Annotated in this window: 47 protein-coding genes and 1 pseudogene (2 of these 48 running past the window's edge); 26 read left to right on the top strand and 22 right to left on the bottom strand. The window is 56.4% G+C overall.

Going from position 1 to position 57,671, the window contains the following annotated elements:
* The 15 genes from U367_RS0114070 to ccoN (U367_RS0114000) form a co-directional block, all read right to left on the bottom strand.
* Positions 1-183 carry the start of a sulfite exporter TauE/SafE family protein gene (locus U367_RS0114070; RefSeq protein ID WP_028617474.1) on the bottom strand. 501 nt of this gene lie to the left of the window's left edge, so 183 of the gene's 684 nt are visible here — the first part of the coding sequence; it begins with the start codon at positions 181-183; its stop codon lies beyond the left edge, outside the window.
* Complete coding sequence (gene ccoS / locus U367_RS0114065) at positions 176-388, bottom strand: cbb3-type cytochrome oxidase assembly protein CcoS (RefSeq protein ID WP_028617473.1); 213 nt, start codon at positions 386-388, stop codon at positions 176-178. Before ccoS ends, U367_RS0114070 begins: the two co-directional genes overlap by 8 nt.
* 22 nt (positions 389-410) lie before the next feature.
* Positions 411-2,861 carry a heavy metal translocating P-type ATPase gene (locus tag U367_RS0114060; protein ID WP_028617472.1) on the bottom strand — a complete coding sequence of 817 codons (2,451 nt, stop codon included), beginning with the start codon at positions 2,859-2,861 and terminating at the stop codon, positions 411-413.
* Between the two features lie 114 nt (positions 2,862-2,975).
* On the bottom strand, positions 2,976-3,515 hold the full coding sequence (locus U367_RS0114055) for a FixH family protein (protein ID WP_015885303.1): 540 nt from the start codon (positions 3,513-3,515) through the stop codon (positions 2,976-2,978).
* 14 nt (positions 3,516-3,529) lie between these two features.
* Entirely contained in the window at positions 3,530-4,933 is a 1,404-nt protein-coding gene (ccoG, locus tag U367_RS0114050; RefSeq protein WP_028617471.1) for a cytochrome c oxidase accessory protein CcoG, read from the bottom strand.
* Positions 4,934-5,140: 207 nt separating this feature from the next.
* Positions 5,141-5,551: a type II toxin-antitoxin system VapC family toxin gene (locus U367_RS0114045; protein WP_028617470.1), complete on the bottom strand. Its 411-nt coding sequence runs from the start codon at positions 5,549-5,551 to the stop codon at positions 5,141-5,143.
* A complete protein-coding gene (locus tag U367_RS0114040; protein ID WP_010208555.1) occupies positions 5,551-5,805 on the bottom strand; it encodes a type II toxin-antitoxin system Phd/YefM family antitoxin in 255 nt (84 codons plus the stop codon). Before U367_RS0114040 ends, U367_RS0114045 begins: the two co-directional genes overlap by 1 nt.
* A gap of 172 nt (positions 5,806-5,977) precedes the next feature.
* Complete coding sequence (gene ccoP, locus U367_RS0114035; protein WP_028617469.1) at positions 5,978-6,955, bottom strand: cytochrome-c oxidase, cbb3-type subunit III; 978 nt, start codon at positions 6,953-6,955, stop codon at positions 5,978-5,980.
* The gene (locus U367_RS0114030; protein WP_003175465.1) at positions 6,952-7,137 is read right to left on the bottom strand and encodes a CcoQ/FixQ family Cbb3-type cytochrome c oxidase assembly chaperone; all 186 of its coding nucleotides are present in this window, start codon (positions 7,135-7,137) and stop codon (positions 6,952-6,954) included. The genes ccoP (U367_RS0114035) and U367_RS0114030 overlap by 4 nt, the downstream gene beginning before the upstream one ends.
* 6 nt (positions 7,138-7,143) lie before the next feature.
* Complete coding sequence (gene ccoO, locus U367_RS0114025; protein WP_003193167.1) at positions 7,144-7,752, bottom strand: cytochrome-c oxidase, cbb3-type subunit II; 609 nt, start codon at positions 7,750-7,752, stop codon at positions 7,144-7,146.
* The gene (ccoN, locus tag U367_RS0114020) at positions 7,752-9,194 is read right to left on the bottom strand and encodes a cytochrome-c oxidase, cbb3-type subunit I (RefSeq protein WP_028617468.1); all 1,443 of its coding nucleotides are present in this window, start codon (positions 9,192-9,194) and stop codon (positions 7,752-7,754) included. The genes ccoO (U367_RS0114025) and ccoN (U367_RS0114020) overlap by 1 nt, the downstream gene beginning before the upstream one ends.
* 351 nt (positions 9,195-9,545) lie before the next feature.
* Entirely contained in the window at positions 9,546-10,493 is a 948-nt protein-coding gene (gene ccoP, locus U367_RS0114015; RefSeq protein ID WP_028617467.1) for a cytochrome-c oxidase, cbb3-type subunit III, read from the bottom strand.
* Complete coding sequence (locus U367_RS0114010) at positions 10,490-10,690, bottom strand: cbb3-type cytochrome oxidase subunit 3 (RefSeq protein ID WP_010208563.1); 201 nt, start codon at positions 10,688-10,690, stop codon at positions 10,490-10,492. The genes ccoP (U367_RS0114015) and U367_RS0114010 overlap by 4 nt, the downstream gene beginning before the upstream one ends.
* A 3-nt stretch (positions 10,691-10,693) precedes the next feature.
* Positions 10,694-11,302 (bottom strand): cytochrome-c oxidase, cbb3-type subunit II, encoded by a 609-nt coding sequence (gene ccoO / locus U367_RS0114005; RefSeq protein WP_017735321.1) that lies wholly within the window; start codon positions 11,300-11,302, stop codon positions 10,694-10,696.
* 10 nt (positions 11,303-11,312) lie between these two features.
* Complete coding sequence (gene ccoN, locus U367_RS0114000; protein ID WP_028617466.1) at positions 11,313-12,737, bottom strand: cytochrome-c oxidase, cbb3-type subunit I; 1,425 nt, start codon at positions 12,735-12,737, stop codon at positions 11,313-11,315.
* Between the two features lie 79 nt (positions 12,738-12,816).
* On the opposite strand from ccoN (U367_RS0114000), the gene U367_RS0113995 reads away from it, so the two are divergent.
* Positions 12,817-13,509 (top strand): alpha/beta family hydrolase, encoded by a 693-nt coding sequence (locus U367_RS0113995; protein ID WP_028617465.1) that lies wholly within the window; start codon positions 12,817-12,819, stop codon positions 13,507-13,509.
* Positions 13,510-13,584: 75 nt separating this feature from the next.
* Here U367_RS0113995 and U367_RS0113990 read toward each other — a convergent pair whose 3' ends face one another.
* The gene (locus U367_RS0113990) at positions 13,585-15,150 is read right to left on the bottom strand and encodes a methyl-accepting chemotaxis protein (RefSeq protein ID WP_028617464.1); all 1,566 of its coding nucleotides are present in this window, start codon (positions 15,148-15,150) and stop codon (positions 13,585-13,587) included.
* Between the two features lie 463 nt (positions 15,151-15,613).
* Between U367_RS0113990 and U367_RS0113985 the strand changes: the two genes are divergently transcribed.
* From U367_RS0113985 to U367_RS0113885, 21 genes are all read left to right on the top strand, one after another.
* The gene (locus U367_RS0113985) at positions 15,614-17,056 is read left to right on the top strand and encodes a mannose-1-phosphate guanylyltransferase/mannose-6-phosphate isomerase (protein ID WP_028617463.1); all 1,443 of its coding nucleotides are present in this window, start codon (positions 15,614-15,616) and stop codon (positions 17,054-17,056) included.
* A gap of 116 nt (positions 17,057-17,172) precedes the next feature.
* Positions 17,173-17,967, top strand: coding sequence for an ABC transporter permease (locus U367_RS0113980; protein WP_028617462.1), 795 nt, complete (start codon positions 17,173-17,175; stop codon positions 17,965-17,967).
* Complete coding sequence (locus U367_RS0113975; protein WP_028617461.1) at positions 17,964-19,181, top strand: ABC transporter ATP-binding protein; 1,218 nt, start codon at positions 17,964-17,966, stop codon at positions 19,179-19,181. The genes U367_RS0113980 and U367_RS0113975 overlap by 4 nt, the downstream gene beginning before the upstream one ends.
* Positions 19,178-21,283, top strand: coding sequence for a class I SAM-dependent methyltransferase (locus tag U367_RS1000000132385; protein ID WP_028617460.1), 2,106 nt, complete (start codon positions 19,178-19,180; stop codon positions 21,281-21,283). Before U367_RS0113975 ends, U367_RS1000000132385 begins: the two co-directional genes overlap by 4 nt.
* Positions 21,283-24,990 (top strand): glycosyltransferase, encoded by a 3,708-nt coding sequence (locus U367_RS0113965; RefSeq protein ID WP_028617459.1) that lies wholly within the window; start codon positions 21,283-21,285, stop codon positions 24,988-24,990. Before U367_RS1000000132385 ends, U367_RS0113965 begins: the two co-directional genes overlap by 1 nt.
* A gap of 33 nt (positions 24,991-25,023) precedes the next feature.
* Positions 25,024-27,258, top strand: coding sequence for a sulfatase-like hydrolase/transferase (locus U367_RS0113960; RefSeq protein WP_028617458.1), 2,235 nt, complete (start codon positions 25,024-25,026; stop codon positions 27,256-27,258).
* Positions 27,258-30,326 (top strand): PEP-utilizing enzyme, encoded by a 3,069-nt coding sequence (locus U367_RS01000000130150; protein ID WP_028617457.1) that lies wholly within the window; start codon positions 27,258-27,260, stop codon positions 30,324-30,326. The genes U367_RS0113960 and U367_RS01000000130150 overlap by 1 nt, the downstream gene beginning before the upstream one ends.
* Positions 30,326-30,964, top strand: coding sequence for a gamma-glutamyl-gamma-aminobutyrate hydrolase family protein (locus tag U367_RS0113950; protein WP_028617456.1), 639 nt, complete (start codon positions 30,326-30,328; stop codon positions 30,962-30,964). The genes U367_RS01000000130150 and U367_RS0113950 overlap by 1 nt, the downstream gene beginning before the upstream one ends.
* Positions 30,964-31,743, top strand: coding sequence for a phosphocholine cytidylyltransferase family protein (locus tag U367_RS0113945; RefSeq protein ID WP_028617455.1), 780 nt, complete (start codon positions 30,964-30,966; stop codon positions 31,741-31,743). The genes U367_RS0113950 and U367_RS0113945 overlap by 1 nt, the downstream gene beginning before the upstream one ends.
* A 2-nt stretch (positions 31,744-31,745) precedes the next feature.
* The gene (locus U367_RS01000000130145; RefSeq protein ID WP_050587882.1) at positions 31,746-32,894 is read left to right on the top strand and encodes a CDP-glycerol glycerophosphotransferase family protein; all 1,149 of its coding nucleotides are present in this window, start codon (positions 31,746-31,748) and stop codon (positions 32,892-32,894) included.
* A gap of 12 nt (positions 32,895-32,906) precedes the next feature.
* Positions 32,907-33,143, top strand: a complete 237-nt coding sequence (locus tag U367_RS1000000131980; protein WP_032864231.1) for a hypothetical protein — start codon at positions 32,907-32,909, stop codon at positions 33,141-33,143.
* Between the two features lie 128 nt (positions 33,144-33,271).
* Positions 33,272-34,870, top strand: a complete 1,599-nt coding sequence (gene yidC / locus U367_RS1000000130510; RefSeq protein ID WP_028617454.1) for a membrane protein insertase YidC — start codon at positions 33,272-33,274, stop codon at positions 34,868-34,870.
* A gap of 11 nt (positions 34,871-34,881) precedes the next feature.
* Positions 34,882-36,243 (top strand): hypothetical protein, encoded by a 1,362-nt coding sequence (locus U367_RS0113925; protein WP_028617453.1) that lies wholly within the window; start codon positions 34,882-34,884, stop codon positions 36,241-36,243.
* Positions 36,244-36,268: 25 nt separating this feature from the next.
* Complete coding sequence (gene gmd, locus U367_RS0113920; protein WP_028617452.1) at positions 36,269-37,303, top strand: GDP-mannose 4,6-dehydratase; 1,035 nt, start codon at positions 36,269-36,271, stop codon at positions 37,301-37,303.
* 94 nt (positions 37,304-37,397) lie between these two features.
* Complete coding sequence (locus tag U367_RS0113915) at positions 37,398-38,354, top strand: GDP-mannose 4,6-dehydratase (RefSeq protein ID WP_028617451.1); 957 nt, start codon at positions 37,398-37,400, stop codon at positions 38,352-38,354.
* A complete protein-coding gene (locus U367_RS1000000130925; protein ID WP_028617450.1) occupies positions 38,351-39,526 on the top strand; it encodes a glycosyltransferase family 4 protein in 1,176 nt (391 codons plus the stop codon). Before U367_RS0113915 ends, U367_RS1000000130925 begins: the two co-directional genes overlap by 4 nt.
* Positions 39,527-39,608: 82 nt before the next feature.
* Positions 39,609-39,989, top strand: a complete 381-nt coding sequence (locus U367_RS0113905; protein WP_028617449.1) for a GtrA family protein — start codon at positions 39,609-39,611, stop codon at positions 39,987-39,989.
* Positions 39,979-40,914, top strand: coding sequence for a glycosyltransferase family 2 protein (locus U367_RS0113900; RefSeq protein ID WP_032864229.1), 936 nt, complete (start codon positions 39,979-39,981; stop codon positions 40,912-40,914). Before U367_RS0113905 ends, U367_RS0113900 begins: the two co-directional genes overlap by 11 nt.
* A gap of 33 nt (positions 40,915-40,947) precedes the next feature.
* Positions 40,948-43,242: a DUF7024 domain-containing protein gene (locus U367_RS0113895; protein ID WP_236639980.1), complete on the top strand. Its 2,295-nt coding sequence runs from the start codon at positions 40,948-40,950 to the stop codon at positions 43,240-43,242.
* A gap of 353 nt (positions 43,243-43,595) precedes the next feature.
* Positions 43,596-44,042, top strand: coding sequence for a hypothetical protein (locus U367_RS0113890; protein ID WP_028617446.1), 447 nt, complete (start codon positions 43,596-43,598; stop codon positions 44,040-44,042).
* Positions 44,043-44,123: 81 nt separating this feature from the next.
* Positions 44,124-45,230, top strand: coding sequence for a glycosyltransferase (locus U367_RS0113885; RefSeq protein ID WP_028617445.1), 1,107 nt, complete (start codon positions 44,124-44,126; stop codon positions 45,228-45,230).
* Between the two features lie 87 nt (positions 45,231-45,317).
* Here the strand turns inward: U367_RS0113885 and U367_RS0113880 are convergent, their stop codons facing one another.
* Positions 45,318-46,475: an acyltransferase family protein gene (locus tag U367_RS0113880; RefSeq protein WP_028617444.1), complete on the bottom strand. Its 1,158-nt coding sequence runs from the start codon at positions 46,473-46,475 to the stop codon at positions 45,318-45,320.
* A gap of 333 nt (positions 46,476-46,808) precedes the next feature.
* On the bottom strand, positions 46,809-47,597 hold the full coding sequence (locus tag U367_RS0113875; protein WP_028617443.1) for a CPBP family intramembrane glutamic endopeptidase: 789 nt from the start codon (positions 47,595-47,597) through the stop codon (positions 46,809-46,811).
* Between the two features lie 410 nt (positions 47,598-48,007).
* Here U367_RS0113875 and U367_RS0113870 point away from each other — a divergent pair, with 410 nt between their 5' ends.
* Complete coding sequence (locus U367_RS0113870; RefSeq protein WP_028617442.1) at positions 48,008-48,868, top strand: DMT family transporter; 861 nt, start codon at positions 48,008-48,010, stop codon at positions 48,866-48,868.
* Positions 48,869-48,943: 75 nt separating this feature from the next.
* Here the strand turns inward: U367_RS0113870 and U367_RS0113865 are convergent, their stop codons facing one another.
* On the bottom strand, positions 48,944-49,831 hold the full coding sequence (locus U367_RS0113865) for a DMT family transporter (protein ID WP_028617441.1): 888 nt from the start codon (positions 49,829-49,831) through the stop codon (positions 48,944-48,946).
* 52 nt (positions 49,832-49,883) lie between these two features.
* Positions 49,884-51,494 carry a methyl-accepting chemotaxis protein gene (locus U367_RS0113860; RefSeq protein WP_394365163.1) on the bottom strand — a complete coding sequence of 537 codons (1,611 nt, stop codon included), beginning with the start codon at positions 51,492-51,494 and terminating at the stop codon, positions 49,884-49,886.
* A gap of 404 nt (positions 51,495-51,898) precedes the next feature.
* On the opposite strand from U367_RS0113860, the gene aceK reads away from it, so the two are divergent.
* Positions 51,899-53,605 carry a bifunctional isocitrate dehydrogenase kinase/phosphatase gene (gene aceK, locus U367_RS0113855; RefSeq protein WP_028617439.1) on the top strand — a complete coding sequence of 569 codons (1,707 nt, stop codon included), beginning with the start codon at positions 51,899-51,901 and terminating at the stop codon, positions 53,603-53,605.
* 53 nt (positions 53,606-53,658) lie between these two features.
* On the opposite strand, the gene U367_RS0113850 is transcribed toward aceK, so the two are convergent.
* Positions 53,659-55,536, bottom strand: coding sequence for a hypothetical protein (locus U367_RS0113850; RefSeq protein WP_028617438.1), 1,878 nt, complete (start codon positions 55,534-55,536; stop codon positions 53,659-53,661).
* 238 nt (positions 55,537-55,774) lie between these two features.
* Here U367_RS0113850 and U367_RS1000000132715 point away from each other — a divergent pair.
* Positions 55,775-55,917: pseudogene (locus U367_RS1000000132715) on the top strand (hypothetical protein); the annotation flags it as partial.
* 25 nt (positions 55,918-55,942) lie between these two features.
* Here U367_RS1000000132715 and U367_RS0113845 read toward each other — a convergent pair.
* The gene (locus U367_RS0113845; protein WP_028617437.1) at positions 55,943-56,530 is read right to left on the bottom strand and encodes a hypothetical protein; all 588 of its coding nucleotides are present in this window, start codon (positions 56,528-56,530) and stop codon (positions 55,943-55,945) included.
* A 585-nt stretch (positions 56,531-57,115) separates the two neighbouring features.
* On the opposite strand from U367_RS0113845, the gene hrpA reads away from it, so the two are divergent.
* On the top strand, positions 57,116-57,671 hold the start of the coding sequence (gene hrpA, locus U367_RS0113840; RefSeq protein ID WP_028617436.1) for an ATP-dependent RNA helicase HrpA. It continues 3,356 nt past the right edge of the window; only the first 556 of its 3,912 coding nucleotides appear in the window; its start codon is at positions 57,116-57,118; its stop codon lies beyond the right edge, outside the window.

Genomic DNA, 57,671 nt, shown 5'->3' with positions numbered 1-57,671 from the left:
GGTATAGCTGAAGATGCGCCCCAGGTTGTAGGCCAGCAGCAGTTTAAACCGGCGACCACGCTGCTCCCTGGGGATGGCCAGGGTCAGCGCGCCCATCAGGCCACCGCACATGCCCAGGCAATGGCCGCCGCCGAGCAGGCCGAGGATCAGCGCGGAGACCAGCAGTGGCGCCAGTTCAAGCATGGGGCGGGTCTTTCGGCGGTTGTTCGGAGTGGTTGGCCTCTTCGATGCCGGCCAGGTGGTTCGGGTCCTGGTCGTCGAACAGCACGCTATGGGCCGGGCCGTCGAGGTCGTCGTACTGACCGCTGTCCACCGCCCAGAAAAAGATGTAGATGGCCACGCCCACTAACAGCAGCGCCGCCGGAATCATCACGTATAAAGCTGGCATCTGCACTCCATGGTCGTGCGGCTCACACCGGCAGCGGGCGGGTTACTGAGGGGGCTCGGACCGTTGGCGCGCTCGGCAGGCGAGTCAGGCGCAGGGCATTGAGCACCACGGTCAACGAACTGAGGGACATGCCCACTGCGGCCCAGATCGGGGTGATCCAACCCAGGGCGGCGAACGGCAGCATAAGGCCATTGTACAGCCCGGCCCACAGCAGGTTCTCAATGATCACTCGGCGGGTGCGCCGCGCCAGGGTAAAGGCTTGTACGAGGGCGTCCAGGCGATTGGACAGCAAGACCGCGTCGGCGCTGGTCTTGGCCAGGTCGGTGGCCGTGCCCATGGCCACGCTGATATCGGCGGCGGCGAGGACTGGCACATCGTTGACCCCGTCGCCGAGCATCAGCACCTTGCGGCCTTCCTTGTGCAGTTGTTGCAGTACGTGCAGCTTGTCATCGGGGCGCAAGCCGCCGTGGGCTTCGTCGATCCCCAGTTCGGCGGCGACGCTGGCGACCATCGGCGAACTGTCGCCGGACAGCAACAGCGTGCGCCAGCCACGTGCCTTGCACGCGGCGAGCAGGGCCGGCGCGTCACTGCGCAGACGGTCATCGAGGACGAACCAGGCCAGGGCGCCTTCACGGTCGCCGAGCAGCAGCCATTGGCCCGAAACCTCAGGCGCGGCTGGGATCGGGCAACCACTGAGTTCGCAGACAAAACCCGGTTGGCCAATGCGCAATACGCGCTCGCCGACACGCCCTTCAAGGCCCAGCCCTGGCGAACTGATGACTTCATCGGCGGCCAGTGGCGCACGGCCAAAGGCGCGGGCAATCGGGTGTTCGGAGCGGTTTTCCAGGGCAGCGGCGAGGCTCAGGCACAGGTCGGTGCTCAAGCTGCCCAGGGGGCGGATGGCTCTCAGCGCCAGGCGCCCTTCGGTGAGGGTGCCGGTCTTGTCGAAAATCACCGTGTCGATCTGATTCAAGCCTTCCAGCACATGCCCGCGGGTCAACAGCAGGCCGAGTTTGTGCAAGGTGCCGGTGGCGGCGGTGAGGGCGGTGGGGGTGGCGAGGGACAGCGCGCAGGGGCAGGTCGCCACCAGCATCGCCAGCACAATCCAGAACGCCCGCGACGAATCCAGTTCCCACCACAGCAGGCCGATCAACACTGCGGCGATCAACGAGCACAACAGGAACCACTGCGCGGCACGGTCGGCGATCTGCGCCAGGCGCGGTTTCTCGGCCTGGGCCCGCTCCAGCAGGCGAACGATGGCGGACAAGCGTGTGTCGTGGCCCAAGGCGCGTACTTCGACGGTCAGCGCGCTTTCGACATTGAGGGTGCCTGCGGTGACCGCGTCGCCGGTCTGGCGGGGCTGCGGCAGGTACTCGCCGGTGAGCAGGGATTCATCGACGCTCGATTGCCCATCAAGGATCACGCCATCGGCTGGCAGCACAGCGCCTGGATGCACCAGGACTCGATCGCCCAGTGCCAGTTCCGGGAGCAGGATGCGTTCACTCTGGCCATCGGCCTTGAGCCGCAGGCACGAGGCGGGCAACAGGTTCACCAGCTGTGCGGTGGCGGCGGCCGTGCGCTCGCGGGCGCGGCGCTCAAGGTAGCGACCGGCCAACAGGAACAGCGCAAACATGCCCACCGCATCGAAATACAGCTCGCCCACGCCGGTGATCGCGGTCCAGATCCCCGCCAGATAGGCGCCACCGATAGCCAATGACACCGAAACGTCCATGGTCAGGTGACGCGTGCGTACGTCGCGCATAGCGCCCTTGAAAAACGGTGCGCAGCTGTAGAACACGATGGGCGTTGTCAGAAACATTGCCACCCAGCGCAGGATCACGTGCAGCTCCGGGCTCAGATCGATATTGAATTCCGGCCAGGTGGCCATGGTTGCCATCATCGCTTGGAACCACAGCAGGCCGGCCACGCCCAGTTGGCGCAGGGCCAGACGGTTTTCGCTGGCCAGTTGCTCGGCGGCGCGGTCCGGCTGATAGGGGTGGGCGGCGTAGCCGATGTGGCGCAACTCGCTGAGCAGTTGGCTTAGCGGCAGTTGGCCGTCTGCCCAACGCACCTGCAGTCGATGGTTGGACAGGTTCAGCCGCGCCTCGGCCACGGCGGGCAGGCTGCGCAGGTGTTTTTCGATCAGCCAGCCGCAGGCCGCGCAGCTGATGCCTTCCATCAACAGGGTGGCTTCGGCGAGTTCGCCTTCGTGGCGCACAAAGGGTTTCTGCACATCGGCGCGGTCGTACAGCGCCAGCTCATCCACCAACTGCACCGGCAATGCCTCTGGGTTGGCCGAGGCTTCGCTACGGTGCTGGTAATAGCTTTCCAGGCCGCCGGCCACAATGGCTTCGGCCACCGCCTGGCAGCCTGGGCAACAAAGCTCGCGGCGTTCGCCGAGGATCACTGCGGTGAAGCGGCTGCCCGGCGGAACAGGCAGGGCGCAGTGGTAGCAGGGGATTGGGCTGGTCATGGGTATGAATCTTAGTCGGCTGGGAAGGCCTCATCGCCGGCAAGCCGGCTCCTACAGGTCTAACGCGGTCCCTTGTAAGAGCCGGCTTGCCGGCGATGCGCGAAGCGCAGGTGTTTATTTTTTCAGGTCTTCGGCACCCTGCAACGGTTCATCGCCCAGCAGCAAGTCCTTGTCGTGGCTGACCTGTTCTTCTTCGAACATGCGCCAGGTACGGTCGCCTTCCACACCCAGCAACTCGACGAAGCGACGACCTTCGACCTTGTCGGTGACCTGGCCGATGTAGCGACCGGGTTCGCTGTCGCTGCGGGCCAGGTTGATCTTGCGATCCTTCTCCGGCTGCGTCGGGGAAATCAGGTTCAATTCCAGGGTGGTCGGGTTGCTGTTGCCGGTGAGGTTCACTTCGACTTCACCGGTCAGTTCATCCAGGTGCACCTTGGCGCGCAGTTGCAGGGTCTGGGCCAGCAGTTCGCGGTCCAGGGAGCGGTTGATGCCTTTGCCGGCCTCGTAGTAGTTGTCGTTGACCAAGTTATCCGGGTTGTTCACCGCGATGGTCACCATGGACAGGGTCAACGTCACCGAACAGGCCAGGATCCCAATAATGATCCAGGGCCAGAGGTGCTTGTACCAGGGGCTTGCGGCAGTGGCTACGGACATTGTTCTGCTCTCTTCTAACGAACTTGGGGGCCGATGAATCGGCTCTTGGCTTCAATATGGACGCTGGCGTCATCGGCATCGGTGAGGATGAATTTCACCTCGTTGGTACTCGACGGCAACTGTTCTGGGGCACTCGAGAGCTCGACCGGCATGCTGACGATATCACCAGCAGCGACCTTGATTTCGCGGCGACCTTGCAGCTTGAGGTCTGGCAATCCGGACGCATCGAGCACGTAGGTGTGGTCGCGCTGGTCCTTGTTCATGATCTTTAGGCTGTAGACGTTTTCGATGCGGCCTTCGGCGTTTTCGCGATACAGCACACGGTCCTTGCTCACGTCGAAACCCACCAGCGAACGCATGAAGAATGCTGCCACCAACAGGCTGATCATCGCCAGCAGCACCAGTGCATAACCAATCAGGCGCGGGCGCAGCTTGTGGGTTTTCTGCCCTGACAGGTTGTGCTCGGTGGTGTAGCTGATCAGGCCGCGTGGGTAGTCCATCTTGTCCATGATGTTGTCGCAGGCGTCGATACAGGCGGCGCAGCCGATGCACTCGATCTGCAGGCCGTCGCGGATGTCGATACCGGTCGGGCACACCTGTACGCACATCGTGCAGTCGATGCAGTCCCCCAGGCCCTGGGCCTTGTAATCGACGCCTTTTTTGCGCGGGCCACGCAACTCACCACGGCGCGGATCGTAGGAGACGATCAGGGTGTCCTTGTCGAACATCACGCTCTGGAAGCGTGCGTACGGGCACATGTAGATACACACCTGTTCGCGCAGCCAGCCGGCGTTGCCGTAGGTGGCGAGGGTGAAGAAACCGACCCAGAAATACGACCAGCCATCGGCCTGGCCCGTGAAGAAGTCGAACACCAGTTCGCGGATCGGCGAGAAGTAGCCGACAAAGGTCATGCCGGTGACAAAACCGATCAGCAGCCAGAGGGTGTGCTTGCTGAACTTGCGCAGGAACTTGTTGGCGCCCATCGGCGCTTTGTCGAGTTTGATGCGCTGGTTGCGGTCGCCTTCGGTAACCTTTTCGCACCACATGAAGATCCACGTCCACACGCTTTGCGGGCAGGTATAGCCGCACCACACACGCCCGGCATACACGGTGATAAAGAACAGGCCAAATGCCGCGACGATAAGAATGCCCGAGAGCAGGATGAAATCCTGGGGCCAGAAGGTCGCGCCGAAAATAAAGAACTTACGCTCCGGCAGGTTCCACCACACGGCCTGGTGGCCACCCCAGTTCAGCCATACCGTGCCGAAGTAGAGCAGGAACAGTCCGGCACCGCCGAGCATGCGCAAATTGCGGAACAGGCCGGTGAAGGCGCGGGTGTAGATTTTCTCTCGCGAGGCGTAGAGGTCGACAGTTTTGGCAGGCGGGGTAACGTCATGTACCGGTATTTGGTTGCTCATCATTGCATCCCACGGCGGTGGAGATTTGCCTCGGCCAGTACGTGCCAACCGGGGTCAAATTAGGGGTGTTGCAGTGGCCTAATGATACGCCCCCGATGGTGTGCAAAGGGTGCGACCTTTGGTCGCGTTGGGGGAAATCAATTGATGGTGTACGTGATCTGGATCAATTGACTTGGTAAGTATGGACGGTTTTGGTGGGTAAGCAGGTCATTCGTCCCATGGATTGATCAGTGGAACGCCGCTGGATTTGAAATCGCTGATGTTGCGCGTTACCACGGTCAGCCCGTGAACCAGAGCGGTAGCGGCGATCAGTGCATCACTTTCATTGGTCCGGTCAGGCACATGCAGATGTGCACAACGCAGGGCGACTGCGGTATCCACCGGCAGAATCCTGGAATCAAAAGCGGGCATTACATGGCGCTTCAGCCACGTTCTTAGCACCTTGCCTTGTGCCGGGTCTCGGCGCTCGATACGCAAGACCCCGGTCTCCAATTCTTTAAGCGTAATCGCAGAGATAAACATGCGTGGAGCGATGACACTTTTTGCCCATGCGACTACTTTTACGTCGGCGTGGGGTTTGCGAAGTTCAGAAATAACGTTGGTGTCGAGTAGATACATCAAGAGAGGTCCACAGGTCGATGAGTGATCACGGCGCGTTCGGTTTCGAAGTCGATATCGGCCGCTTCTGGCATCACTAGCAGATCAACGATGTCGGCATTGAGCCCTGTCAGTTTCTGGTAGTCCTCAATGCTTAGCAGTACATGGGCGGGCTTGCCGCGATCGGTGATAAAAACCGGCCCTTGGCGGGCGGCTTTTTTGGCACCACTTGTGTCTTGGTTGAATTCGCGGCTGGAAATAGTCGTGATGGTCATGGGGTACTCCCCCCTTCGTCAGGCTGGATGTAGTTACGTTACTACTTGGCTGTCAAAAACCGCAAGTATTAGGCTACAAGTGGTAGTGGGTTCCTGCTTACATAATCCCGAGAGCCAGAAAGAACAAAGCCCCGCCAGCTTTAGCTGCGCGGGGCTTTGATGTTTCAAGAGCTTACTGCTCTTCAGCCTTCTTATCCCCATGGGACAAGCTGTACACATACGCCGCCAGCAAATGCACCTTGTCATTGCCTTGCAGTTGTTCCTGCGCTGGCATCTGGCCCTGACGGCCCCAACGGATGGTCTGTTGCAGTTGCGCGAAGCTCGAACCGTAGATGAACGCACCTGGGTGGGTCAGGTCAGGCGCACCCATGGCAGGGGTGCCTTTGCCGGCCGGGCCGTGGCAGGCCACGCAGTTGGCGGCGAAGAGTTTCTCGCCGTTGGCCACATCGGCTTTCACGCCTTCGGGCAGCTTGCGGCCGTCAAGGTTGGTGACCACGAACGCGGCCACATCGCTGACGCCTTGTTCCTTGAGGATATCCAGCCAGGCCGGCATCACCGCATGGCGGCCCTTCATGATGGTTTCCTTGATGGTGGCTGGCTCGCCACCCCAGCGCCAGTCGGCGTCGGTCAGGTTGGGGAAGCCATAGGCGCCTTTGGCGTCGGAACCGTGGCACACCGAGCAGTTGGAGGCGAACAGGCGGCCGCCCATCTTCAAGGCTTGCGGGTCCTTGGCCACTTCCTCAATCGGCATCGACGCGAATTTGGCGAAGATCGGGCCGAACTTGGCATCCGACTTGGCCATTTCCTTTTCCCATTCGTGTACGCCTGTCCAGCCGGTCTGGCCGTTGGCGAAGGGGGTTTGTTTGTCGGTGTCGAGGTAGTTGTAGCCCGGCAGCAGGCCCTTCCAGTTACCCAGGCCGGGGTACAGCGCCAGGTAGCCGAGGGCGAAGATGATGGTGCCGACGAACAGCATGAACCACCATTTCGGCAATGGGTTGTCGTACTCCTCGATGCCGTCGAACGAGTGGCCGACGGTCTCGTCGGTTTGCTCGGCGCGCTGGCCCTTGCGGGTCGACAGCAGCAGCCAGGTCAGGGCGAAGATGGTACCCAGACTGAGGACTGTGACGTACAGACTCCAGAACGTAGTCATTCTTTGTTACTCCTAGAAGCTTGCTCGACGTGCTTGATGGCTTCGGGATCATCCGCAAAGGGCAGCAAGGTCGCGTCTTCAAACTCCGACTTGCGCTTGGGGCTGAACACCCACAACGCCAGGCCGATAAAGGCCACCATCACTACAACGGTGCCCAGGCCACGAATCATCCCGATATCCATGAAGAGTCACCGTTTGCTTTTGATGATGGTGCCCAGGCCTTGCAGGTAGGCCACCAATGCGTCCATTTCGGTCTTGCCCTTCACGGCTGCGGCTGCACCGGCGATGTCTTCGTCGGTGTAGGGCACGCCCAGGGTGCGCAAGACTTCCATCTTCTTCGCGGTGTCCTTGCCGTCGAGCTTGTTTTCCACGAGGAACGGATACGCTGGCATTTTCGACTCAGGCACCACGTTGCGCGGGTTGTACAAGTGCGCACGCTGCCAGTCATCGGAGTAACGACCGCCAACACGGGCCAGGTCCGGGCCGGTACGCTTGGAACCCCACAGGAACGGGTGGTCCCACACGCTTTCGCCGGCGACCGAATAGTGGCCGTAGCGTTCGGTTTCGGCGCGGAACGGACGGATCATCTGCGAGTGGCAGCCGACACAACCGTTGGCGATGTAGACGTCGCGGCCTTCCAGTTCAAGCGCGGTGCGCGGCTTCATGCCCTCGACCGGCTTGTTGGTCACGTCCTGGAAGAACAGCGGAACGATCTGGGTCAGGCCGCCGATACTCACGGCGATGACCATGAAGAAGGCCAGCAGGCCGATATTCTTCTCGACTACTTCATGCTTCATCAGTGGGCTCCCACAACGGCGATCTTGGCGGCGGCTTCGGCTTCGGCAGGGTCCGAGGCACGCACGGTGCGCCAGACGTTGTAGGCCATGAACAGCATGCCGGCCGCAAAGAACGCACCGCCCAGGGCGCGGACGATATAGCCCGGGTGGCTGGCTTGCAGCGCTTCGACAAAGGAGTAGGTGAGGGTGCCGTCATCGTTGATCGCACGCCACATCAGGCCCTGGGTGATGCCGTTGACCCACATCGAGGCGATGTAGAGCACGGTGCCGATGGTGGCCAGCCAGAAGTGGGTGTTGATCAGTGCGACGCTGTGCATCTGCACGCGGCCGAACAGTCGGGGGATCATGTGGTAGATCGCACCGATGGAAATCATCGCCACCCAGCCGAGAGCGCCGGCGTGTACGTGGCCGATGGTCCAGTCGGTGTAGTGGGACAGCGAGTTGACGGTCTTGATCGCCATCATCGGCCCTTCGAAGGTCGACATGCCGTAGAACGCCAGCGATACCACCAAAAAGCGCAGGATCGGGTCGGTGCGCAATTTATGCCAGGCGCCCGACAGGGTCATCATGCCGTTGATCATGCCGCCCCAGCTCGGGGCCAGCAGGATGATCGACATCGCCATGCCCAGCGACTGCGCCCAATCCGGCAGCGCGGTGTAGTGCAAATGGTGCGGACCGGCCCAGATGTACAGGGTGATCAGCGCCCAGAAGTGCACGATGGACAAACGGTACGAGTAAATAGGACGTTCGGCCTGTTTCGGCACGAAGTAGTACATCATCCCCAGGAAACCGGTGGTCAGGAAGAAACCCACGGCGTTGTGGCCGTACCACCATTGGATCATCGCATCCGTGGCCCCGGCGTAGGCCGAGTAGGACTTGAACAGGTTCACCGGCAACGATGCATGGTTGACGATGTGCAGCATCGCCGTCACCAGGATGAACGCGCCGTAGAACCAGTTGCCCACGTAGATGTGCTTGGTCTTGCGCTTGACGATGGTGCCGAAGAACACCACGGCATAGGTCACCCACACGATGGCGAGCAAAATGGCGATCGGCCATTCCAGCTCGGCGTATTCCTTGGTGGTGGTGTACCCCAGCGGCAGGGTGACGATGGCGCTCACGATCACCGCTTGCCATCCCCAGAAGGTGAAGGCCGCGAGGCTGTCGGAGATCAGTCGCGTCTGGCAGGTTCGCTGCACGACATAGTAGGAGGTGGCAAACAATGCACATCCGCCGAAGGCGAAGATCACCAGGTTGGTGTGCAGCGGGCGCAGGCGGCCAAAGGTCGTCCATGGCAAACCGAAATTCAATTCCGGCCAAACCAGTTGCGAGGCGATGAACACCCCGAGCCCCATGCCAAGGATCCCCCAGACCACCGTCATGATGGCGAACTGGCGGACTACCTTATAGTTATAAGCAGTCGGACTGATTGCTGTGCTCATTCTAAGGTTCCACGGTTTAGGTTTTTTTATAGGTAAAATCGGCCGCAAGTATGTAGAAAGCGAGGGGCCATTGCAACGCAATGGCTGACCTGTATCAATGCGTTCCACGCCAGATTCTGCGCCCTTTCCATGTTTTGCGTAGGGACAAAATCAGAAATCGAAAGCTGATCGAGTGGACAGGAAAATTTTGGGGTCGCAACGAATGTCGTTGCGTACGCCAGGATCGGTCCGCTGTGGGAACAAGCGTAGACCCGAAAGTGAGGGGGGGAAAGGTGTGCTTTGGAAGGGTGCGACACTTGGTCGCGCAGCTAGGTTGAGCTGCCGCCCCAGATTGGGGCAGCAGCTCAGAGGTTACTCAGGTTGGCTGTCTGGCGTTGCACCATCAGCGGTGTGGGACAAGCTGTAAACATAGGCCGCCAACAAGTGCACCTTGTCATTGCCTTGCAGCACTTCCTGCGCGGGCATCTGGCCCTGGCGGCCATGGCGGATAGTCTGCTGCAACTGCGCAAGGCTGGTGCCGTAGATATAGCCGGCCGGTTTGGTCAGGTCGGGCGCGCCCATGGCCTCCATGCCGTGGCCTTCCGGGCCGTGGCAGGCGACACAGGTAGTGCTGAACGCCGCCTGGCCTGCTGCCAGGTCTGCGGTGCTGTTGGCCGGCAAGGGCAGTTTGGCCACGTCGTGACGAACATAGGCCGCGACGTTTTTCACGCCTTCATCGCCAAGCATGTCACCCCACGCCGGCATCGCCGCGTGGCGGCCGTTCAGGATGGTGGTCTTGATCGCTTCGGCCGAGCCGCCCCAGCGCCAGATGTTGTCCGCCAGGTTCGGGAAGCCAAACGCGCCCTTGGCATCCGATCCGTGGCACACCGCGCAGTTGGAGGCAAACAGGCGACCGCCCATTTTCAGCGCCTGCGGGTCTTTGGCGACTTCTTCTACGGGCATGGCCGAGAATTTGGCGAAGATCGGCCCGAACTTGGCGTCGGCCTTGGCCATTTCCTTGTCCCATTCCTTGGTCTGGGTCCAGCCGTCTTCATAGCCCGGCAACACGCCTTTCCAGTTGCCCAGGCCCGGGTAGAGGATCAAATAGCCGACCGCAAACACCAGGGTGCCGGCGAACAGCATGAACCACCATTGGGGCAGCGGGTTGTCGTATTCCTCGATACCGTCGAAGGCGTGGCCCATGGTCTGGTCGACGCTGCCCTTGGTCTCGCCCTTGCGGGTGCCAATCAACAGCCAGGTCAGGCCGATCAGGCTGCCGAGTGTCAGTACGCAGATCCATGTACTCCAGAATAGGGTCATGGCCGAGTGCTCCTTATTGCAGGCTCTTCTTGAGCGTCGGATGGAGAAGGTTCATCGGCAAAGGGCAGCAGGCGGGCCTGCTCGAATTCCGCATTGCGCCGGTTGTTGAACACCCACAGCGATAGGCCGATAAAGGCGATGGCGACCACCAGCGTGCCAAGGCCGCGGATGGTGCCCGCATCGAATTCAAATCCCATGGCTCACCTCTTGCTCTTGATGGCAGTGCCGAGCACTTGCAGGTACGACACCAGCGCGTCCATCTCGGTCTTGCCCTTGAGGCTGGCCACGGCGCCACTGATGTCGTCGTCGGTGTATGGCACGCCGAGGGTGCGCATCACTTTCAACTTGGTCTCGGTGTGGCTGCTGTCGACGGCGGCGGTGACCAGCCACGGGTAGGCCGGCATTTTCGACTCGGGCACCACGTTGCGCGGGTTGTACAAGTGCGCGCGGTGCCAGTCGTCCGAGTAGCGCGCGCCAACGCGGGCCAGGTCCGGGCCGGTACGCTTGGAGCCCCACAGGAACGGGTGGTCCCATACGCTTTCGCCGGCGACCGAGTAGTGGCCGTAGCGTTCGGTCTCGGCGCGGAACGGGCGGATCATCTGCGAGTGGCACTGTACGCAGCCTTCGCGGATGTAGATGTCACGGCCTTCCAGTTGCAGCGCGGTGTAGGGCTTCATGCCTTCCACCGGTTTGTTGGTCACGTCCTGGAAGAACAGCGGGACGATCTGGGTCAGGCCGCCGATGCTCACGGCGAGCACCATGAGCAACATCAGCAGGCCGACGTTCTTTTCAATCGTTTCGTGTTTCATCATCGACTCCTCAGGCCATCTGCGCGGCAGCGGTGACTTCGGCAGGTTGCGCCGAACGCACGGTGCGCCAAGTGTTGTAAGCCATCAGGAACATGCCGCTGAGGAAGATGGCGCCGCCCACCAGCCGCACGATGAAGCCTGGATGGCTGGCCACCAGGGTTTCGACGAAGGAGTAGGTCAAGGTGCCGTCTTCGTTGACCGCACGCCACATCAGGCCCTGGGCGATGCCGTTGACCCACATCGAGGCGATGTAGAGCACGGTGCCGATGGTGGCCAGCCAGAAATGCGCGTTGATCAGGCCGAGGCTGTACATCTGCTCGCGGCCGAAGACTTTCGGGATCATGTGGTACAGCGCGCCGATGGAGATCATCGCCACCCAGCCGAGGGCGCCGGCGTGCACGTGGCCGATGGTCCAGTCGGTGTAGTGGGAGAGGGCGTTGACGGTCTTGATCGCCATCATCGGGCCTTCGAACGTCGACATGCCGTAGAACGCCAGCGACACCACCAGGAAGCGCAGGATCGGGTCGCTGCGCAACTTATGCCAGGCGCCCGACAAGGTCATCATGCCGTTGATCATGCCGCCCCAGCTCGGAGCCAGCAGGACCAGCGACATCACCATGCCCAGGGACTGTGCCCAGTCCGGCAGCGCGGTGTAGTGCAAGTGGTGCGGGCCGGCCCAGATGTACAGGGTGATCAGTGCCCAAAAGTGCACGATGGACAAGCGATACGAATACACCGGACGCTCGGCCTGCTTGGGCACGAAGTAGTACATCATCCCCAGGAAGCCGGCGGTGAGGAAAAAGCCTACCGCGTTGTGGCCATACCACCACTGCACCATGGCATCCGTCGCACCGCCGTAGAGGGAGTAGGACTTGGTCAGGCTGACCGGAATTTCCAGGTTGTTGACGATATGCAGGATGGCCACGGTGATGATGAACGCACCGAAGAACCAGTTACCGACGTAGATGTGCTTGGTGTTGCGCTTCATCACCGTGCCGAAGAACACGATGGCGTAGGCCACCCAGACGATGGTGATGAGGATGTCGATCGGCCATTCCAGCTCGGCGTATTCCTTGGAACTGGTGTAGCCCAGCGGCAAGGAGATCGCGGCCAACAGGATGACCAACTGCCAGCCCCAGAAGCAGAACGCGGCGATCTTCGGCGCGAACAGCTGTGTCTGGCAGGTGCGTTGCACCGAGTAGAAGGAGCTGGCGAACAGCGCACAGCCGCCGAAGGCGAAGATTACCGCGTTGGTGTGCAACGGGCGCAGGCGGCCGAAGCTGGTCCACGGCAAGTCGAAGTTGAGTGCAGGCCAGACCAATTGGGCGGCGAGAAAAACCCCGAGCCCCATGCCGACGATGCCCCACACCACCGTCATAATGGCGAATTGGCGGACCACCTTGTAGTTATAGGCGGTACTTAATGTAGTGTTCATGGTTCCCCATCCACGGTTCAACCCAAGCAAATGCGGCACTTGGGCTGGAGTTATAGGCAGACTAAAAAGCGAGGCAAGCATGGGCAAAGAGCACAAGGCCAGTATTGACGGGGATCAATGGGCGCAGTGTGTACAGGAACGCGGCTGGTTGTGGGATGTCGCGTCGAACGTTGCCGGACCTGAACCTGCGACGCTGATCCTGGCCCACGGCGCCGGTGCACCGATGGACTCATCCTTCATGAACGACATGGCTGCACGCCTTGCCGGGCATGGCGTCAACGTGTTGCGCTTCGAGTTTCCCTACATGGCCCAGCGCCGTGTGGACGGCGGCAAACGCCCGCCGAACCCGGCGCCGAAACTGCTGGACGCCTGGCGCGAGGTGGTGGCCGAGGTGCGACGTCATGTCGCTGGGAGACTGGCCATTGGCGGCAAGTCCATGGGCGGGCGCATGGCCAGTTTGCTGGCGGATGAGTTGGGTGCCGATGGGCTGGTGTGCCTGGGGTATCCGTTTTATGCGGTGGGCAAACCGGAGAAACCACGGGTCGAGCATTTGGCGGGATTGAAGACGCCGACCTTGATTGTGCAAGGCGAGCGGGATGCGCTGGGCAATCGGGCGGCGGTGGAGGGGTATGACTTGTCGCCGAGCATCGAGGTGATGTGGCTGGTGGCAGGGGATCATGACTTGAAGCCGTTGAAGGCTTCGGGGTTCAGTCATGAGCAGCATTTGGAGGCTGCGGCGGTGAACGTCGCCAGGTTTATTGGCGCCTGTTAGGGCTCTATCGCCGGCAAGCCGGCTCCTACAGGGGATTGCGTAACCTGTAGGAGCCGGCTTGCGGGCGATAGCGATTTACCGGTTAAAGCGCTCAACCAGCGAATACTGGGTATTCGCGGTGTGCGTCAGCTCTTCACTCAACTGCGCCGAGTTCAACGCCTGCTCTGACGTCTGGTCCGCCAACAGCGCAATGGTGCTGATATTGCGGCTGATCTCTTCGGCCACCGAGCTTTGCTCTTCAGTTGCCGCCGCGATCTGCGTGGTCATGTCGGTAATATGCGCCACCGCCTCACTGATGCCCACCAACGCCTGATCCGCCTCCATCACCCGCGCCACGCCTTCTTCGGCCTGGCGATGCCCGGCGTCCATGGTTTGCACGGCGGCGCTGGCGGTTTGCTGCAGCTTGGCAATCAGGGCGTGAATCTGCCCAGTGGATTCGGCGGTACGTTGCGCCAGTTGACGGACTTCGTCCGCGACCACCGCAAAACCACGACCCATTTCACCGGCACGCGCCGCTTCAATGGCCGCGTTCAGTGCCAGCAGGTTGGTCTGGTCGGCAATGCCCTTGATCACGTCGACTACGCCGCCGATCTCATCACTGTCCTTGGCCAGTTGGGTCACGGTCACGCCGGTCTCACCCACTGCAACAGACAGACGCTGAATCGCCTCACGGGTTTCCCCGGCGATATCGCGGCCGCGACCGGTCAGGCGGTTAGCCTCTTGGGTCGCATCAGCGGTGCGCTGCACGTGGCTGGCGACTTCCTGGGTGGTGGCCGCCATCTGGTTGACGGCGGTCGCCACTTGCTCGGTCTCGACGCGCTGGCGTTCCAGGCCGCTGGAGCTGTTATGCGCCAGGGTGTTGGACTGCGCGGCTTGGTCGTTGAGGTGTTCGGCGGTGTCCTGCAAACGCGTAAGGCAGGTCTTCAGACGTGCCTCCTGGCTGAGGATCGACATTTCCAGGCGCGCCTGGGCGCCACGGCTGTCGGTGTACATCTGCGCGATCAGCGGGTCAGAGGTGGTCTGCTCGGCCAGGCGCAGCAAGCGCTTGAGGCCGCGCTGTTGCCAGCTCAGTCCCAGCAGGCCCAACGGCACCGACAGCCCCGCCGCCAAGGCAAAGCCCCATTGGGAGGTGAGGGTGGCGCCGATCATAAAGCTCAACTGGCTCACCAGGATAAACGGCAGCCAGTCCTGCAACACGGGCAGCCACTTGTCCCGCTGCGGGATCGCCGACTTGCCTTGGTTGATGCGGTGGTAGAGCGCTTCGGCACGGCGGATCTGCTCGGCGGTAGGCTTGATGCGCACCGATTCGTAGCCGACCACCTGGTTGCCTTCGAAAACCGGCGTCACGTAGGCGTTAACCCAATAGTGATCCCCGGTCTTGCAGCGATTCTTGACAATGCCCATCCATGGCAAGCCTTGTTTGAGCGTGGACCACATGTGTGCGAACACCGCCGCCGGCACGTCCGGGTGACGGACCAGGTTGTGCGGGGCACGCACCAGTTCGTCACGGGAGAACCCACTGATCTCGACGAAGGCGTCGTTGCAGTAGGTGATAACGCCTTTGGCATCTGTGGTGGAGATCAACCGTTGCTGAGCGGGGAAGGTACGTTCGCGCTGGGTAACGGGTTGGTTATTACGCATGGTTGTTCAATCCGCAAGGCTTTCAGGGGTTATCGGCAGCAGTAGGCCATTGTTGAGGGCGATTTTTCGAGAGGCGACACGCCAAGGGCTGGCGCGCAAAAGCGACAGTATCTGCCAAGGCTCTAGGTCAAGGGAGTGGAAGATTTTAGGCGAGATTTCACTGAGCTTAAGAAATCTCATACAGAAAAGTGACAAGTTTTGCCTGAAGCACCCTTTTCCTTGAGATGAATAATGGCCGTGCCGACAGGAATATTCCGCCTTTTCCTAGACATAAATGACCGTTTGATAAAGAATGCACGGGACATTTTGTAAGAAAAATACCGTATTTTTCCCCCAAAAACGCCTCCGGTGTTTTGACTTTTTATAGCTGGAAGACTCTACGTCACTTTTCTTTCGAGCATGCTGCATCGAGGGTGCGAGGGCTGCAGCACAACTGTAGTGGCAATGCGTAAAGGAGTACAAAGTGACACTTGTTCCAGTCATTATCTGTGGCGGTTCGGGCAGCCGCCTCTGGCCGGTTTCACGTTCTGCGCATCCCAAGCCGTTTATCGAATTGCCAGATGGTGGCAATTTGATTCGGAAAACATATAGCCGTGCCTTGGCGTTGGACGCGGTGAGTGAAGTATTGACGATTACTAACCGTGATCTCTACTTCAAGACGCTTGATGAATATGGTGCTCAGGCGCCTCAATTCACGAACTTGAGTTTTGTCCTGGAACCGTTCGGGCGTAATACAGCAGCAGCAGTAGCATTGGCTGCCCTGGAAGTTGCACGCACGCATGGGCAAGATGCCATCATGCTGGTGCTGCCAGCCGACCACTTGATCGATAATCAGGCAGCCTTCGCCACCGCTGTTTCAAGTGCGTGCGAGCTGGCCAAAGATGGCTGGCTGGTCACGTTTGGTGTGAAGCCTGAGTATCCGGAAACCGGTTATGGCTATATCCAGAAAGATAGCGACAGCCCCTTGGGTAGCGGTTTCAAGGTCAAGCGTTTCGTAGAGAAACCGGACCTCGAAACTGCCCAGGGTTATCTGGCGTCGGGTGAGTACTTCTGGAACTCCGGTATGTTCTGCTTCCGCGCCGGAACGTTAATTGAACAAATGGCAGTGTGTGCACCGGACGTGTCCAGTGCCGTGGAGCTGTGCCTGGCGGGTTCTGGCACGATGACCGGCAGCAGTCATCGCAGCCTGCATCTGGAGCCCGAAAGCTTTGCCAACGTGCCTGATATCTCCATCGACTTCGCGCTAATGGAGCGTTCAAGCAAAGTGGCGACGGTGCCTTGTGACATTGGTTGGAGTGATATTGGCTCGTGGAATGCCATGAGCGAGTTGTCTGCGGCGGATGAGCAGGGCAACCGTGTCGAGGGTGAAGCCATTTTTCACGACGCGAGCAACAACTACGTACGCAGTCAGCGCCGCTTGGCCGCCTTGGTAGGTGTTGAGGACCTCATCATTGTCGATACGCCGGATGCCCTGTTGGTTGCGCACAAAGATCATGCGCAGGACATCAAGGCGATCACGGCGCAATTGAAGAAAAATGGTCACCAATCACACTTGGACCACACCACAGTAAGTCGACCCTGGGGCGCTTACACCACGCTGGAAGAAGGGCTGCGGTTCAAGATCAAACGTATTGTCGTCAAGCCACAAGGGTCGTTGTCGCTGCAAATGCATCACCACCGTAGTGAACACTGGATTGTGGTGAGTGGTATGGCGCGTGTGGTTAACAATGATCGTGAGTTCTTGTTGAACACCAATGAATCGACCTTTATTCCTGCCGGGCACACCCATCGCTTGGAGAACCCAGGTGTTATCGATCTGGTATTGATCGAAGTGCAGAGTGGCGACTACCTGGGGGAGAACGACATCGTCAGGTTTCAAGACATTTATGGCAGGGCCGGAGGATGAACAGCGCGCCTGCTTGGGGAAGCGCTAAGGGTTGATCGTCGGTGCATGACGGGCGAGTCCGCAGTTTAGTGGTGCAATAAGTCAGGCATAGGCCTGGCTTTTTTCAGGAGTCAGCGATGTTGGGGTTGTTTAGAAGCCTTTGGGAGTACCGGGGTTTCGTCTGGTCATCCATTCGGAATGAGTTTGTTGCCCGTTTTGCCCGTAGCCGATTGGGTGGGCTGTGGATGATCATTAACCCGCTGGCGCAGGTGGCGATCTATGCGCTGGTGTTGTCCAACGTGTTGGCGGCGAAACTGCCCGGGATCGACAATAAGTATGCGTATGCACTTTATTTGATGGCCGGGATGCTGGCGTGGAGTTTGTTTTCCGAAATTATCAATCGTTGCCTGACCTTGTTTATCGATCAAGGCAACTTGATGAAGAAGATGCGTTTTCCGCGTATCACGTTGCCGGTGATTGTTGTCGGATCCTGTTTGCTCAACTACGTGTTGCTGTTTCTCGCTTTGCTGTTGGTTTTTGCATTGCTTGATCAGTTTCCAGGCCCTCAGATGTTCTGGATTATTCCATTGACGGCTACGGTCACAGCGTTGGCCGTTGGGATTGGCTTGATTCTGGGCGTTTTGAATGTGTTTGTGCGTGATATCGGCCAAGTCGTTCCTATTTTGATGCAGGTGTGGTTCTGGTTTACGCCCATTGTTTATCCCGTCACTATTATTCCTGAGCAATTCAAGAACGTAATGGACTTGAACCCGATGTTTCCGATAGTCAGTGCGTTTCACGACATTTTGGTATACGCCAAAATACCGGATCTGCAGGACGTTATGCTCACGGCACTGATCTCCCTGGGTTTAATGTTGCTCGGCTTGTTCATGTTTCGGCGCGCCGCTCCGGAAATGGTGGACGTATTATGAGCCTGCTGTCTGTTAAGAATCTGGGTAAGGCTTATCGTGTTTATGCGTCGGAGTTTCAGCGGATAGGCCGCTGGTTCGGTTTGCCCACGCGTCCCTCTGAAGAGCATTGGGTACTCAAGCACATCAACTTTTCCATCGAGCCTGGAGAAGCGATAGGGATCGTCGGCCAAAATGGTGCAGGTAAGTCGACCCTTCTTAAAATGATTACCGGCACGTTGCAGCCTACTGAGGGCACGGTAACGGTGAATGGACGAATTGCGGCCATTCTTGAGTTGGGCATGGGGTTCAGCCCTGAATTGACCGGCCGGCAAAATGTTTACCACGCCGCGGGGCTTATGGGTTTCAGCGCTGATCAGATCCACGAGGTAATCGATGACATCGAGGCATTTGCCGAAATTGGCGAATACTTCAATGAGCCGGTGCGTACTTATTCAAGTGGTATGCAGATGCGTGTCGCGTTTGCAGTGGCGACCGCGATTCGGCCCGAAATCCTCATCGTCGACGAAGCGTTGTCGGTGGGTGACAGTTACTTCCAGCATAAAAGCTTTGATCGGATTCGCGAATTTCAGCAACAGGGTACGACCTTGCTGATTGTTTCCCATGATCGTGGCTCGATCCAGGCCCTGTGTGATCGTGCGATTCTTCTCGAAAGCGGGACCGTCATCAAAGATGGCAAGCCTGAAGAAGTGATGGATTTCTACAACGCAATTATCGCCGAGAAAGAAAACGCTACCGTAAGCGTGCGGCAATTAGAGGATGGGAGTATCCAGACTCGCTCCGGGAGTGGTGAAGCCACTATCGAGTCGGTTTCCTTGCACGATGCAGCGGGACAGATGGTGGAGTATGTGCCGGTGGGCGAGCCGGTTACATTGCGTATCAAAACGCAGATCAACGCGGATATTCCTGAGTTGGTGGTCGGCTACCTCATTAAGGACCGCCTGGGCCAGCCCGTCTTTGGCACCAATACACATCACCTTGACTGTAAGCTGACTGATCTGTCAGCAGGTGAAAGCCCGGAGTACCGTTTTGACTTTTCTGCCAACCTTGGCGTGGGGTCTTACTCGGTAGCAGTGGCGCTGCATACCGCTGATACACACCTTGCCCGAAGCTACGAGTGGCTTGACCTGGCGATGGTGTTCAATATCGTGAATATCTCCAAAGATGAGTTTGTCGGGTTGGCCTGGATGCCGCCAAGTGTGGAGTGTGTGAGATGACCGTCCCTTTTTATCGCGCATTTGAGGATCGTCACAGGGGCTCTCGTGAGTTGATTGCTCAGCGGCTTCAGGTTTACATGGCCTTTCTTGAGCCTTTGAAGAACCTATATCAGGATCTCGATGCACTGGACCTGGGCTGTGGTCGCGGAGAGTGGCTTGAATTGCTGGTCCAAAATGGCTTCGCGCCTTCAGGCGTAGACCTGGACAGTGGAATGCTAGAGGCATGCCAGTCTCGAGGTTTGCCTGCCGAGCAGGGGGATGCGCTGTCGGCGTTGCGAAGCCTGCCTGACGCCTGCAAGGTCGTTGTCTCCGGGTTTCATATCGCGGAACACATCCCGTTTGCCGATTTGAAGGTGCTGGTCGCTGAGGCATTGCGTGTTTTGCGCCCGGGAGGGCTGCTGGTTCTGGAAACGCCCAATGCGGAAAACCTGATGGTGGGCACCCAGAACTTCTACCTGGACCCGACACACGAGCGCCCGATTCCACACTTGCTGCTCAGCTTTTTGACCGAGTACACAGGTTTTGCTCGGTCCAAATTGCTCCGCCTGCAAGAGTCTGCGTCGCTGGTAGAGGGCTCCGCGGTTGATCTGATGAGCGTTCTCGGAGGCGTAAGCCCCGATTATGCGATCGTCGCTCAAAAAGCCGCCGAACCTGAGCAGTTGGAGCATTTTAACCCTGCGTTCGAGCGTGATTACGGGTTAGCGCTGGATACCCTTGCCAAGCGTTACGACGACCAGGCGGAAAAGCGCAGCCACAAGCTGGAGGTCCATACGGATCTGCTGCATCGTAATCTGACGCAGATCAGCACCCACGTTGAACATACTGAGCGGCATAGCAAGCATCTGGAAGCCTCGGTGCGTGAATTGCTGGGGCGCAATGCGAATGCCGAAGCTCGGCTTGATGGATTGGAAGCGGGCTCGAATCAGTTGCGCCACCAATTGCAGGACTTGAGCATTCGTAGTCGGTTGGCCGATGACCGCTATGAGCAAAGCGAGCGCATGGGGCGCGAGTTGAGCAGCCGTGCCAGCGAGGCGGAGGCGCGTTTGAGTGCCGCGCAAGCCATCAACGAGCTGCTTCAGACGCAACTGCTTTCAGAAAAGAATCAAGTGCTGCAATTGCAGACTCAGTCTGACTCTCTCAAAAGCGCCTTGGGGGAGCATGCTGACCGTAACAGGTCGTTGGAAGCAGAGCTGGCTGAACTCGAAGCGGCGTTTCAGGCGATAGCGCTGGAACAACTCGCCCCGCAACAGGAGGACCTGGCCCGTCGGATGCAACAGCTTGCCGATGCTCAGGATCGAGAGGAGTTGCTTGAAGCCCAGATTGATACGTTCAAACATGAAGCAACCAAGGCTGAGACTCACATAAGGCTGCTGGAAACCTCCTATTTCCAGGCCAGTGAACAAATCGAGCAGTTGCAACAAAGTCTGGCGCATGCCGAGGAAGAGGTCAGAAAGGCGCATGGCCAGACTGAGGTTGAATCCCTGAATGCCCGGATCAATGAGCTCAAGGCAGAGGCTGAACAGCTCAACAATCGTTTGAACGAATCCCTTGGAAATGCCCATCACTGGTGGGAGCGCGCCACGCATCTTGGGGACCGTTTGAATGAGTCCCTTGGCAACGCCCATCACTGGTGGGAGCGTGCGACAGCTCACGAAACGCGACTTGAGCAGGTGTTAAGCAGCAGTTCCTGGCGGATCACATCGCCACTGAGGGCACTGGTTCGGGCATTCAAATGGTTGATGCGTCTACCGTTTCGTATCGCGCGCAGACTATTGAGGCCTGTCCTGGCCACTTCCATCAATATGGTGCTCAAGCGCCCCGGCTTACGCCAGCGTCTGGCCAGGGGAGTTCGCAGTGTGTCTCCAGCCTTGTTCAATCATCTTGAACGGTTCGCGCGGCATCGTGGCATTTTGTCCACGGGCACTGCGCATTCGCATGTGACAGGAGCTGCGCCGATCACCTCGACGCCCGTGGCTCACCTCAGCGTCGGTGCGCCGCGTCATGACGAGAGTCCGGAGGAGTCGGTCTCAAGTATGACGCCGGGCGCGCGTCGCATTTATACAGAAATGAAGAAAGCTTCAATGAACAAGGAAATTCATTAATGCGTATTGTCATCGACCTGCAGGGGGCGCAGGCCGAAAATCGCCATCGTGGCATCGGTCGATATGCACTTTCCGTAGCGCAGGCGATTGTCAGAAATCGTTCAGACCATGAAGTGCTTCTGATCCTGAACGGCAGTTTCCCTGAAACGATCGAGCCTGTCCGTGCGGCTTTTGAAGGCCTGTTGCCGCAGGCTAACATCCACGTATGGCAGGCTGTCGGGCCGTTGAGCCATATTGATTCAACCAACAGTTGGCGTCGTAAATCCGCGGAGCTGGTGCGCGAGGCTTTCATCGCTCAACTTGACCCGTCGATCGTGCTGGTGACCAGTGTGTTCGAGGGGTTGGTCGATGACGCGGTGACGAGTGTCGGGACGTTGAGTCGAGCGATACCTACCGCAGCCATTCTTTACGATTTGATTCCTTTGATTCGGCGCAGCCCCTATCTCGATAACCCGGCCGTGGCCGCCTGGTACGAAAACAAGCTGGATCATCTTCGTCGCTGCGATTTGCTGTTGGCAATATCGGGGTCATCGCGAAATGAAGGTATTGATCATCTAGGGTTTGCCAAAAGTAGCATCACTAACATATCCACGGCCGTGGACGACGTCTTTAGGGTGACGCCACTGACGGACGATGAACGGGGTGACGTACAAAGTCGCCACGGTATCGTGCGTGATTTCATTATGTACACGGGTGGCATTGACTATCGGAAAAATATCGAGGGTTTGATCCGGGCCTATGCAAAGTTGCCTGTGGCGTTGCGACGAGCCCACCAGTTGGCTGTTGTCTGTTCCATCCAGCCTGCTGATCGTGAGCGCCTGCTCGCGTTGGCCAAGGCGCAGGGACTGGGCAAGGATGAACTGGTTCTGACCGGCTTCGTCTCAGAACACGACCTTGTTGCTCTTTATAACGGTTGCAAGGTGTTTGTTTTTCCATCTTTTCACGAGGGTTTTGGTCTTCCCGCGCTGGAGGCGATGGCCTGTGGACGCGCAGTGATTGCTGCCAATACTTCCAGCTTGCCTGAGGTCGTCGGGTTTCCTGAAGCCCTGTTTGACCCGTTCGACGATCGTTCGATAACGCAAAAACTGGAACAGGTCCTGACGGATGACACCTTTCGCACCCAGCTTGAGCGCCATAGCCTTGAGCAGGCAAAAACGTTTTCCTGGGATGCCAGTGCACTGGCCGCAATAGCGGCGCTGGAGGCCTACTACGCCCAGCACGTGGATGAACGATCCGCCAAGGCGGTCAGGCGCCCGCGCCTTGCATTTGTCTCTCCACTCCCTTCAGAGCGTAGCGGCATCAGTGACTACAGTGCGGAGCTTTTGCCCGAGCTGGCACGCCATTATGCAATTGAAGTCGTCGTCGCTCAGGACACCATCACCACTCCGTGGATTACCGCGAATTGCCCTGTGCGTTCCGTCGAATGGTTCAGGCAGCATGGAAGAGCGTTTGACCGGGTTATCTATCATTTTGGTAACTCGTCATTCCACGAGCACATGTTCTCGCTCCTGGAGCATATTCCCGGTGTGGTTGTGCTTCACGACTTCTTTGTCTCCGGTATCGTTGCGCATAAAGAGTGCCATGGCGCGGTTCCGAATTTCTGGTCCCAGGCGCTGTACTCCGGGCATGGCTACCACGCACTTCGTCAGCGTTTTCATGCCGAGGACACGGCCGACGTGGTGTGGGCGTACCCGTGCAACTATGACGTGCTGCGCAACGCCGAAGGCATCATCGTTCATTCGAATGACGCTTGCAGGTTGTCCCGCAAGTGGTATGGCCTCGAAGTGGGCGGCGAGTGGTCATGTATCCCGCTGCTGCGTACACCCTATTTTCCTACCCCGCAGAGTCGAAAGGTTGCACGTTCGACGCTAGGGCTTTCTGATAATGCCTTTGTTGTCTGCAGCTTCGGGCTGCTCGGCCCAAGCAAGCTGAATCACCGATTACTCAATGCCTGGGTCAACTCGGCCCTGGCCCGTGATGAAAACTGTGTGCTCGTTTTTGTGGGCGACTTGGCTGCGGGCGATTACGCGCGGGAACTGCAAGCAATCATCAAGAAAAGTGGTTCTCGCGCACGCATCAAAATTACTGGCTGGGCTGACGCCGGAGTTTTCGAACAGTACCTGGCGGCAGCCGATATCGGTGTGCAACTGCGTACCCTGTCTCGCGGTGAGACCTCTGCTGCGGTTCTAGATTGCATGAACTACGGCCTGGCAACCATCGTCAACTCTCACGGCAGCATGGCTGACCTCCCTGAGGAGTGCATCTGGCGGATGGACGATGAGTTCACCGACAGCCAGTTGGTCGGGGCCCTTGAGACGCTGTGGGGTGATGATCAGGCGCGCCGGGAGTTGGGTGACCGCGCGCAGTTGTCGATTCGCCAGCAGCATTCACCGCGGGCCTGTGCCGAGCAGTATTTCGAGGCCATCGAGCATTTTCACAACCGCGCATCGACGTCCATACCGGCGTTGGTCGAGGCGATCGCCCAGTTGGATGCGCCCGGCAATGGTGCTGAACTGATCGAGTTGGCGAGCGCCATCGATAGCTCGATGCCGGCTCGGTTCTCTCATCGACAATTGCTGGTCGATGTTTCGGAGCTGGTTCAGCGCGATGCCCGCAGCGGTATCCAGCGTGTAGTGCGTAGCATCCTGCGAGAGTGGTTGCTGAATCCGCCGGACGGGTACCGAGTTGAGCCGGTCTATGCGACGACTACCTCGCGCGGGTATCGTTACGCCCGGCAGTTCACCCTTGGTTTTCTGGAGTGCCCGTCAACGGTGTTGGCCGATGAACCCATCACCTACCGAGCCGGTGACGTGTTTGTGGGGCTGGATTTTCAACCGGAAGTTGTTCCCGCGCAGGCGGCTTGTTATGAAGCTATGCGCCGCAGCGGGGTGGGCGTGCACTTTGTTGTCTACGACCTGTTGCTGCTTGAATTGGCGCAGTACTTCCCTGAAGGTGCCGGTGCGTTGTTGGAGCGGTGGCTTGCAGTGGTAGCCCGTTCCGATGGCGCTGTGTGCATCTCCGGGGCGGTACGCGATCGATTGGCTGAGTGGCTGGAGCACAGCGGCGGCAAGCGTGAACGGCCCTTCAAGCTGGATTGGTTTCACTTGGGCGCTGATATCCAACAGTCTGTTCCCTCGACAGGTTTGCCTGCGCAGAGTCAGGGTGTCCTTGAGCGCCTGCGGGCGATGCCGGGATTCTTGATGGTGGGTACGGTTGAGCCGCGTAAAGGGCATTCGTTGATTTTGAGTGCTTTTGAGTTGCTATGGGCCAAGGGCAACGACGTCGTGCTGGTCATCGTCGGCAAGCAAGGCTGGATGGTTGAAGCACTTGTGGACAGAATACGAGCGCATCCAGAGCTTGGTAAGCGCCTGCTTTGGCTGGAGGGTATCAGTGATGAATACCTGGAAGCGGTTTACCGTTCGGTGAAGTGCTTGATCGCCGCTTCTGAAGGAGAGGGGTTCGGGCTGCCGTTGATTGAAGCGGCCCAGCATGATTTACCGATTATTGCTCGTGACCTTGCTGTTTTTCGTGAAGTCGCCCAAGGGCATGCGTTTTACTTCAGTGGAAAACAGCCAGAGACGGTGGCGCAGTCTCTGAGTGAATGGTTGAAATTGTTTGAAGAAGGCGCGCACCCGGTTTCCAAGGATATGCCTTGGCTGACCTGGGAGCAAAGCGCTCAACAATTAAAGTACTCACTGTTTAAGTGATTTGTTTTTTACCAAGTTGGTAGTGGGAAGTTTATGGGGCGTCAATTGGAGTTGGGTAAGTTGGGTGGCTATGCATTGCTTGCATTCCCCTTTGCTGTTGTTTTTCTATTTATACCGACGGAGCTTTACTATCATAATATTTATGATTGGGGAGGAGACGCTTTTCTGCTGAAGAGCGCGGCGTGTGCCGGCCTGATCATTGCCTTGGTTGTTGGATTGGTGGCCATTTGTTTCAAGTGGTTCTCCGGTTGGGCGGTTGAGAAGGTGTGCTTCTGGTTTTTTATTGCGGGTGTCTATCTATTATTTGCAGACGTGTTTGCACCCTTGCAGTTGGCACGATTGGATGGTTCTGTCGGGCTCAGTGACGAGCCGTTGATGTATACCGCTATTGAAGCGGGGTTGCTGATAGGCATCGTTCTGTTTGCTCGACAACTTAAAACGCCAGCACAGCGAAAAGCCTGTAGCGCTGTAGCAACCGTATTGATCCTGTGCTTCGTGGGATACTTTGCTTATGCAGTGAAAGTAGACTTGCCACGCCAGGCCCTCGGAGTGCCAGCGGGAGGCGAGGCGATGGAGAGTGTCCGTAGGCCTAATGTCTATCATATTGTGCTGGACGAGATGGAAACGGATTACTTTCTCGAACTGCTCAATCACCCCGAGCGAACCAAGGCGCTTAAAGGCTTTAGCTTGTTCAAGCATAACGTGAGCAACTATCCCTATACCGATGTGTCGGCCGCGAGTTATCTGACAGGAACTGGCTTTTATTCCGGGTCATTCTCTAAGTGGGTCGGTGAGTCGGATAACAGTTTGTTAAACCTTGCTGCCAAAAGTGGCTACAGCGTCAATGTATACGCGAAGCCTGCGCTCATTCATGCTAAAGCAGCCACGACCTACACCCAGCAAGACGAAGTCTTGAAACGATACTCCGAACTAAAACATCCCTTTATCAAAGAGTTCGTCAGGCTGTGGTTCGCCAGGGTTTCCCCTAACTTCATGACGAATGCGGCATTGGAATATGGCAGTGTATTGGGCGAGGCGGCCAGCAATGTCGTTGAGTCGAACGCAACAGTACAGCCAAAGACGATCGAAGAAGGTATCGAACCTTATGCCGGTGTCTTCATGTTTGATGACGCCCTACGCACAGAAAAGGATCGGCCTGACGTTTCAAGTTATCTCTATCTGCACGCCCTGTTGCCGCATGGCCCCTATGTATTGGACGAACAGTGCAGGTACGACCCGCAGCCAGGAGAAATTGCCAATCTTTACTTGCGACAAGCGGCGTGTGCGCTGAACAAGCTTGATGAGTTCCTTGCGGAGCTGGACAGGCTCGGGCGTTTGGATGACTCGATCGTTATCGTTCAGTCGGACCACGGTGCGGGGTGGGCGGGCTTTCTGGACGGCACTAAAGAGAGTGGGTTTTACAGTTCCACCGGTGTCGAGTCTGAAAACCCGCCCTTCGACGCCTCGATTACCCCTTGGAGCAGGCAGCAGCTGGAATCACGCTCCATGGCACTGTTGATGATCAAGCCTGCCCATGCCGATCACGCCCTTGTGACAGTAGACACTGAGTCGCAACTGCTGGATGTGTACCCGACGATTGCCGATCTGGCCGGAATTGACACCTCCGGTATTCGGCTGGATGGGTTGAGCCTGGTGAGTTGTCTGTCCCCCGACACGTGTAATATTCCGAGTGGTCGAGAGCGGTTTTTCAATTTCTTTTCTACTGACGAGATTATTGCGGGAAATTATTACAAGTTTAAAGTCAGCATCAATGGGCAAGGCCGACCCCATTTCGACAGTGTTGAAAATGCCAAGGTCAAAGTTTCAGACGTTGAGTTGGGCAGTGTAATTTCCTTCTCGCAATCCGGTTTTTCCGACACGTTCATCGGTCATGGATGGAGTGGCCAGGAAGGGGATCATCGTTGGACGGATGGTGCGAAGGCCGACCTTAGTTTGCCAGTGAAGCTATCCGGTAAGGCGCGTGATCTTCTGTTGCGCGTGAAAGCCGGTGGTTTCCCTGGGCGCGGAGGTCCTCAGCAGGTTGATGTGCTGGTGAATGGTGTGAAAGTTGCAAACTGGACCTTGTCGGGAGTGGGTTGGTACGAGGCCCCGATTGCGAAGCGTGTGGTAGGGGATGGTGTGCTGGGTGTTGTTTTCAAGATCAAAGATCCCACAGCGCCCTGCGAGATAAGTGCCTCGCAAGATTGTCGAAAACTGGGCATGGCTGTCCTTGAAGTCAGTGTTGCCGAACAGGGAGTGGCTCAGTAATGCAACCCGCTTTCATTATTCTTGGCGCTGGTCGCCCACACTCAGGGGAGGAGCACGTAGCGCTTCGCAGTGCGTTGGGCCCGTCCAGAGTCCTGGACTGGTTGCTGCGCGCTGTTGGTCCGATTCAGCCTGTTGTTCACTTTGTGGGTGGGTATCAGGTCGAAACCATCGAGGCGCGCTACCCCGAGTTCACTTATTGGCTCAACGGCTCATGGCAAAGTACGCGCGCGGCCTATTCGTTTCTACAGGTTGATCTGCCTTCCTTCAGTGAATGCCTGGTGTCGTATTCCGACATTCTGATACGTAAGAGCCTGGTGCCGGCGTTGCGTGCGGTCGATGCCGACGTAGTCATTGCGGTGGACTCCCACTGGCGCAAGCGTTTCTCCGGGCGGACTCAAGACGACCTGGCCCGCTGTGAAAAAGTGTGCCTGCATGAGGCGTTGGTGACCCGTCTTGGTGCCGATATTGCGTCGGACGTCGCGTCGGCGGAGTTTGTGGGCTGCGTACGATTCGGGCCTAAAGTCATCGAGATGTTGATGGGGGAGAAGGCCAGTCTGCGCCAGCGGTTGCGGCAGGGGAATTTGTCGGACCTCATTGAAGTCTTGCGAATGCAAGGTTTCACCGTGCAGGCGGTCGATGTCCATGGCGACTGGGCGGAGTTGAATGAACCGCGAGATCTGGCGCATTTCGTGCTCGGCACCAAGGCCCAGACGCTGCAGCGCTTGTATGGCATGGTCACATTGAGTCGTATCGAGGACCAAGTCAGCTTCACCGTCGCTGAATGGCGTGACGAGCCAGAGGCTGTGCTGCTGACGATTCAACGCCATTTCCCTGATCAGAACCTGGTTATTCGAAGCAGTGCGTTATCGGAGGACGGGTTTGTAAACTCCAATGCGGGCGCCTATACCAGCCTGTTGAATATCCCGGGCAGTGATTTGGGCGCCCTGCGTCGTGCCGTGGAAGAGGTCGTTGCTTCCTACCCGGACTACAACCCCGAGGACCAGGTCCTGGTCCAGCCCATGCTGGATCAAGTCTTGGCCAGTGGCGTGGTTTTTACCCGCAGTCTGAGCAGTGGGGCACCTTATTACGTTGCCAACTACGACGATGTCAGTGGTAGCACCGAATCGATTACCAGCGGTAGCAGTCGCGAACATAAAACCCTGGTCATGCGCAGAGATGCCGAAGATCACAACCCGAACATTCCTGCTCATCTGCGTTCGCTGTTACCGGCAATACGCGAAATCGAAAGCCTGTTGGGGTACGACTCGCTGGATATCGAGTTCGCCGTCACTGCCAGCGGTGGCTTGCATATTCTCCAGGTGCGCCCGATTGCAGTCGACCACTCGGGATGGAGTGGAAATGACAGCGAACTGATGGCTTTGATCGAGGAAGCCCGTCATCGCTTTTGCCAGTTACAGACGCCATCACCCTTCGTACTGGGACACAGCGGTGTATTTGGCATCATGCCGGACTGGAATCCCGCAGAGATCATCGGTACCAAGCCCGGTCTTCTGGCCTTCAGTTTGTATCGCTTCCTGATCATGGATCAGACGTGGGCGACCCAACGCGCCGAGTACGGCTACCGGGATGTTCGGCCACAGCCCTTGCTGGTAGCATTTGCCGGTCATCCTTATGTGGATGTCCGGGCCAGTTTCAACTCGTTCGTGCCCGCGGTACTGGATGATGGGTTGGCAACCCGGCTGGTCGACTTTTACCTGGAATGGCTCAAGCAACATCCGCACTTGCATGACAAGGTCGAATTCGACGTAGTGCCTACCTGTTTTGCCCTCGACTTCGAACGCTGGGAAACTCGCCTGATCGAGCAGGGCGGTTTTTCTGTCGAGGAGTTGAGAACATTACGCGTTGCATTGCGTGATATCAGCGCCCAAGCGATTGTGCGTAACGCTGATGATTTGGCTCAGATACAGAAACTCGAAGTGCGCTATGAGCGCCTGCGGGAGTCGGCGTTGCCTCCGCTGGAGAAGGTCTGGGCGCTGCTGCATGATTGTCGCAAGTACGGCACTTTGCCCTTTGCACATTTGGCTCGCAGTGCGTTTGTCGCGGTCACGTTGCTTCGCTCAGGCGTCAGCGTGGGTGTGTTGAGCGAGGCGCAGGTCGAGGATTTCCTTGGGACAATCCGTACCGTCAGCCATCAGTTGACACAGGATGCCAAGGCTTGTGCCGGGGGTGATCTGAGTTGGGAAGCGTTTGTCGATATGTATGGGCATTTACGCCCGGGTACTTACGACATCGCCTCCCTGAGTTACCGCGCCGACCCAGAGCATTACTTAAAACCCATTGTGACCAGTGCTGTGCAATTCAACACTGCGGGTTCCAGCCATGAGGCCGCGCCTGCCGGGACGTTATGGCATGAAGCCCGTCAACGGTTTGCCGACGCGTTAAACGCCCAAGGGCTGCAATGCACGGTTGAGAGCTTGGAAGCATTTTTGCGAGGCGCCATCGAAGGGCGTGAGTATGCAAAGTTTGCCTTCAGCCGCAATTTATCTCTGGCACTGGATGAGCTCGCACTCTGGGCAGAACCATTGGGTGTCTCCCGTGAAGCGCTGGCCCACGTCAATCTTGACGACATCCTCGCGTTGCGTACAGGGTCGGTAGCGACTGCAACACCGGGCTCCTGGCTCTTGCAGCGGGCAACGGAAGGCAAGGCAATGAACAGTCTGGCATCCGCTGCCGAACTGCCGCCGTTGTTGAGTCGTGAAGAAGACTTTTCGGTCTTTCTTTATCCCTCTACACAAGCCAACTTTATCGGCAGTACTAAGGTTACAGCGTCTTGTGTTGACCTGAGCAAGTGCGATGATGATGTCGAACTGATTGGGAAAATCGCGCTGATACCCCAGGCCGATCCTGGTTACGATTGGCTGTTCGGTCGCCAGATCGCTGGGTTGATCACCATGTATGGCGGTGCCAATTCACATATGGCCATTCGAGCGGCGGAGTTTGGATTGCCTGCGGCCATCGGCGTGGGCGAAACACAATACCAGGCCCTGTCGGGGGCTCGCGTACTGGAGCTCAATGCGGCCAACCGTCTGATCAGGATCATTCGGTGATGCGTATCGCGGTCACCCAGCGTGTCGAGTGGATAGAGGGTTACGGCGAGCGTCGTGACTGTCTTGACCAGCAATGGAGCGTCCTGCTGGAGTCTTTGGGGATTGATGTCGTCCCTGTGCCCAATTTGTTGACAGCGCCCCAGGCATGGCTTGAACGCCAACGGGTTGCCGGGATTATTTTGACGGGGGGCAATGATCTTGCCCATCTACCAGGCGCGGCCCGTTCCGCGCCTGAACGCGATGCCACAGAAATCGCATTGTTGTCCTCGGCCGCTCTCCAGCGTCTGCCCGTGCTGGGGGTTTGTCGAGGTATGCAAATGCTTAACCACTTTCTCGGAGGTGGACTGGCCCCCGTACCCAATCACATTGCCGTTCGACACGCGGTGCGTGCGCTGAATAATGACGGTTTCTTCAGTGGCTACCGTGAGGTCAACAGCTTCCATGGTTGGGGGATGCAGATCAGCGATCTGGCCCCCGAGGTGTCCGCGCAGGTCTGCGCTATCGACGGTACGGTCGAAGCGTTTACGCATGACCACCTACCCTGGGTCGGGCTGATGTGGCACCCGGAGCGCGAAGCGCCCTTCCACATCCTCGACACCGAACTCATTCGCAAGCTTTTTGAATCAGGGACTATTTAATGCGAGCCATCATTCTTGCCGCAGGCCAGGGCACTCGTTTGCGCCCCTATACCAATGATCGCCCCAAGTGCATGGTCGAGCTGCTCGGAAAGCCTCTGCTGCACCGCCAGCTTGAAGTGTTGCGGGCTGGGGGGGTGGACAAGGTCGCCCTGGTTGGGGGCTATTGTGCTTCGGGCTTACAGGCGGATGACATAGAAGTCGTGCTGAACCCTCGTTACGCGCAAACCAACATGGTATCGACGCTCTTTTGTGCCGAAGCCCTGATGCCGGAAGGTGAAGATCTTTTGATTGCCTATGGCGATATTGTCTACGAGCCGCGAGTGCTCGAGGCGGTATTGCGCAGTGATGCGCAGTTGTCTGTCGCCGTGGATCGCCAGTGGCGTCGATTCTGGGAGATCCGTATGGAAAATCCCCTGGCCGATGCCGAAACGCTCAAGCTCGACGCGCACGCTTGCATCGTGGAACTGGGTAAAAAACCCAGTGACTACAGTGAAATCCAAGGGCAATACATGGGATTGTTCAAGGTGCGAGGCGATCAGGTGGCTGCATTTCGCGCTGCTTGGCATGCCCTGGATCGTTCGGCGCTCTATGACGGTAAAGATGTCGACAACATGTACATGACCAGTTTTATCCAGCATCTGATTGATGGAGGTTGGGAGGCCAAGGCTGCATTTACCGACAACGGTTGGTTGGAAGTCGATACGGTTGAAGACCTGGATCAATACCACCAAATGCATGAAGCCGGACAGTTGGCCTCTTTTATTCAACTAGCGGTTTAAGCATGTTCAATTCACTGCGCAAAACTTACAGGGAATGGAAAGGCTTGCAGGCCTTCAAGCGGCTGCCACAGCACCAGAGGCAACTGGTGTTCTATTCGGAGGGTCGCGGCTACTGGACTTACTTTGAGTCGGTGTTTGAGGCCTTGCGGGCCGAGTATGCTCAATCGGTCATCTACGTGACATCGGCGGAGGACGACCCCATCTTGTTAAGCCCGCCAGAAGGGCTACTGGCCTTTTATGTGGGGGAGGGCAGCATGCGCACGTTGTTCTTCTCGACACTGGATGTTCAGGTCCTGATGATGACGATGCCGGATTTGCAGAGCTTTCACATCAAGCGATCGCCCTGTCCGGTGCACTATGTCTACCTGCATCACTCGATTGTCAGCACGCACATGATCTACCGCGAGGCGGCCTTCGATCATTTTGATTCGATCCTGTGTGTCGGGCCGCACCACGTCTTGGAAACGCGAGCTCGCGAGCAGATGGCAGCATTGCCGGAAAAAACACTGGTCGAACATGGCTACGGTCGTCTGGATGCGATTCTTCGAGAGGGTAACTGCGGATCGTTGGCGCGCTCACCCGGCCAACCTGCGCAGGTGCTGGTAGCGCCGACTTGGGGCGACAATGGCCTGTTGGAGTTGCATGGAGTCGAAGTCATACAGCCGCTGATCCAGGCGGGCTTTCGTGTGGTGCTAAGGCCCCATCCGCGTACTCGCAAACTGCGTCCGGACGTCCTGGAAGCCATTGTCAGTCATTTTCATGGCGAGCCACTGTTTCATCTGGATGAAGACGGGGATGCGCGCAAGTCGTTGATTGAGTCGGATTTAATGGTCAGCGATTGGTCGGGCGCTGCGCTTGAGTTTTCCCTTGGGCTAGAAAGACCCACCCTTTTTGTTGATGTTGCGCGTAAAATCCTCAATCCCGCGTATGAGGCAATTAGCCATGAACCGCTGGAAGCGGCTATCCGTGAACAGGTTGGTCTCATTCTCTCAGAGCATGAGTTAGCCAGTCTGGGGTTGAAAGCAACTGAATTGATCCATAACGCACGCCAGTGGCAGATGGCTATCCGCACGGCACGCGAGCGTTGGGTTTTCAATTCGGGCAAAAGTGGCAGCGCTGCTGCAGCTCATCTGATTTCTTTGCTGAATTGATATGGAGTATCTATGAACACATCACGTTTCTCGCTGGTAGCTCTGGTTTGCCTGGTCGTATTGCCGATCAACGCTTTCGCTTACCTGGATCCGGGTACCGGCAGCGCGGTATTGCAAGGCATCCTGGGGGCACTGGCCGCAATAGCCGTTGTGCTCAAGCTTTACTGGCACCGCTTCCTGCGCATGCTGGGGTTGCGCAAAGACACCGTGAAAAAACAAACTCGCGGCGATACCCCTACTGAGAAATGAAGCGTCGCCGGCAGGTGGATTCAAGTCCTTGTCATTAGGATGAATCGGGCCTTTTCCGTCGCAGGTTTCCATACGCATAGTGCACTCCGCCAACTCGTGTTGGCGGAGCTGATAATCAAAGTTGCCCAATGTCTATTCAGAAAAAGAGCATGCCGAGTGTGTTTTATCTCTGGCTGCTGATGTTCATGGCGCCGTTTGCATTCGCGACTGCCCCAGCTCAGGTCTCTCCCTCCCTTGCTGACTCCAATGTGCAATTGTCGCTCGACCTGACGGCGGGCACGGTCTCGCACTGGCGTTTGCCGCAGGTGATGAATGCGCAGGGCCAGCCACAGGACCTTGCGATGCCGGCTGGTCAATTGTTCGCGCTGAAGGGGCGTCTGCAAGGAAAAACACTCGAAGAGTGGACGACCCTCGCAGGTGGTTGGAAAACCGTAGCCGCCGACAGCGGCGCGGTAACCATTGCACTCGACAGCGCAGAGTTGCCGTTCGTAATCCGCAAGACATGGCGCCTGACCAACACACCCTCGCGCGTTCGATTTGAGCTGAGCCTTCAATCACGATGGCAAGCCAAGCAGGCGCAAGACGCTTTGTGGCTTGAACTCGGCCCTGGGCTCGGCGAGCAGCCGACACACGGACTGGGCATGGGCCAAGCGATTTACTCGTTCACTGAGGTGGTTTACCGAAACGCTGAAGGTGTTTCAACTCAGCGATTGGGGCATGACGACAACGTGCGGTTCAAGCCCCCGGCGGGTCAGGGCGTAACCGAGTGGGCGGGTTTGCAAAGTCGATACTTTGCGCTACTTCTGATCCCTGAAGGGAGTACCGAGGGGCACCTTGAATGGGAAGCGCAGGCGCCAGCGACAGGCGTCGAGTATCCGCAGCAACCTGACTTTGAAACCTTGCTCAGGATAAATATCCCCCTGCCTGAAGCTCACAGCGAGTCCTCCCAAATCTTGCGTTGGGATGTGTTTGGTGGCGGCAAGTCCTATGACGTCCTGTCTGCTCAGGAACCGACACTGACCAGCTTGTTGTTTGCGGGGTTGTGGGAATGGATGCGTGCACTGATCTTGGGCATCATGTATGTCCTGGCCTTTATCCACCAGGGTGTTGGAAACTGGGGCGTCTCGATTATTCTGCTATCGATCCTGGTTCGGCTGGTGATGTATCCCGTCGCGAAGAACGCTATGGCGGCGCAGAAAAAATTTGCAGCTATCCAGGAGCGTATCCAGCCAGAGTTGCAGGAGATTCGCCGCAACTATAAAGGCGGAGAGCAAAGTGAGCGTATCCTTGAGCTGTATGAGGCACATCAAGTCAGCCCCCTGGCCGGATTGAAACCTCTTTTGATCGTGCTAATACAGATACCGATTTTTGTGGCACTGTATCACCTGCTCGGCCAAGCGTTTGAGCTTCGTAACGAGCCTTTTTTGTGGATACAGACGCTCGCGCAGCCCGACCAGCTGTTCTCGTTCGGGGTTGATATTCCATTTTTTGGAGCCTACTTCAACCTGCTGCCGGTGCTGATGGCACTGAGTACTCTGCTGAGTATCAAGTTCTCCCAAACCGTTGCGGCTAATGCAAAAGAGGCATTTCGCCAGCAATTTTTTCTGTGGCTGATGGCGTTAGTATTCTTCCTGCTGTTTTACTCATTTCCTTCCGGCATGGTGCTTTACTGGACGATGGCTAATATTTTGCAGTTTGTTCATCAACAATTGGCATCGCGTAAATGATGGAGGGCCAGATGATCGATGGGTTGTTGTTCAAGGTCCTGCCTGAGCAGGTGCCAAATAGAAATGATGCTGTGCACTTTGATACGGTTTTCGAACTATATCAATTGGCCACTACTTCGCCGGTTGCCACCGAGCGGTTACGGTTGTTGAGCTTCCTGTGCATGCGGTTGGAAATTACAGGTCGTTTGTTTGACGCTTATGGTGTTGATGGTAAAAAAATCGGTAATCAGCTCATAGATTCAGCATGGGCCGAAGTTGCGCTTGTCCTGTTGCTATTGGATTTTGTGCAGATATATGAGGCCCCAGAGCAGGCTCCATTGGCGTTCAAACGTCTGAACGCGATGTTGAAACTGACAGACTTTATCGGTACTGGCCGGGATATAAACGTTGACCTGCGCAAAGCCATCGACGCCCATGCCGAGCGGTTTCTGAATCAACATTCAAGCGCTGATACGGTTGAAACCATTGCGCCTGCAGTTTCGCGCACTGTTCCAGAGCAACAGAAAGTCTTGCCCATCACCGTACTGTTCTGGGAAGGCCCCATTGCAAGGGCCTACCTTGCAACGCTTAAAAGCATGGGTTACCGACCTGAGAAAATCATTCATTTGATCTCGGCCGTAGACCTGGTGAGCAAAAAAGTTGTCGGGGGATACCTACCAGCCTTTATTCGCGAGGGGTATGCGGCGGTACGCCAGAAAAACAGCATCCATTACTGGGCATCGGCACTCCTCAAGAAAGAACGCGTCTTGTGCGACGCCATACGTATGGCCGTAGCGGATTCGCTGTGTTTTGAGCCGCATGTCCTTGACGATGCAGTGTCGTTGTCATCCTTGCGTGAATATTGTTCTGTCGTCGAAACACTGATGATCGATAATCTCGCGGATGATCGTTTGTTCGACTACCTTGCGAAATTGCCGGAAACTACCCTGTTGTTTACAGGAGGCGGTATTGTTCCTGCCCGGTGCCTGCAGTTGCCTGCGCTGAAATTCATTCATATTCACCCCGGGTATCTACCGGATGTGCGGGGAGCCGATTGCGTACTGTGGTCGCAATTGATCAAAGGACGTACCTCCGCCAGCTGTTTTTTCATGGCGCCGGGCATTGATGACGGGGATGTCATTCTTCCGTGCTACTTGCCGAAGGTGGAGATTGCATTCAACACGTCGGCATTGCCTTCGAAGATGTTGTACCGCGCTATATATGCCTTCTTTGATCCATGGGTGAGGGCGTATGTGTTGAGGGAGGCACTCGAGGTAATCGAGGGTCTTAAGTTTGATCAAGTATTCAGGCAGGATGACTCGCTAAGTACAACGTATCATTTCATGCATGAGAGAATTCAAACAGTTTCTTTGAATAGCATTTTTATAGACTAAGCACAGCTTGCTCAAGGAGTTACACGTGAAAAAGGCAATTATTACCGGCATTACCGGACAGGACGGCGCCTACCTTGCTCAGCTGTTGCTAGAAAAAGGCTACATCGTCTATGGCACTTATCGCCGTACCAGTTCGGTCAACTTCTGGCGAATGGATGAGTTGGGCGTCACTCAGCACCCGAACCTGCATCTTGTGGAATATGATCTGACCGACCTCTCGGCCAGCATCCGCCTGCTCCAAAGCACCGAGGCTACCGAGGTCTACAACCTTGCAGCTCAAAGCTTTGTCGGCGTGTCGTTCGATCAGCCGGTGACCACCGCTGAAATCACAGGCTTGGGCGCTGTCAATCTGCTGGAGGCAATTCGGATCGTGAATCCGAAGGTTCGTTATTACCAAGCCTCCACTTCTGAAATGTTTGGCAAGGTCCAAGCGATTCCGCAGATCGAGACCACGCCGTTTTACCCGCGTAGCCCCTATGGCGTGGCTAAGTTGTACGCCCACTGGATGACCATCAACTATCGTGAGTCCTACGGCATATTCGGGGCCAGCGGCATCCTGTTCAACCATGAGTCCCCGCTGCGTGGGCGCGAGTTTGTCACTCGCAAGATCACCGACTCCGTGGCCAAGATCACCCAGGGCAAGCTGGACGTCCTGGAGCTTGGAAACATGGACGCCAAGCGCGACTGGGGATTTGCCAAGGAATATGTGGAAGGCATGTGGCGTATGTTGCAGGTCGATGAGCCGGATACTTTCGTACTGGCGACCAATCGCACCGAGACCGTCCGTGACTTCGTCTCGCTGGCATTCAAGGCGGTCGATATCCATTTGGACTGGCGTGGCGATGGCGATCAAGAGCATGCGCTAAATGCTGCAACCGGCAAAGTCGCTGTACGGGTCAACCCGAAATTCTACCGCCCCGCGGAAGTTGAACTGTTGATTGGCGATCCTGCAAAGGCCAAGGAAAAGCTGGGTTGGGAGCCTGCAACCAATCTTGAAGAATTGTGCCGCATGATGGTGGAGGCTGATCTACGTCGAAACGAACAAGGCTTTTCGTTCTGAAGCTGACAGAGCGTGTGGTTTGCGCTCGGAGCGAGCGGGCTGTTTTTTGGCCCGTTCGTCCTACCTGTGTTGTCCAGTCTAAAGGTGAATAGCCGTGAAACATGTTCTGTTAACCGGAGCCAATGGCTTTGTTGGGAAAGTTCTGCTGGAGCAGTTGTTGGCGGCTGGCTACCGGGTAAGCTGCGCTTGCACCTCGCCTGGCGCATCGCTTCGAGCGGATGTTGAGCATGTATTGCTGGATATTCGTGATGCGCAGGCCTGCGCTGCGACACTTGAGCGGATCAAACCCACTCATGTTCTTCATTTGGCCGCCGTTTCTCATGTGCCGACGAGCTTTCGTGATCCATTGCTGACCTGGAATACCAACGTCCTGGGGACTATGAATCTGCTGGAAGCGATAAAGCAGAAAGCACCTGATGCGTTTGTTGTCCTCGTCAGTTCTTCCGAAGTGTATGGCGAGGCATTCAAGGCGGGCGTCGCGCTAGATGAAAGCAGTCCTTGCTTGCCGATGAATCCCTATGCAGCCAGTAAATTAGCGGCTGAGTTGGCCGGCGAGCAGTATTTTCGGCAAGGCGTCCGAGGGGTAATTGCACGTCCGTTCAACCATATCGGCGCGGGGCAGTCACCCGACTTTGTCACTGCTTCGTTTGCCCGGCAAATTGCCCTGATCGAGAGCGGTAAACAAGCACCGGTCATACAGGTTGGTAACTTGGATGCCTACCGGGATTTCCTGGATGTGCGCGATGTCTGTTCGGCTTACCTGCAGTTGCTGACCCTCAGCGAGCAGTCGGGTTACCCACGTCTTTTCAATATTTCCTCCGCAAATGCCTGTCAAATTCGCAGCGTCCTGAACGAGCTTGTCGGTCAGAGCCGTCAGAGCATCGCTGTCGAGTTGGATCCTCAGCGCTTGCGTCCATCGGATATTCCATTTGCCGTTGGTAACAGTGATCGCATGCGTAATGTTCTGAACTGGCAGCCGACTATTTCGTTGAAGGACACACTGGCGTCGCTGTTAGTGGACTGGCGCTCCCGTGTGGAAACCGAGCAGTGAACGTGCTGATGGGCGCCGAGTCGCTGCGTCCGCCCTTGACCGGGATAGGAAACTACACGCTTAACCTTTTGCGTGAGTATTCTAGGGTGCCTGATGTTGGGGCCACGTGTTGTTTTGACGGTCATCGGTTCTTACCTGCGGCAGATTTGTTGGCTGGGCTTGACTCAGCCTCTGCGCCCTCAGGTGGCACGCGCTCAGGCGTGCTGGGGTATCTGCGTAGAACGTTGCGTGCTGCACCGTTGGCCTATCAACTGAAGTCGATGGTCTCGAATACGCGATTCAAGCAAGGCGCTCAACGCTGCCGGAATTTCGTTTATCACGAACCTAACTTCATCTTGAGGCCCCATGATGGGCCCAGTGTCACAACGGTGCATGATCTCTCGTTTATTCGCCATCCCGAATTTCACCCGGCCGAGCGTGTGGCCTGGTTGAGTCGTCAGCTCCCGAAGACACTGGCTCGGGCGGACTTCGTCATTACCGATTCCGAAGTGGTGCGCCGTGAGCTTATTTCACAATTCAACATTCCGTCAGCCAGGGTCAGGGCCATTTATCTGGGGGCCGATGAGCGTTTCATGCCGCGTTCGGCACAACAGAGCGAGGCGGTACTGGCCAAGTATGGCTTGGTGCATGGTGCCTATCTGGCCTATGTAGGGACGATCGAGCCGCGCAAAGGGCTGTCGATTCTATTGGATGCGTGGCAGCGCCTGTCTGCGGATGTGCGCCGCGCCTGGCCTTTGGTTATCGCCGGTGCACCAGGTTGGCTCAATGCTGATTTGATGGCGCGCATTCAAGTACTGCGTGCCAAGGGGGAAGTGAAGTTTCTGCAATTTGTGAGCGCTCAGGATTTACCTTTTATATACGCCGGTGCCAAAACCTTTGTCTTTCCCTCGTTGTACGAGGGGTTTGGGCTGCCGGTGCTTGAGGCGATGGCGAGTGGCGTACCGGTTATTTGCGCTGGGGGTACCTCCATGGCTGAATTTGCCGAGGACGCCTGTACGCTATTCGAGGCCGGGGACGCCGAAGCCCTGACGACAGCTATTTCCCGACTGCTTGAGGATTCAGGACTGCATGAAAGAATGGTGCAGGTGGGTCAGGCCAGGGCCAGCCAGTTTTCATGGGCGCGTTGTGCGCGAGAAACGCTACAGGTTTACTCAGAAGCCGCAGAAACATAGCCGTGAGCTGGGGGGGCATGATTAATGGATATTGTTTTAGCTGGAACGGCGCAGTCGGCTCAAGGGGTATAAGGTCAGGATGATGACGTTCAATGAACTGATCAAAGTGAAGTTTTTGAGATTTTTGCTCGTCGGACTGATGAACGCAGCATTTGGCTATGGATGCTTTGCGGGTTTTATTTATCTGGGCTTGCATTACAGTTTTGCACTGTTACTGGCAACCGTTTTAGGTGTGGCTTTCAATTTTAAAAGTACGGGTTCGTTGGTTTTCGGCTCTCATGACAATAAGCTGATTGTCAGGTTTGTACTGGGCTACGCAGTGGTTTATGGCGTGAATCTAGGTGGCGTGGCGGCGCTGGCGCTATTCGGAGTTGTACCTTACGTGTCCGGATTGATCTTGCTTCTGCCGATGGCCGTATTGTCGTTCCTCATTAATAATAGGTTTGTTTTCAATGACGCGTAAATTAATTAGTATTGTGACGCCTTGCTATAACGAAGAGGCGAATATTGATGAGCTGTGCCAGCGAATCAATGACGTCATGTCAAAGCTGGATTACGATTATGAACACGTGTTCATCGATAACTGTTCGACGGATGGAAGTATTCCAAAGTTGAGAGCGATCGCGGCGCAGGATAAACGCGTCAAAATTATCTTGAATGCCCGCAATTTTGGTCACATCCGTTCTCCCTACCATGCGCTGCTACAAGTCAAGGGCGATGCGTGCGTACTGATAGCCTCCGATCTTCAGGACCCACCGGAAATGATCGAAGAGTTTGTCAAGAAGTGGGAGGCCGGTTTCAAGACGGTCCTGGCAGTCAAGCCCGAGAGTGAAGAGTCGCCGGTCATGTTTTTCCTCAGGAAAACCTACTACCGATTCGTTTCTCGTATTTCTGAAGTGCCACTTGTTCAAAATGCCACGGGCGCAGGATTATTTGATCGCGCGGTGCTGGATATCCTGAAGAAGGTTGATGACCCGTATCCCTATTTTCGCGGTTTGTTGTGCGAGATTGGTTTTCCTATCGCCACTGTTCCCTTCAAGCAACCTCGGCGTCAACGCGGGATTACAAAAAATAATTTCTACACCTTGTATGACATCGCTATGTTGGGAATTACCAATCACTCGAAGGTTCCTCTTCGTTTGATGGTAATGGGAGGAGGGCTGCTTGCCCTGGTCAGCTTGTTGATGGCGTTCTGTTTTTTTGTGGCAAAAATCATATTCTGGGACTCATTCCAGATGGGTATTGCGCCGTTGTTGATTTCACTATTTTTCTTCAGTTCGGTTCAGATACTGTTCCTGGGCATGCTGGGAGAATACATAGGGTCGGTGCACACGCAGGTACGTAATATGCCTCTTGTGGTAGAGGCAGAGCGCGTCAACTTTGATTAATCTGGTAAGGGATATTGGACAGTGGCCTCAAGCATGACGCTCCAGGAAAGAACGGTTTTAAGTTCAGGGCAGCCACTCGCATCATTGTGGCAGGTATTTAAAAGTGATTGGGTAATAGTGCTTGGGGGCGCTTTCTTATCTTTTGTGTTGGCGAGCGTATTCATCAGTGGCTGGCCTTCGGGTCTGCTGCCTGATCTTTCTGCGCCTTATCGGTATGCGGGAGACAGTCTCTTTCATGCCTGGATGGCTCAACGGGTTTCTGAAGGATGGCTGTTTGAAAATATTCGCAGTGGGTATCCGTTTGGGTCAAATTTTCTAGATTATCCAGGTTCTGACTTTGGTAATCACCTTCTCATTAAGCTACTTGCAATCGTATCGGGGAGCAGCTTCAAAGCGACAAACCTGTTTCTTCTCCTGAGTTTTCCAGTAGGGTTTTCTGCGACGTTCGTCGTAGTTCGCGCTTTCGGCCTGTTCCGCTCATTTGCATTTGTGGCGGCCATGCTGTTCACGTTTTTGCCATTTCACTTGTTAAGAATGGACCATCTGTTTTACACCTGGTATTTCGTTGTTCCGTTCTTTTTCTACTTGTCGTATTCAATATTTCAATCTTCAACGGACGCTGAGAGCCAAACGTTAAAAGGCTTTTCTTATCCGAAGGCTGTGGCCGTCGTGCTTGGGCTGCTGGTGCTGTCGTCATTCGGTGTGTATTACGCGTTGTTTGGCGTTATGTTGGTTGCGCTTGGGGGCGTATTGGGGTGGTGCAGAGCCCGTCGTGTCAGTGTGATTATTCGCACCCTGTGCGTGCTTTCGATATTGATGGGTGGGGTGTTGCTTAATGTGGCACCTAATATGCTCGCGAAAAACCAAGCGGGTCCCAACCTGGAGGTGGCGCAACGGTCCCCAATGGAGGCCGAGGTCTACGGTTTCAAGTTAATGCAACTCATCCTTCCGAGAGCGGATCACCGCATATCGTGGGTGGGGAAGTTTACAAGCCTGTATAACTCGACCTTTCCATTAATCAATGAGAACGCGACTTCTACACTGGGTGCAGTCGGCGCACTCGGCCTGTTATTAGCGTTCTGTGTGTTGCTACTGTCTCTCACGGGGCATTCTGTTGATCCGAAACTGGGGTTTCTGGTAGCGCTTGTTTTTGTGCTTTTTATGCTAGGTACTATTGGCGGGCTCGGCGCACTTTTTTCATCTTTTGTTTCCTCTTCAATCAGGGGGTGGAACAGAATCAGTGTTTTTGTTGGGTTCGGCGCATTATTGATTTTCTTTATAGTGCTGCAAACGTTGATGACGCGTTATTCATCAAGGCTTGCGGTCTATTCGACGGCGATTCTGGCCCTGCTGCTTGTCGTAGGGTTATATGATCAGACAGCGCCGGCCTGCCGGGCTTGTAATGCGAGCGCCAAGGCTGCTTTTGAGAATGACAGGGCGTTCGTGACTTCGATTGAAGCGGCGTTACCCGCTCAGGCAGCTGTTTATCAGCTTCCCTACATTGCCTTTCCAGAAATGCCTCCTGTCCACCGCCTGAATAACTACCAGTTGGGCGCGGGCGTGCTGCATTCCAAAACACTGCGCTGGAGCTTCGGTGGCATGAAGGGGCGGGAAGGCGATCTATTTTATCGAGCGCTTGCCCAAGAAGCACCGGAAAAGCAGTTGGAAGTGATCAAAAATCTTGGTTTCAACGGGATTTATATTGATCGTCGCGGCTATGAGGATAATGCCCAGAGTGTGGTTCAACAGTTTACCGCGCTGCTGGGCAGCGGGCCCTCGATATCCAGCGTTGATGGGAATCTGGTTTTTTTCAATTTGAATAGGCCGAAGTCGGCTGATCTCTCGGGTCTGAGCTTTGCGCAGATCATGAAAAAATCCGGTTATTATGCTGACAAGTTGGGAGCCCGCTATCCCGGTAGTCTGAAAGACGGTATCGATTTTACGCGAGATGGCTGGCCGAATACGGTGAAAGGGGCCGAGGGGCTTTCTGGGAAAGAATCCTGGGGGCGCTGGTCCGATGCGAGACTTTCCAACACGGTGCGCATTGAATTCACAGCCCCGCTGCCACAAACATTCACGTTGGTGTTAGTCGCTCGGGCATTTGCACCTAACGTCAATAAACCCATCAAAGTGACAATAGGTAATCGCGAATATGAAGTCTTGCTGGGGGCTGAGCCATCTGAAGTCCGACTCTCGGTAGACCTTCAAGGTGACGATGCTGACAGCATTGTCTTCAGCCCACCTACCCCCGTTTCACCCCAACAGCTGGGCGTAGGGAACGATTCGCGTAAATTGGGGATTGGGTTCGTATCATTACGGCTTGAATAGTCGAACGCTTGCTATTTACAGCTACGCGGTGCTGTGAACTGAGGGCTGCCTGTTCGGAAAAATATAGAACTGTTCAAAAGGTTCTGTGTCTAAACGAAATGTGTAGGGTGGCCCGCAGTTTACTGACACATTCGAGGAGTAAAGCTGTCCGTAAGTCCCGGCTCGGTTATGTCCCGTTCAGGGCATCCGGCGCATCAGCGTGAGGGCTTGATGCGGCTTCTCGATTTTTTTGGAATAGGGGTTGATCTCAGGCAGAGACAGCCGATTTAAGTTAGTAATTTTCGTCGATGTATCAGCACGTACACACTGTACCAATCGATGAAAACTGGAAAAATCACTCACAAGGTAGTTATATGATGAAGTTAGGTAAATTGGCGGGCGTCATGGTTGGTATTGCAGCGTTGAGCGCTTGCGATGATGGTAAAGTGGAGAACGTCTTTTCTGCTCAATACAGTGCCTCCTCGTCGAGTTTAGATGTTGCCGCAGGCAGCAAGTTTGCAGTGCCGATTACCGTCAAGAACACCAGCAGTGGTACGTGGGATTCCAAGGCTTCGAAGGCCCCTGTCTTGGCCAGCTATCACTGGCTGAATGCGGACAAAACAGTGCTTTTGCTTGATGGGAACCGTACACCATTTGCACAACCGGTTAAGCCTGATTCAGAAGTGGCAGTGCAGTTGGGTGTAGTGGCACCTAAGGCGCCCGGGAACTATATCCTTCAAGTCAGCCTTGTCAAAGAAGGTGCAGGTTGGTTTGAGGCGAAGAATGTCAAACCGCTGGAGCTTGCTGTGAAAGTCAAATAAGTGTTTGTATTTTAATCAAATAGCCGTGAAGTTTGCTCGCTTGTCAGGCGGCAAGCTTCACCGTTTTAAAGTAGGTGTTATTTGAAAATTCTACACTTTTATAAAACCTTTGCCGCTGACCAGCATGGTGGCGTCGAAATGTTTATTCGCCATTTGACACATGTGAGCGCTCAGCAGGGTTGCGAAAATGTAGTGCTTTCGTTAGCCAAGGGTGAAGTGGCTAACGTCGAAGGCCCGAGTTATAAGTTGGTCCAGGCGAAAGAAGATTTCAATGTGGCCTCTACCGGCTTTTCTGTGTCTTCGTTCAAGCTGTTCGCGGAGTTGGCCAAGTCTGCCGATGTTGTGCACTATCACTTTCCTTGGCCATTTATGGACGTGGTTCATTTTGCAACCCGGATCCAGAAACCAACCGTCGTGACGTATCACTCGGATATTGTCCGTCAAAAAGTTCTTAAATGCTTATACAGTCCCTTGCAGCGCCTTTTTTTGAATGATGTCGATGCGATTGTGGCAACCAGTCCGAACTATCTTGAAAGCTCTCCCGTTTTAGCGCGTTATCGTCATAAGTCTACTTCGATTCCCATCGGGTTGGAGCAGTCAATGTACCCCGTTTCTGAGGCTGATAAGATTCAGGAACTTCGAGGTCGTTACGGGCGTTTTTTTCTTTTTGTTGGTGTGCTGCGCTATTATAAAGGGCTTGAGTTTTTACTCCGGGCCGTCGAAGGGACTGATTGGCCGTTGTTGATTGTTGGTGCTGGCCCCTTAGAGCAAGAACTAATGCGCGTTGCATCCGAGCGGCAACTGCACAATGTGCATTTCATCGGGCAAGTGACCGAGCAGGAAAAGGTCAATCTATTTGAGGCCTGTTATGCGGTAGTGTTTCCTTCGCATTTACGCTCAGAGGCGTTCGGTATCAGCCTGCTTGAAGCGGCAATGTTTGGTAAACCGATGGTATGCAGCGAAATTGGTACGGGAACCAGTTTTATTAACCAGCATGATGTATCTGGAATAGTAGTTCCCCCAGGCGATGCGCCCGCCATGCGCCGTGCCATGGCAGCATTGTGGGAGTCTCCTGAGTTGGCTGCACGTTATGGTGCTGCTGCAAGAGAACGATATTTGAAGGTGTTTACTTCTCACTCGATGGGTGAGGCTTACGTGAAGCTTTATCGTGATTTAATCAATCGCTAATAACGTCGTTTTAATTACGTGTGGCTACCAGAGACAGTATGAATATGCTGTATTTGGCGTGGTTTCGCCAAATACAGGCAGGGGTCATTAGAGGGTCGAACGAGACTGGAGTTGTGTATCCGGTATCGCTGGCTCCACTTTTCGCATCCGTTTGATAAGCGTCTTGGCGTAATTGATTGATGCATTTTCTATGGTGATGTGGAGAAGATAAGCAATCCCTATCACGGTTAGAACAGCCGTTGCCAGCGCCACATAGAAGGACGCATTGTTGTCCAGCATCACGCGCATTATCGAATAGCTGATCAAAGAATGTATGATGTAAAGCGGGTAGCTGATTTTGGCGATAAAGTCGAGTGGTGCAATGGGCCTGAAGTATTTCCTCAATGTATAAGCGAGCGTGAACACACCAAGCCCATAAAAATAGTTCAAGGGTGTATTAGGCATTCCTGGTGCCCATTCATTGTGAGTCCAGCACATGAGCACAAGGCTCAACAGAGCAGTGCTATAGATGACCAACTGGAGAGTACTTATCTTTTGGATGAAGTGAAAATGAAACAGAGTGCCGACGAACATGAAACATACAATCATCAGTTCGGCTTTTAGCGACTCCACCGAAAAGTTTACGTATTTAAGTGCGATGATGGATTTTGCAGTGGGGTAAAACTCAGTGAAACCCAGTACACCGATGGCCAATAACAGTATTGGCATGACGCTGGCTTTTCTCAGTGCGCTGAAGAGTAGGGCGGATATGATATAAAACTTTATCTCTATCGCCAGTGTCCAGTTGACTAAGTCAATGGTGCGAGTGTTCAGGTTGGAGTGCGTCAGGGTCAGGTTTAAGAACAGCTCTTTGAAGTTTATGCTAAACGTCTTTCCCCAATACAGGCTGGAAAGCCAGACCGCCGTGATCGCGAGAACGGATCCGATCAAGTAGGTTGGATAGATTCGAAGCGCTCGCGAAATCAAGAACTCAACCGGCGAAGATTTAGAAAGAGAAAAGGGTATGACGAAACCACTGATAAGAAAGAAGACAGCAACACCAAAGGGACCATAGTTTACTGTTCGCGGCGACAGCCACCCATATAAAGGTGGCGTAGGACCTTCTATGACGGGAGAGTAAATGTAAGTTGAAACAGTCTCTCGGGCCAGCCAGAAAATTCCACACAGGTGAACTATCATCACTGCGATAATAGCCAGAGCCCGTAGCTGGTTGGCAAATATGACTTTGTCATTGTATTGTTGCATTTACAGTGTCCATTTTGGCGTGTAGCCGGCTTAGGGTGACTTCTGGGTCAGTTCCGCGTTTTGAGACCTTGCGGGCTGCAAGATATGCCAGATATTAATAGGCTGTCTATTGTGTTTTTTTTTGTTAAAAACTTGACGCCTTGCCCCGCATCCATGAATTCCGGGTTTTGGCCTGTGCATTTTCTATGTTGGCGATGTCTTGTGCTGCTAGTTTGGGTTGATGAACACATGAAAAACTCAAATATGTGCTCCAGTTCACCTTCTTCTTTCTTGAGCGAGAGGCGCCTATTGATAGCAGGGTAGTAGGTTTTCATTGCGTGCGGGGAGTGAAGTTCAGGCCGCCATTGGATACACAAACAACCCGAAATGCACCAGATTTACCCCAAAATGGGTGACCACCGCCGCCCCCAACCCACCAAACCGATACGCCAACCCATACCCCACCCCTGCGATGGTTGCCAGTAACGTCCACTGCCACCCCGCACCCAGGTGCACCAGTCCAAACAGCAATGAAGCCAGTAACAACGCCAGGTTGTCGCCATACGACAAATGCTTTAATCGTCGGCTTATCCCGCCCTGTACGTAGCCCCGAAACAACGCCTCTTCCACCAGCGTGACCAAGAGTAAGTTATTCAGCACCCATAACCACGCCTGTTCCGGCCACTTCGGCGCCCAGTGGGTGATCCCCAGCAGCACCGCGCCACCCAGCGCAACAACGGCAGTCAAGGTCAGTGCCAAGGCCGCGACGCAGATCGACAGCCGCAGCGGGCGCCGTGCCACAATCCACGGGCAGGCGAGCAACAGCCAGAAGCCAATCAGTGGTTTGTCCTGGTTCAGGTACATCGAGAAGGGCACTGCATCTTCGGTGAAACGTTGTGAGGCAATGCCACGCCCATTGTAGAAGCCCGGTAGCCAGTGCATCGCCAGACCCAGCGCCAGTACGATAAACAGGCCGTGACCCAGGTAGCGCGCCCACGGCGTGCGTTGTTGGCGTACCGCATAGCCGGCGATCAGCAGCAGGCCGACGGACACGCTTGCCAACAGCCCGAGTTGCCCGTAGATCAAGGCCAGCAGATAGCCGATGGAAAGAAGCGCCAGGTACAGCCAGGGCAATGCGATCATGGGGAATCCTTGGAAAAATCTGGGCGGCATTATAGCGAGCCATCTCGCAGGGCCCACATGAAAACTCCGCCATCCAGTGTGATTGCAAAACCTATCAACGGCTGGTTATAGTCCCAGCCTCTTCATCCCTTCACACAAGATCAGCCCATGCCAGCTTTCCAGCGCATAGCGGTAGTCGATTCAGCGGTCAACGCTGCGGTCGTGCCGTGCGGGAACAAGCAGCCTGCGCAGATCAGCCACTACCCCCCACCTGTCCGTAGCACGCCGGTGTACGCAGTCGTATCACCGCCGGGTGTTGGCATTTCGGGCTGATCAGCTGATTGCTGTTCCCGTCTGCCCGCCTGAAAAAAACCTACTGACCTTCAGCGTCTGCTGAATCGGCTTTTTTTGCCTGATGACAGGTGGTATCCATGTCTGTTCTTTCGAAACAATCCGTGGCCGCGGCGGCCTCGACGAGTCTGTTTGTCCTGCTGTGGAGCAGCGGGGCGATCTTCTCCAAATGGGGCCTGGCCCACGCATCACCCTTCGCGTTTCTGTTGATCCGCTTTGCCATCGCCCTCGTGGGCTTGGTGATCCTGATACCGATCCTCAAACTCAAGCTACCGCGCCCCGGCAAACCCCTGCTGTACGCGGCGGCAACCGGGTTGGTGCTGCTGGGTGCCTACCAGATTTTCTATCTGCTGGCCCTGGACCTTAAGGTCACCCCCGGCGTGATGGCGACCATCATGGGCGTGCAGCCGATCCTTACCGTTGTGCTGATGGAGCGCCAGCGTTCGTTGAGCCGGCTGTTTGGCTTGGCGCTGGGGTTGGTGGGGCTGATCATGGTGGTCTACCAGGGTATCGGTTTGTCCGGCATGTCGTTGGCGGGGATGCTGTTCGGGTTATTGGCCCTGGCCAGCATGACCTTCGGCTCGATCATGCAGAAGCGCATCACCGACAACCCGCTGGGCACGCTGCCGGTGCAATACCTGGCGGGGTTGCTGCTGTGTTCGGTATTCGTGCCGTTCCAGCCGTTCCACTTCGAGCACGGCAGCGGTTTTTACCTGCCGGTGCTGTGGATGGGGTTGGTGGTGTCGTTGTTGGCCACCCTGTTGCTGTACCGCCTGATCGCCCGAGGTAACCTGGTGAATGTCACCAGCCTGTTTTACCTGGTGCCGGCGGTAACGGCAGTGATGGATTACCTGATCTTTGGCAACAGGCTCGCGATGTTGAGCCTGCTGGGGATGGGGTTGATCATCATCGGCCTGGTTTTCGTCTTCCGTAAGACCTGACACAACCGCACCCTGTAGGAGCCCGGCTTGCGGGCGATGGCGTCTAGAAGATCGCCATCGCCCGCAAGCGGGCTACTATAGGATTCTTTTCGGCCGCAACACCAACCACAACGCCCCCGCAATCAACACCCCGCCATACAGGTGCGCCATCGACAACGGCTCATCCAGCAACAACGCCCCCCATAACACCCCAAACGGAGGAATCATAAAAGTCACCGTCATCGACTTAACCGGCCCAATGGACGTCAGCAACCGGAAGTAAAGAATGTAGGCAAACGCCGTACACACCAGCCCCAAGCCCAGCACCGACAACCACACCTGCCACCCACCCCAACTGGCGGGCGGCTGGCTGATCGCGCTGTAGGCGAAGAAAGGCAACAGGAACAACGTCGCACCGAGCATGCTGCCCAGCGCCGATAGACGACTGTCCAAACCACCGCGCTGATCCAACCAGCGCCGCGCCAGGAACCCGGCAAAGCCATAACAGGTGGTGGCCAGCAAGCAGGCCAGCGCACCCATCAACAATTCCAGGTCAAACGCCACCGGCCCTGCGCGGGTCAGCACCCCCACGCCAAACAGGCCCAGGCACACGCCAGCAATTTTCGACGGTGTGAGCCGTTCACTGAAGAACAGCCCGCCAATCAATACGCCCATCAACGGTGTGGTGGCGTTGAAGATCGCCGAGTAACCCGCCGGCAGCACCTGGGCGGCGACCGAGTACATGGTCGCCGGGACCCCGGAGTTGATGACCCCCAATAGCAACACCGTCCTGAACTTGCCCTGGAAATCCCAGCTCACGCGCATCATCGCCAAAATCACCAGCAACCCGGCGGCGGCGATCGACACGCGGAAAAACGCGGTTGGCACTGTGCCGATCTCCGGCGCAATGATGCGCATGAACAGGAAACTCGCGCCCCAGATGGCGGCGAGTCCCAATAAATACAGGCTGTCGACAGGTCTCACACAACACTCCTACCTCAATAAGCCCGCGAGTGTTGCATGACATTTCCAATGATTACAGGACAAACCGCGTCACCAGCCCATTCAGGTCCACCGCCAGGCGCGACAGTTCCTGGCTGGCCGCCGACGTCTGGGTGGCGCCAGCGGCGGTTTGGGTGGACAGGTCGCGGATGTTCACCAGGCTGCGGTCCACATCGCGTGCCACCAGCGCCTGCTGCTCGGCGGCGCTGGCGATCACCAGGTTGCGCTGGCTGATCTGCGAGATGGCCGCGGTGATTTTCTCCAGGGCACTGCCTGCGCTGTTGGCGCGTTGCAGGGTCTGACCGGCATGTTCGGCGCTGCTGTTCAGGGCTTCGACCGTGTCTTGGGTGCCCTGCTGGATACCGGTGATCATCTGTTCGATTTCTTCGGTGGAGTCCTGGGTGCGCTGCGCCAGGGAGCGCACTTCATCGGCCACCACCGCAAAACCCCGCCCGGCCTCGCCCGCGCGGGCCGCTTCAATGGCGGCGTTGAGCGCGAGCAGGTTGGTCTGCCCGGCGATGCCACGGATCACTTCCAGCACCTTGCTGATGTCCTGAGCCTGTGCCGCCAGGCCTTCGGCTTTGTTTGAAGCGCCGAGCACTTCGTCCACCAGGTTCTGGATCGAGCTGATGGTTTCGCTGATCTGGTAATGGCCGTGCTTGCTGTCCTCGTCGGAGGCCTGGGACGCCTCGGCGCTGGACACCGCATTGCCCGCCACTTCATCCACGGCTGCGCTCATTTCGGTCACGGCAGTGGCGGCCTGTTCGATCTCGTCGTTCTGCGCCTGCAGGCCACGGGTACTTTGCTCCATCACCGAACTCATCTCTTCGGCAGCAGAAGCCAACTGCTGCGCCGACTCGCTGATCCCGCGAATGGTGCCTTGCAGTTGCGCCTGCATGGTGGCCAGGGCCGTGAGCAATTGGGCGGGTTCGTCGTTGCCGTTGACGGCGATTGGCTGGCTCAAGTCGCCGCGGGCAATGGTGCGGGCAACGATCAGGGCCTGACCGAGGGGAGCGGTGATGCTGCGGGTCAGCAGCCAGGCCAAGAGTAAGGTGACGATCAACGCGAGGACGATGATCGAGCCGACGACCCACTGCGCGCTGGAATAGGTCTGTGCGGCGGAGTCCACGGCGGTTTCCACGCCACTCTGGTTGAAGGTGATCATGTCCTCCAGGCTTTTGTTGAGAATCACGCCCTGTGGCGCGAGGCGGCTGTTGAGCAGATCGATGGCGTCCTGTTGCTGATCTTTGTCCACCAAGGCAACGATCTGCCCGACGAGGGTCAGGTAGGCGTTCACATTACCTTCGAGTTGCTTGAGCATCTCGCGCTCTTCATCGCCACTGAGCAGGGTTTTGTGATGATCGAGCAAGGTTTGCAGTTCGGTGCGCTGGCGGGTGATCAGGGCTTTGCTGTTATCGCGGATCCGCGATTCGTCAGTGGTCGCCAGGCGCAACGCCTCTAGGCGGATGCTGGCCACGAAGGCCGCGCTGTCGTGGATGTTCTCGATACTCGGCATCCACGATTCTTCGATAACCAGTGCGCTCTGCCGCAACTTGGCCATCTGGCCCAGCCCAAACATCCCGACGATCACCAGCAAGCTGGCTAAAACCGCAAAACTCAGACTGGCACGCAGACCGATCCTCATGTTCCTCAATGACATCTCAATGCTCCTTGGGCGATTAGAACCTGTTCCCGAATCGGTCTTTTGACCTTGTTAGGGTGGGAGAGGGCGCGCTATATATCAAAGTGCCACTATCGTGGTAATCAGGGTTTCCCTTAGTTGGATCCAGAGCACTGCGCGCAGATCGCGGCCGGCGTTGCATAGGGATTTCCGGCATCAATCTGCCAAGCCCCGCCAATGCAGGCGTGCAGGTAAAACGCAGTGTGACTTTATGGTGCGTTTATTGACCGAATGGTCGAATTAAAGAAATTGAAAATAAATGTACGAAATGAGCGAAGTTGTACAAGGCAGGAAAAAAAATGACCCTTCTCGTGTTCTCGTACACTGGCTAAGCTCAGGGCTTCCAGATGCCCGTAGAGGTTTCCCGCATGTCGCAATCCGCCCTCGCAGTCGCCCAGATGATCCTCGATGGCTTCGACGATTACCGTGAGCACTTCCGCCAGATCACCGACGGCGCCCGCGAGCGTTTTGAGAAGGCCCAGTGGCAGCAGGGGCAGGCGGCGTCGGCGGCGCGGATCAATCTCTATGAAGAAAAGGTCAGTGAAGTGATTGCGCGTTTGCGCAGTAGCTTTGATGACGGAGCATTACTCGATGTTGACCAGTGGCCCGTGGTGAAAAGCGCCTACATCGGTCTGATCGACCTGCGTTTCGATGATGAACTCTCCGAGACCTGGTACAACTCGATCTTCTGCGGACTGTTCAGCCACGACCTGATCAGCGACGGCTGCATGTTTATCCACACCACCCGGCCCAGCCTGCGCCGGGCACGGGCCGCGCAGACGCGCACCTACACGCCCGCCGCAAAAATCCCGGAGATGCTCGCGCAGATCTTTGCCGACTACCGTTTCAGCGAACCCTACGCGGACCTGGCCGGCGACCTGCACCGCCTTGAAGCCCAACTGCGGGAAAACTTGCCGGACTGGGTGTGCAAGGATCCAGACCTCAAGGTCGAGCTGTTTTCCTCGGTGCTTTACCGCAATAAAGGCGCGTACCTGGTAGGACGCATCTACACCCGCGACGAACAATGGCCGCTGGTGATCCCCCTGTTGCATCGCGAAGGGCAAGGCATCCAGATCGACGCACTGATCACCGATGAAGCCGATGTGTCGATCATCTTTTCGTTCACCCGTTCCTACTTCATGGTGGATGTGCCGGTGCCGGCGGAATTCATCGGCTTTCTCAAGCGCATCCTCCCGGGCAAGCACGTCGCAGAGCTGTACACCTCCATTGGTTTCTACAAGCACGGCAAGTCGGAGTTCTACCGCGCTCTGATCAACCACCTGGCGACCACCGACGATCAATTCATCATGGCCCCTGGCGTGCGTGGCATGGTCATGAGCGTGTTCACCCTGCCGGGCTTCAACACCGTGTTCAAGATCATCAAGGACCGTTTCTCACCGTCGAAAAACGTCAACCGCGCCACGGTGATCGAGAAGTACCGCCTGGTCAAAAGCGTCGATCGGGTCGGACGCATGGCTGACACCCAGGAGTTCGCCGATTTCCGTTTTCCCCTGAGCAAATTCGAACCCGAATGCCTCGCCGAATTGCTGGAAGTCGCCGCTGGCACCGTCGAAGTCGAAGGCGACACGGTGTTGATCCGCCACTGCTGGACCGAACGGCGCATGACGCCGCTCAACCTCTACCTCGACAACGCCAACCCCGCCCAGGTGCGTGAAGCCTTGGAAGACTACGGCCTGGCGATCAAACAACTGGCGGCGGCCAACATCTTTCCCGGCGACATGCTGCTGAAGAACTTCGGCGTCACCCGCCACGGCCGCGTGGTGTTCTACGACTACGATGAAATTTGCTTTCTCACCGAAGCCAACTTCCGCCACATCCCCGCGCCGCGTACTCCCGAGGATGAGATGGCCTCGGAGCCCTGGTACTCCATTGGCCCGCTGGATGTATTCCCCGAGGAGTTCCCGCCGTTCCTGTTTGCGGATGCTGGCCAACGCAAGTTGTTCGATGAGCTGCATGGCGAGTTGTACAACGCCGATTACTGGAAAGGGCTGCAGGAGGCGATTCGTGCCGGTAAGGTGATTGATGTGTTTCCATATCGGCGCAAATCGACGTAAAGCACCAAAACTCGAACGGGGCAACAGGCAAGCCGCTGCCCCGATGTAACGAGTTAGCCTGGCAACCACTGGCGAATGAGCGGTGTGTCGTCGGCACCGTCGTTCTTGGCTTGCAAGTAGGCGCTATAGTTTTTCCTGACGGCGTCAGGTACGCCGACGACAGGTGTCTGCACCGGCGCTGCGCTGCCCCCTTCGGCCGTTGCCTTGGCCCTGAACGCCTGGTCATCCAGATGCCGCAGGTGCAAGACCTCATCAATGAAACGGCTGGCCGTGGCATTGCCGATGTTGGGGTATCGGTGGGCGATGCCTGCGCGCAGCATCGTGCGATCATCGGCGGTGAAGTTGTTTTCGCCTTGTGCTACGTAAGCCGGCATCAATCCTGAGAGTGCAGCGACGGAGGCTTTCACCGTACCCAACTGTGGAGAGACGATCACTGAAGGCACCTGGTTCAAGGTCTGGTTTTCCACTTCTTGCGCCACCCCACGCGGGCCTTTTTTCTGAGCTTGTTGTTGGAAGTACTCGCGGGCTGCCAGGTAGTCCGCGATCGAGTTGAGTAATGTCTGCATACGCGGTGTGCTTGGGGTGTCGGCCGCCCATGTCTGTATGTGTGCCTGGATGTCTTGGGTGCTTGCGTCCTCCACGATAAGACGTGAGAGTGCTTCGCCAGCGGCGCCTGGAAGCTTTTCCAGTTGTTGGAAAATTCGGTCGGCTGCATGGTCCAGGTAGCTGTGCTGGACAGTGGCTGCCAACTGCGCGACGGCGGCGCCGACAATGAGCAGGCCGCTATCGCTGTTGCTGCCGCGGGTTTGCAGGCCGAGAACAGTCTTGAAGGGCTGGTCGCTATAGACCTGATCGTAGTCGTAAACGGGTTCGAGTTTGCCAAACAAGTCGCCCAAGACGGCACCGGCGCTTCCCGGCTTGTGAATGTCCTGTCCGAGGGCATAGACGTAGTAGTCGGCGTCGAGGGTTTGACGAGGCGCCTGGCTCTCGCCGGTGGGCACACTGTACCTCAGTTGCAACGGCGCGCCACCAGGGGTGGGGTTCGGATGGATGTCGAGCGCGTCCACCGACACCAAGTGGTGGTTGGCCACCTGGGGTGCAAACTTCAGCTGGTGGCCGTCCAGCAGCACCGGCTTGGTACTGCGGATCAGCCAATTGACTTGTGCGCCCAGTTCTCCCGCGCGTTCGACCGCATCGATACCTGCGTTGGGGCCGTGCACCACCACCTTCTTGCCCGCGAACTGTTCAGGGCGGCTGTCGGTGGCCCGCATAAACTCATCCAGGTCCATGACGTTGCCCCGCAAGACCTCTTGCTGGTGCAGGCGGATATTGCCTAGACGTTTCTCCGCCAAAGTCTGTGCGCTGTCGTTGTTCCATACGCTGGTGTGCGGCCCGGCCCCCATGCCCAACACTACCTGCCGGCTTTCTATAGCCTGGCCGTTTTCCAGGCGAATCTGATAGCGACCGTCTTTCAGTTGGTTGATGCCTGTGACCTGCGCCGGTAGATATTCCGCCCCCAATGCCTGTGCCCGGTCCAACTGTTGTCGGTTCCGCGCTGCAAACTCGCCCCGGTCCGCGTAGCCAGAGTTGTAGCAGGGTACCGTAGGGCCCCATTGGTCGATGATTTCACGTTGATGATTGATGTAGCCCTGGCCTCGCACACTGGGCAGCCAGGGATCTTCCTTGCCGATGATGCTGACTTTTCCGTGCAGAGGGGTTGCGTGACTATTCGTCGAAAACCGGTGGTTCAATTCGTTGACCAGATAAGCCACGCTGCTGCCGGTGCCGACAAATGTCAGGTCACGCACTCGGTGAGGGCTCAACGGTTTGTCGGCATCGCCAACGGCTTGGGTGCCGACCTGGGTTGCGGCCGGCTGTACAGCGTTCGCTCTTTGGGGCTGTGGTTCATGCAGCGATTTACCGAGTAGCATCAGGATAATCCTTTCAAAAGGCCTCATCCGCAGGCATTAAGAACTCGTCCTTGTTATTGGTGTGAAGCGGTCATGTGGTGAAGGGTCAGATTGTTTCTCAAATCAGTGTAGATATTGAATAAATCGGTAGTCAGTTCGGCAACTAACGCCCGCTGTTTATTGCTGTCTTTTAGCGGATTGATGGCGCCCAGTTTGACGTACGGTTTGCCTGTGGAATGAATCAATACCTTGAAGTCCAGCCGATGCTGGTCAGCGCAGGGTGTTCGATGAGCTGCATGGCGAGTTGTACAACGCCGATTACTGGAAAGGGCTGCAATTCGCGCCGGTAAGGTGATCGATGTGTTTCCGTACCGGCGCAAGGAGCGCGATCACTGCTCATGAACTTGATTTACGGATTGATCAATCTTCAGAAAATACCGAATTGGCTTTTGGTCGACTTCACGCCGATATTTTCCAAGTAATCCTGGGCGGGCCTCATATTCTCCTTTGTGGGTCGGTAGTGGCCCGAGGTATTGGATAAGTGAGTTCTCCCGGTCATGGTTTGCTTTAAGTAGCCGGCACTGACGATGTTATTCGACTGCCCGGCACCGACGCCCAGTTCGGCGGTGGCGGGGTGGGATATCATTTTTGGCGCTACGTTTTTACTGATGTTGGCGATCGCCATCTGTCCGTCTCCCGTCACGATAAACTTGGTAACCGTATTCGGTGTCTTCGCGATGTTCAGATCCTCTGGCTTTTTTACGGGTGTCACCGTTGCCGTGGAGTTTCGGGGGTTTGTAGCCGCTCCCGCCAGATGCAGCTCAGCGCCCAAGTCTCTCGCCTTCGTATTGGGTAGCTTTGGATAGCTCTTGGAGGCATAGGAAGGTCCAGAGGGGTTTGAGGTCCAGGAACCGTTTGCCGGATCGGATACAGGTGCAATGTCCTGGTATTTGTTGGCGTAACTATGCAGGTTTTGGATGGATGCGTTGTAGTAGCGGCTGGCGTCAATGGGCATAAGAATTCCTCGGGCGTTAGAGGCGATATCAATCAGGTTTTTGCCGCTGAGTTACAGGCCGCTCATGAAATTCATGCCTCGTACTGCCTGAGTGGCCGTGTGGAAATTCGAGATTCGATTGGCCGTCAAATTAGTGGGCGGTGTCGAGGCGGTCTGCGGGGCTGCTTTGGACGACGGCTTTTCTGTGTAGGCGGGCGGGAACTCATATTTGGGCGGTGGTTGCGACGCTGCCGAGCGCGGTTGGGCCAGCAGGGATGCAGAGTAGCTGGGTAGATAAGGTTGGCTATTTGTCGAATCGATAGGCATAAAAGCTCCGGTTTCATAAGCGATACAGTGATCTGCCAGAGGTTTCTGGCGGGTTGATTTGATCCTGTGTACGGCACTCAAACCATCGGATTTGCACTGTGAAATGGTCGGATGAGCGACTTTCTCGTGTAAGAAATATGTTGATTAGGCGGCGTTATGCGGCCGGTCACTGACTGAGCGTCTCCAGGAATGTCGAAATCTGCGACAATCGCTCCTCTTTTCTACGTCCACAGTTATGCAGGCGTGCCCTGCCTCACCCAGAAGACCTTTGCCACCCTGATGACCGACCAAGCACCCACCATCGACCAACTGCTCAAAACCCTCGATCACGCCATGCTCGCCGACCGCCACCGCTTGCGGCGGCAACTGCTTGAGCTGCGCAAGAAGCCCGACGAGGAAAAGTTGGCGCAATGGGTTGCGCGCATGCAGGCTTCCTGCGCCCAAGTCACGGCGCGGCGTGCCAGCCTGCCGGTGATCCGTTATGACGACAGCCTGCCGATTGCGGCCAAGCGTGATGAGATCAAAGCCGCGCTGAACAAGCACCAGGTGCTGATCATTGCCGGTGAGACCGGTTCGGGTAAGACCACCCAGTTGCCGAAGATCTGCCTGGAAATCGGTCGTGGCCAGTTCGGCCTGATCGGTCATACCCAGCCACGCCGGATCGCGGCCCGCAGCGTCGCCAGCCGGGTCGCCGAAGAGTTGGCCACGCCGTTGGGCGCGTTGGTGGGCTATCAGGTGCGTTTTGAAGACCAGAGCGATTCCAACACCCTGATCAAACTGATGACCGACGGTATCCTGCTGGCGGAAACCCAGAACGATCGCTATCTGGAACGCT

Source organism: Pseudomonas canadensis (genome assembly GCF_000503215.1).
Lineage (GTDB): Bacteria > Pseudomonadota > Gammaproteobacteria > Pseudomonadales > Pseudomonadaceae > Aquipseudomonas > Aquipseudomonas canadensis.
Note: the sequence above shows the minus strand (reverse complement) of the source record. Positions and strands in the feature narration are given on the sequence as shown.

What these genes read in the sequence shown, in the direction of transcription:
- U367_RS0113905 (WP_028617449.1), top strand. Translation starts at nt 39,609, where the DNA reads ATGACGTTCAATGAACTGATCAAAGTGAAGTTTTTGAGATTTTTGCTC.
- U367_RS0113925 (WP_028617453.1), top strand. Translation starts at nt 34,882, where the DNA reads ATGATCGATGGGTTGTTGTTCAAGGTCCTGCCTGAGCAGGTGCCAAAT.
- ccoP (WP_028617469.1), bottom strand. Translation starts at nt 6,955, where the DNA reads ATGACTACGTTCTGGAGTCTGTACGTCACAGTCCTCAGTCTGGGTACC.
- U367_RS0113880 (WP_028617444.1), bottom strand. Translation starts at nt 46,475, where the DNA reads ATGCAACAATACAATGACAAAGTCATATTTGCCAACCAGCTACGGGCT.
- ccoP (WP_028617467.1), bottom strand. Translation starts at nt 10,493, where the DNA reads ATGACCCTATTCTGGAGTACATGGATCTGCGTACTGACACTCGGCAGC.
- U367_RS0114010 (WP_010208563.1), bottom strand. Translation starts at nt 10,690, where the DNA reads ATGGGATTTGAATTCGATGCGGGCACCATCCGCGGCCTTGGCACGCTG.
- U367_RS0114060 (WP_028617472.1), bottom strand. Translation starts at nt 2,861, where the DNA reads ATGACCAGCCCAATCCCCTGCTACCACTGCGCCCTGCCTGTTCCGCCG.
- U367_RS0114030 (WP_003175465.1), bottom strand. Translation starts at nt 7,137, where the DNA reads ATGGATATCGGGATGATTCGTGGCCTGGGCACCGTTGTAGTGATGGTG.
- U367_RS0113900 (WP_032864229.1), top strand. Translation starts at nt 39,979, where the DNA reads ATGACGCGTAAATTAATTAGTATTGTGACGCCTTGCTATAACGAAGAG.
- U367_RS0114055 (WP_015885303.1), bottom strand. Translation starts at nt 3,515, where the DNA reads ATGTCCGTAGCCACTGCCGCAAGCCCCTGGTACAAGCACCTCTGGCCC.
- U367_RS0113975 (WP_028617461.1), top strand. Translation starts at nt 17,964, where the DNA reads ATGAGCCTGCTGTCTGTTAAGAATCTGGGTAAGGCTTATCGTGTTTAT.
- U367_RS0113860 (WP_394365163.1), bottom strand. Translation starts at nt 51,494, where the DNA reads ATGAGGATCGGTCTGCGTGCCAGTCTGAGTTTTGCGGTTTTAGCCAGC.
- ccoG (WP_028617471.1), bottom strand. Translation starts at nt 4,933, where the DNA reads ATGAGCAACCAAATACCGGTACATGACGTTACCCCGCCTGCCAAAACT.
- U367_RS0113980 (WP_028617462.1), top strand. Translation starts at nt 17,173, where the DNA reads ATGTTGGGGTTGTTTAGAAGCCTTTGGGAGTACCGGGGTTTCGTCTGG.
- yidC (WP_028617454.1), top strand. Translation starts at nt 33,272, where the DNA reads ATGTCTATTCAGAAAAAGAGCATGCCGAGTGTGTTTTATCTCTGGCTG.
- U367_RS0113875 (WP_028617443.1), bottom strand. Translation starts at nt 47,597, where the DNA reads ATGATCGCATTGCCCTGGCTGTACCTGGCGCTTCTTTCCATCGGCTAT.
- U367_RS0114040 (WP_010208555.1), bottom strand. Translation starts at nt 5,805, where the DNA reads ATGACCATCACGACTATTTCCAGCCGCGAATTCAACCAAGACACAAGT.
- U367_RS0113965 (WP_028617459.1), top strand. Translation starts at nt 21,283, where the DNA reads ATGCGTATTGTCATCGACCTGCAGGGGGCGCAGGCCGAAAATCGCCAT.
- U367_RS0113950 (WP_028617456.1), top strand. Translation starts at nt 30,326, where the DNA reads ATGCGTATCGCGGTCACCCAGCGTGTCGAGTGGATAGAGGGTTACGGC.
- ccoO (WP_017735321.1), bottom strand. Translation starts at nt 11,302, where the DNA reads ATGAAACACGAAACGATTGAAAAGAACGTCGGCCTGCTGATGTTGCTC.
- U367_RS0114045 (WP_028617470.1), bottom strand. Translation starts at nt 5,551, where the DNA reads ATGTATCTACTCGACACCAACGTTATTTCTGAACTTCGCAAACCCCAC.
- ccoO (WP_003193167.1), bottom strand. Translation starts at nt 7,752, where the DNA reads ATGAAGCATGAAGTAGTCGAGAAGAATATCGGCCTGCTGGCCTTCTTC.
- U367_RS0113945 (WP_028617455.1), top strand. Translation starts at nt 30,964, where the DNA reads ATGCGAGCCATCATTCTTGCCGCAGGCCAGGGCACTCGTTTGCGCCCC.
- U367_RS0113895 (WP_236639980.1), top strand. Translation starts at nt 40,948, where the DNA reads ATGACGCTCCAGGAAAGAACGGTTTTAAGTTCAGGGCAGCCACTCGCA.
- ccoS (WP_028617473.1), bottom strand. Translation starts at nt 388, where the DNA reads ATGCCAGCTTTATACGTGATGATTCCGGCGGCGCTGCTGTTAGTGGGC.
- U367_RS0113845 (WP_028617437.1), bottom strand. Translation starts at nt 56,530, where the DNA reads ATGCCCATTGACGCCAGCCGCTACTACAACGCATCCATCCAAAACCTG.
- U367_RS0113850 (WP_028617438.1), bottom strand. Translation starts at nt 55,536, where the DNA reads ATGCTACTCGGTAAATCGCTGCATGAACCACAGCCCCAAAGAGCGAAC.
- U367_RS0113990 (WP_028617464.1), bottom strand. Translation starts at nt 15,150, where the DNA reads ATGCGTAATAACCAACCCGTTACCCAGCGCGAACGTACCTTCCCCGCT.
- U367_RS0113870 (WP_028617442.1), top strand. Translation starts at nt 48,008, where the DNA reads ATGTCTGTTCTTTCGAAACAATCCGTGGCCGCGGCGGCCTCGACGAGT.
- U367_RS01000000130150 (WP_028617457.1), top strand. Translation starts at nt 27,258, where the DNA reads ATGCAACCCGCTTTCATTATTCTTGGCGCTGGTCGCCCACACTCAGGG.
- U367_RS0113960 (WP_028617458.1), top strand. Translation starts at nt 25,024, where the DNA reads ATGGGGCGTCAATTGGAGTTGGGTAAGTTGGGTGGCTATGCATTGCTT.
- ccoN (WP_028617468.1), bottom strand. Translation starts at nt 9,194, where the DNA reads ATGAGCACAGCAATCAGTCCGACTGCTTATAACTATAAGGTAGTCCGC.
- ccoN (WP_028617466.1), bottom strand. Translation starts at nt 12,737, where the DNA reads ATGAACACTACATTAAGTACCGCCTATAACTACAAGGTGGTCCGCCAA.
- aceK (WP_028617439.1), top strand. Translation starts at nt 51,899, where the DNA reads ATGTCGCAATCCGCCCTCGCAGTCGCCCAGATGATCCTCGATGGCTTC.
- U367_RS1000000132385 (WP_028617460.1), top strand. Translation starts at nt 19,178, where the DNA reads ATGACCGTCCCTTTTTATCGCGCATTTGAGGATCGTCACAGGGGCTCT.
- U367_RS0113890 (WP_028617446.1), top strand. Translation starts at nt 43,596, where the DNA reads ATGATGAAGTTAGGTAAATTGGCGGGCGTCATGGTTGGTATTGCAGCG.
- U367_RS1000000131980 (WP_032864231.1), top strand. Translation starts at nt 32,907, where the DNA reads ATGAACACATCACGTTTCTCGCTGGTAGCTCTGGTTTGCCTGGTCGTA.
- U367_RS0113995 (WP_028617465.1), top strand. Translation starts at nt 12,817, where the DNA reads ATGGGCAAAGAGCACAAGGCCAGTATTGACGGGGATCAATGGGCGCAG.
- U367_RS01000000130145 (WP_050587882.1), top strand. Translation starts at nt 31,746, where the DNA reads ATGTTCAATTCACTGCGCAAAACTTACAGGGAATGGAAAGGCTTGCAG.